56 protein-coding genes and 1 riboswitch (1 of these 57 only partly in view) are annotated in these 54,597 nt (G+C 72.4%); of the genes, 34 read left to right on the top strand and 22 right to left on the bottom strand.

What is annotated here, in order from left to right; genetic code table 11:
- The 3 genes in view from ACZ5NJ_RS16680 to ACZ5NJ_RS16670 are tightly spaced (at most 3 nt apart) and all read left to right on the top strand, a layout consistent with a single transcriptional unit that may run on beyond the window.
- Positions 1-536, top strand: the 3' end of a protein-coding gene (locus tag ACZ5NJ_RS16680; protein ID WP_468765610.1) for a hypothetical protein. It extends 1,231 nt beyond the left edge of the window; only the last 536 of its 1,767 coding nucleotides appear in the window; its start codon lies off the left edge, out of view; it ends in the stop codon at positions 534-536.
- Positions 526-900 (top strand): hypothetical protein, encoded by a 375-nt coding sequence (locus ACZ5NJ_RS16675; protein ID WP_468765609.1) that lies wholly within the window; start codon positions 526-528, stop codon positions 898-900. Before ACZ5NJ_RS16680 ends, ACZ5NJ_RS16675 begins: the two co-directional genes overlap by 11 nt.
- A gap of 3 nt (positions 901-903) precedes the next feature.
- Entirely contained in the window at positions 904-2,037 is a 1,134-nt protein-coding gene (locus tag ACZ5NJ_RS16670; protein ID WP_468765608.1) for a hypothetical protein, read from the top strand.
- Between the two features lie 42 nt (positions 2,038-2,079).
- On the opposite strand, the gene ACZ5NJ_RS16665 is transcribed toward ACZ5NJ_RS16670, so the two are convergent.
- Complete coding sequence (locus ACZ5NJ_RS16665) at positions 2,080-2,589, bottom strand: carboxymuconolactone decarboxylase family protein (protein ID WP_468765607.1); 510 nt, start codon at positions 2,587-2,589, stop codon at positions 2,080-2,082.
- A gap of 46 nt (positions 2,590-2,635) precedes the next feature.
- Between ACZ5NJ_RS16665 and pdxR the strand changes: the two genes are divergently transcribed.
- Positions 2,636-4,051, top strand: coding sequence for a MocR-like pyridoxine biosynthesis transcription factor PdxR (gene pdxR, locus ACZ5NJ_RS16660; protein ID WP_468765606.1), 1,416 nt, complete (start codon positions 2,636-2,638; stop codon positions 4,049-4,051).
- On the opposite strand, the gene ACZ5NJ_RS16655 is transcribed toward pdxR, so the two are convergent.
- Positions 4,032-4,463, bottom strand: coding sequence for an ATP-binding protein (locus ACZ5NJ_RS16655; RefSeq protein WP_468765605.1), 432 nt, complete (start codon positions 4,461-4,463; stop codon positions 4,032-4,034). The two genes, pdxR and ACZ5NJ_RS16655, sit on opposite strands and share 20 nt — an antisense overlap.
- A gap of 108 nt (positions 4,464-4,571) precedes the next feature.
- Between ACZ5NJ_RS16655 and ACZ5NJ_RS16650 the strand changes: the two genes are divergently transcribed.
- From ACZ5NJ_RS16650 to ACZ5NJ_RS16640, 3 genes are read left to right on the top strand one after another with little or no spacing between them, the layout of a single operon-like run.
- Complete coding sequence (locus tag ACZ5NJ_RS16650) at positions 4,572-5,399, top strand: helix-turn-helix domain-containing protein (protein WP_468765604.1); 828 nt, start codon at positions 4,572-4,574, stop codon at positions 5,397-5,399.
- Positions 5,396-5,587 carry a DUF397 domain-containing protein gene (locus tag ACZ5NJ_RS16645; RefSeq protein WP_468765603.1) on the top strand — a complete coding sequence of 64 codons (192 nt, stop codon included), beginning with the start codon at positions 5,396-5,398 and terminating at the stop codon, positions 5,585-5,587. Before ACZ5NJ_RS16650 ends, ACZ5NJ_RS16645 begins: the two co-directional genes overlap by 4 nt.
- Complete coding sequence (locus ACZ5NJ_RS16640) at positions 5,584-5,769, top strand: DUF397 domain-containing protein (protein ID WP_468765602.1); 186 nt, start codon at positions 5,584-5,586, stop codon at positions 5,767-5,769. Before ACZ5NJ_RS16645 ends, ACZ5NJ_RS16640 begins: the two co-directional genes overlap by 4 nt.
- Here ACZ5NJ_RS16640 and ACZ5NJ_RS16635 read toward each other — a convergent pair.
- Positions 5,756-6,586, bottom strand: coding sequence for a DMT family protein (locus ACZ5NJ_RS16635; protein WP_468765937.1), 831 nt, complete (start codon positions 6,584-6,586; stop codon positions 5,756-5,758). The genes ACZ5NJ_RS16640 and ACZ5NJ_RS16635 overlap by 14 nt on opposite strands.
- A 100-nt stretch (positions 6,587-6,686) precedes the next feature.
- Here ACZ5NJ_RS16635 and ACZ5NJ_RS16630 point away from each other — a divergent pair, with 100 nt between their 5' ends.
- Together ACZ5NJ_RS16630 and ACZ5NJ_RS16625 are read left to right on the top strand one after the other, a co-directional pair.
- The gene (locus ACZ5NJ_RS16630; RefSeq protein WP_468765601.1) at positions 6,687-6,986 is read left to right on the top strand and encodes a hypothetical protein; all 300 of its coding nucleotides are present in this window, start codon (positions 6,687-6,689) and stop codon (positions 6,984-6,986) included.
- A gap of 5 nt (positions 6,987-6,991) precedes the next feature.
- Positions 6,992-8,182, top strand: a complete 1,191-nt coding sequence (locus ACZ5NJ_RS16625; RefSeq protein ID WP_468765600.1) for a glutathionylspermidine synthase family protein — start codon at positions 6,992-6,994, stop codon at positions 8,180-8,182.
- 39 nt (positions 8,183-8,221) lie between these two features.
- On the opposite strand, the gene rocD is transcribed toward ACZ5NJ_RS16625, so the two are convergent.
- A complete protein-coding gene (gene rocD, locus ACZ5NJ_RS16620) occupies positions 8,222-9,430 on the bottom strand; it encodes an ornithine--oxo-acid transaminase (RefSeq protein ID WP_468765599.1) in 1,209 nt (402 codons plus the stop codon).
- Positions 9,431-9,546: 116 nt separating this feature from the next.
- Positions 9,547-9,637, top strand: a riboswitch (ZMP/ZTP riboswitch).
- Positions 9,638-9,672: 35 nt separating this feature from the next.
- Here rocD and ACZ5NJ_RS16615 point away from each other — a divergent pair.
- The 4 genes from ACZ5NJ_RS16615 (at position 9,673) to ACZ5NJ_RS16600 (ending at position 13,858) form a co-directional block, all read left to right on the top strand.
- Positions 9,673-10,941, top strand: coding sequence for a serine hydroxymethyltransferase (locus tag ACZ5NJ_RS16615; protein WP_468765598.1), 1,269 nt, complete (start codon positions 9,673-9,675; stop codon positions 10,939-10,941).
- A gap of 81 nt (positions 10,942-11,022) precedes the next feature.
- Entirely contained in the window at positions 11,023-12,036 is a 1,014-nt protein-coding gene (gene trpS, locus ACZ5NJ_RS16610; protein WP_468765597.1) for a tryptophan--tRNA ligase, read from the top strand.
- A 140-nt stretch (positions 12,037-12,176) separates the two neighbouring features.
- Entirely contained in the window at positions 12,177-12,764 is a 588-nt protein-coding gene (locus ACZ5NJ_RS16605) for a 2'-5' RNA ligase family protein (RefSeq protein WP_468765596.1), read from the top strand.
- 179 nt (positions 12,765-12,943) lie between these two features.
- The gene (locus ACZ5NJ_RS16600) at positions 12,944-13,858 is read left to right on the top strand and encodes a YihY/virulence factor BrkB family protein (protein WP_468765595.1); all 915 of its coding nucleotides are present in this window, start codon (positions 12,944-12,946) and stop codon (positions 13,856-13,858) included.
- On the opposite strand, the gene ACZ5NJ_RS16595 is transcribed toward ACZ5NJ_RS16600, so the two are convergent.
- On the bottom strand, positions 13,815-14,978 hold the full coding sequence (locus tag ACZ5NJ_RS16595) for a D-alanyl-D-alanine carboxypeptidase family protein (protein ID WP_468765935.1): 1,164 nt from the start codon (positions 14,976-14,978) through the stop codon (positions 13,815-13,817). The genes ACZ5NJ_RS16600 and ACZ5NJ_RS16595 overlap by 44 nt on opposite strands.
- A 178-nt stretch (positions 14,979-15,156) precedes the next feature.
- Here ACZ5NJ_RS16595 and ACZ5NJ_RS16590 point away from each other — a divergent pair, with 178 nt between their 5' ends.
- The 3 genes from ACZ5NJ_RS16590 to ACZ5NJ_RS16580 all read left to right on the top strand — a co-directional run bounded on the left by ACZ5NJ_RS16590 (position 15,157) and on the right by ACZ5NJ_RS16580 (position 18,369).
- The gene (locus ACZ5NJ_RS16590) at positions 15,157-15,399 is read left to right on the top strand and encodes an SCO4848 family membrane protein (RefSeq protein WP_403897251.1); all 243 of its coding nucleotides are present in this window, start codon (positions 15,157-15,159) and stop codon (positions 15,397-15,399) included.
- Positions 15,396-16,685 carry a metallophosphoesterase gene (locus ACZ5NJ_RS16585; protein ID WP_468765594.1) on the top strand — a complete coding sequence of 430 codons (1,290 nt, stop codon included), beginning with the start codon at positions 15,396-15,398 and terminating at the stop codon, positions 16,683-16,685. Before ACZ5NJ_RS16590 ends, ACZ5NJ_RS16585 begins: the two co-directional genes overlap by 4 nt.
- 124 nt (positions 16,686-16,809) lie before the next feature.
- On the top strand, positions 16,810-18,369 hold the full coding sequence (locus ACZ5NJ_RS16580) for an ABC transporter substrate-binding protein (protein ID WP_468765933.1): 1,560 nt from the start codon (positions 16,810-16,812) through the stop codon (positions 18,367-18,369).
- Here the strand turns inward: ACZ5NJ_RS16580 and ACZ5NJ_RS16575 are convergent.
- Positions 18,356-18,892 (bottom strand): MarR family winged helix-turn-helix transcriptional regulator, encoded by a 537-nt coding sequence (locus ACZ5NJ_RS16575; protein ID WP_468765593.1) that lies wholly within the window; start codon positions 18,890-18,892, stop codon positions 18,356-18,358. The two genes, ACZ5NJ_RS16580 and ACZ5NJ_RS16575, sit on opposite strands and share 14 nt — an antisense overlap.
- 108 nt (positions 18,893-19,000) lie before the next feature.
- On the opposite strand from ACZ5NJ_RS16575, the gene ACZ5NJ_RS16570 reads away from it, so the two are divergent.
- The gene (locus ACZ5NJ_RS16570; protein WP_468765592.1) at positions 19,001-20,236 is read left to right on the top strand and encodes an MFS transporter; all 1,236 of its coding nucleotides are present in this window, start codon (positions 19,001-19,003) and stop codon (positions 20,234-20,236) included.
- 17 nt (positions 20,237-20,253) lie between these two features.
- On the opposite strand, the gene ACZ5NJ_RS16565 is transcribed toward ACZ5NJ_RS16570, so the two are convergent.
- The 10 genes from ACZ5NJ_RS16565 to ACZ5NJ_RS16520 form a co-directional block, all read right to left on the bottom strand.
- Positions 20,254-20,988 carry a TetR/AcrR family transcriptional regulator gene (locus tag ACZ5NJ_RS16565; RefSeq protein ID WP_468765591.1) on the bottom strand — a complete coding sequence of 245 codons (735 nt, stop codon included), beginning with the start codon at positions 20,986-20,988 and terminating at the stop codon, positions 20,254-20,256.
- Positions 20,989-20,999: 11 nt separating this feature from the next.
- On the bottom strand, positions 21,000-21,422 hold the full coding sequence (locus ACZ5NJ_RS16560) for a thiol-disulfide oxidoreductase DCC family protein (protein ID WP_468765590.1): 423 nt from the start codon (positions 21,420-21,422) through the stop codon (positions 21,000-21,002).
- 3 nt (positions 21,423-21,425) lie between these two features.
- Entirely contained in the window at positions 21,426-21,845 is a 420-nt protein-coding gene (locus ACZ5NJ_RS16555) for a hypothetical protein (protein WP_468765589.1), read from the bottom strand.
- A gap of 91 nt (positions 21,846-21,936) precedes the next feature.
- On the bottom strand, positions 21,937-23,157 hold the full coding sequence (locus ACZ5NJ_RS16550; protein ID WP_468765588.1) for a serine hydrolase domain-containing protein: 1,221 nt from the start codon (positions 23,155-23,157) through the stop codon (positions 21,937-21,939).
- Between the two features lie 64 nt (positions 23,158-23,221).
- Entirely contained in the window at positions 23,222-24,175 is a 954-nt protein-coding gene (locus ACZ5NJ_RS16545; protein WP_468765587.1) for a serine hydrolase domain-containing protein, read from the bottom strand.
- A gap of 112 nt (positions 24,176-24,287) precedes the next feature.
- Positions 24,288-25,046, bottom strand: a complete 759-nt coding sequence (locus tag ACZ5NJ_RS16540) for a succinate dehydrogenase iron-sulfur subunit (protein WP_007266035.1) — start codon at positions 25,044-25,046, stop codon at positions 24,288-24,290.
- A complete protein-coding gene (gene sdhA, locus ACZ5NJ_RS16535) occupies positions 25,046-26,800 on the bottom strand; it encodes a succinate dehydrogenase flavoprotein subunit (protein ID WP_389616357.1) in 1,755 nt (584 codons plus the stop codon). Before sdhA ends, ACZ5NJ_RS16540 begins: the two co-directional genes overlap by 1 nt.
- A gap of 23 nt (positions 26,801-26,823) precedes the next feature.
- A complete protein-coding gene (locus ACZ5NJ_RS16530; protein ID WP_079429408.1) occupies positions 26,824-27,306 on the bottom strand; it encodes a succinate dehydrogenase hydrophobic membrane anchor subunit in 483 nt (160 codons plus the stop codon).
- Between the two features lie 5 nt (positions 27,307-27,311).
- Positions 27,312-27,692: a succinate dehydrogenase, cytochrome b556 subunit gene (gene sdhC, locus ACZ5NJ_RS16525; RefSeq protein ID WP_468765586.1), complete on the bottom strand. Its 381-nt coding sequence runs from the start codon at positions 27,690-27,692 to the stop codon at positions 27,312-27,314.
- Positions 27,693-27,844: 152 nt separating this feature from the next.
- On the bottom strand, positions 27,845-28,477 hold the full coding sequence (locus ACZ5NJ_RS16520; RefSeq protein ID WP_468765585.1) for a 2-oxo-4-hydroxy-4-carboxy-5-ureidoimidazoline decarboxylase: 633 nt from the start codon (positions 28,475-28,477) through the stop codon (positions 27,845-27,847).
- Between the two features lie 332 nt (positions 28,478-28,809).
- Here ACZ5NJ_RS16520 and ACZ5NJ_RS16515 point away from each other — a divergent pair, with 332 nt between their 5' ends.
- Together ACZ5NJ_RS16515 and ACZ5NJ_RS16510 are read left to right on the top strand one after the other, a co-directional pair.
- The gene (locus ACZ5NJ_RS16515) at positions 28,810-29,529 is read left to right on the top strand and encodes an RNA polymerase sigma factor (RefSeq protein ID WP_468765931.1); all 720 of its coding nucleotides are present in this window, start codon (positions 28,810-28,812) and stop codon (positions 29,527-29,529) included.
- Positions 29,529-30,611, top strand: a complete 1,083-nt coding sequence (locus ACZ5NJ_RS16510; RefSeq protein WP_468765584.1) for a hypothetical protein — start codon at positions 29,529-29,531, stop codon at positions 30,609-30,611. Before ACZ5NJ_RS16515 ends, ACZ5NJ_RS16510 begins: the two co-directional genes overlap by 1 nt.
- 205 nt (positions 30,612-30,816) lie before the next feature.
- Here ACZ5NJ_RS16510 and ACZ5NJ_RS16505 read toward each other — a convergent pair whose 3' ends face one another.
- Positions 30,817-31,707, bottom strand: a complete 891-nt coding sequence (locus ACZ5NJ_RS16505; RefSeq protein WP_468765583.1) for a L,D-transpeptidase family protein — start codon at positions 31,705-31,707, stop codon at positions 30,817-30,819.
- A 161-nt stretch (positions 31,708-31,868) separates the two neighbouring features.
- On the opposite strand from ACZ5NJ_RS16505, the gene ACZ5NJ_RS16500 reads away from it, so the two are divergent.
- Together ACZ5NJ_RS16500 and leuE are read left to right on the top strand one after the other, a co-directional pair.
- Complete coding sequence (locus ACZ5NJ_RS16500; protein ID WP_468765582.1) at positions 31,869-33,461, top strand: acyl-CoA mutase large subunit family protein; 1,593 nt, start codon at positions 31,869-31,871, stop codon at positions 33,459-33,461.
- Positions 33,462-33,509: 48 nt separating this feature from the next.
- Entirely contained in the window at positions 33,510-34,163 is a 654-nt protein-coding gene (gene leuE / locus ACZ5NJ_RS16495) for a leucine efflux protein LeuE (protein WP_468765581.1), read from the top strand.
- A 44-nt stretch (positions 34,164-34,207) separates the two neighbouring features.
- Here the strand turns inward: leuE and ACZ5NJ_RS16490 are convergent, their stop codons facing one another.
- Together ACZ5NJ_RS16490 and ACZ5NJ_RS16485 are read right to left on the bottom strand one after the other, a co-directional pair.
- The gene (locus ACZ5NJ_RS16490; RefSeq protein WP_468765580.1) at positions 34,208-35,551 is read right to left on the bottom strand and encodes a polysialyltransferase family glycosyltransferase; all 1,344 of its coding nucleotides are present in this window, start codon (positions 35,549-35,551) and stop codon (positions 34,208-34,210) included.
- The gene (locus ACZ5NJ_RS16485) at positions 35,548-36,522 is read right to left on the bottom strand and encodes a glycosyltransferase family 2 protein (RefSeq protein ID WP_468765579.1); all 975 of its coding nucleotides are present in this window, start codon (positions 36,520-36,522) and stop codon (positions 35,548-35,550) included. Before ACZ5NJ_RS16485 ends, ACZ5NJ_RS16490 begins: the two co-directional genes overlap by 4 nt.
- Before the next feature lie 156 nt (positions 36,523-36,678).
- On the opposite strand from ACZ5NJ_RS16485, the gene ACZ5NJ_RS16480 reads away from it, so the two are divergent.
- From ACZ5NJ_RS16480 to ACZ5NJ_RS16425, 12 genes are all read left to right on the top strand, one after another.
- Positions 36,679-38,142 (top strand): DUF6716 putative glycosyltransferase, encoded by a 1,464-nt coding sequence (locus ACZ5NJ_RS16480; protein WP_468765578.1) that lies wholly within the window; start codon positions 36,679-36,681, stop codon positions 38,140-38,142.
- A 103-nt stretch (positions 38,143-38,245) separates the two neighbouring features.
- Entirely contained in the window at positions 38,246-39,172 is a 927-nt protein-coding gene (locus tag ACZ5NJ_RS16475) for an N-acetylneuraminate synthase family protein (RefSeq protein WP_468765577.1), read from the top strand.
- Positions 39,173-39,208: 36 nt separating this feature from the next.
- The gene (locus ACZ5NJ_RS16470; RefSeq protein ID WP_468765576.1) at positions 39,209-40,378 is read left to right on the top strand and encodes a hypothetical protein; all 1,170 of its coding nucleotides are present in this window, start codon (positions 39,209-39,211) and stop codon (positions 40,376-40,378) included.
- Positions 40,379-40,515: 137 nt separating this feature from the next.
- Positions 40,516-41,760 (top strand): amidohydrolase, encoded by a 1,245-nt coding sequence (locus ACZ5NJ_RS16465; protein ID WP_468765929.1) that lies wholly within the window; start codon positions 40,516-40,518, stop codon positions 41,758-41,760.
- A 230-nt stretch (positions 41,761-41,990) separates the two neighbouring features.
- Complete coding sequence (locus ACZ5NJ_RS16460; RefSeq protein WP_468765575.1) at positions 41,991-43,061, top strand: BMP family lipoprotein; 1,071 nt, start codon at positions 41,991-41,993, stop codon at positions 43,059-43,061.
- A gap of 201 nt (positions 43,062-43,262) precedes the next feature.
- On the top strand, positions 43,263-44,900 hold the full coding sequence (locus ACZ5NJ_RS16455) for an ABC transporter ATP-binding protein (RefSeq protein WP_468765574.1): 1,638 nt from the start codon (positions 43,263-43,265) through the stop codon (positions 44,898-44,900).
- Positions 44,897-46,012 carry an ABC transporter permease gene (locus ACZ5NJ_RS16450; protein WP_468765573.1) on the top strand — a complete coding sequence of 372 codons (1,116 nt, stop codon included), beginning with the start codon at positions 44,897-44,899 and terminating at the stop codon, positions 46,010-46,012. Before ACZ5NJ_RS16455 ends, ACZ5NJ_RS16450 begins: the two co-directional genes overlap by 4 nt.
- Positions 46,009-47,274 carry an ABC transporter permease gene (locus ACZ5NJ_RS16445; RefSeq protein WP_468765572.1) on the top strand — a complete coding sequence of 422 codons (1,266 nt, stop codon included), beginning with the start codon at positions 46,009-46,011 and terminating at the stop codon, positions 47,272-47,274. Before ACZ5NJ_RS16450 ends, ACZ5NJ_RS16445 begins: the two co-directional genes overlap by 4 nt.
- The gene (locus ACZ5NJ_RS16440) at positions 47,271-47,675 is read left to right on the top strand and encodes a cytidine deaminase (RefSeq protein WP_468765571.1); all 405 of its coding nucleotides are present in this window, start codon (positions 47,271-47,273) and stop codon (positions 47,673-47,675) included. The genes ACZ5NJ_RS16445 and ACZ5NJ_RS16440 overlap by 4 nt, the downstream gene beginning before the upstream one ends.
- Before the next feature lie 133 nt (positions 47,676-47,808).
- A complete protein-coding gene (locus ACZ5NJ_RS16435) occupies positions 47,809-49,086 on the top strand; it encodes a thymidine phosphorylase (RefSeq protein WP_468765570.1) in 1,278 nt (425 codons plus the stop codon).
- Between the two features lie 95 nt (positions 49,087-49,181).
- Positions 49,182-49,775: a Uma2 family endonuclease gene (locus ACZ5NJ_RS16430; protein ID WP_468765569.1), complete on the top strand. Its 594-nt coding sequence runs from the start codon at positions 49,182-49,184 to the stop codon at positions 49,773-49,775.
- A gap of 51 nt (positions 49,776-49,826) precedes the next feature.
- A complete protein-coding gene (locus ACZ5NJ_RS16425; protein WP_468765568.1) occupies positions 49,827-50,165 on the top strand; it encodes an STAS domain-containing protein in 339 nt (112 codons plus the stop codon).
- Here the strand turns inward: ACZ5NJ_RS16425 and ACZ5NJ_RS16420 are convergent.
- The 3 genes from ACZ5NJ_RS16420 to ACZ5NJ_RS16410 form a co-directional block, all read right to left on the bottom strand.
- Positions 50,061-51,077, bottom strand: a complete 1,017-nt coding sequence (locus ACZ5NJ_RS16420; protein ID WP_468765567.1) for a sigma-70 family RNA polymerase sigma factor — start codon at positions 51,075-51,077, stop codon at positions 50,061-50,063. The two genes, ACZ5NJ_RS16425 and ACZ5NJ_RS16420, sit on opposite strands and share 105 nt — an antisense overlap.
- Positions 51,078-51,167: 90 nt before the next feature.
- Positions 51,168-51,812: a L,D-transpeptidase family protein gene (locus ACZ5NJ_RS16415; RefSeq protein WP_468765927.1), complete on the bottom strand. Its 645-nt coding sequence runs from the start codon at positions 51,810-51,812 to the stop codon at positions 51,168-51,170.
- 177 nt (positions 51,813-51,989) lie between these two features.
- Entirely contained in the window at positions 51,990-53,267 is a 1,278-nt protein-coding gene (locus tag ACZ5NJ_RS16410) for an MFS transporter (RefSeq protein ID WP_468765566.1), read from the bottom strand.
- 98 nt (positions 53,268-53,365) lie between these two features.
- Here ACZ5NJ_RS16410 and ACZ5NJ_RS16405 point away from each other — a divergent pair, with 98 nt between their 5' ends.
- Positions 53,366-54,304, top strand: a complete 939-nt coding sequence (locus ACZ5NJ_RS16405; RefSeq protein ID WP_468765565.1) for a LysR family transcriptional regulator — start codon at positions 53,366-53,368, stop codon at positions 54,302-54,304.
- The last annotated feature ends 293 nt before the right edge of the window (positions 54,305-54,597 follow it).

Raw genomic sequence — 54,597 nt, 5'->3', positions numbered from 1 at the left:
AGGGCGGCATGCTGATGCTGGAGGTCGCCCCGCACGTGCTGCTGCCCGTCCGCACCGACTTCCAGAACGCCGACGCGGAGGCCCAGCGCTTCCTGAACAACACCTGGCTGGGCAAGGCGGTGGCGGCGCTCGTGGCCACCCCCGGATCGTTCTGGGGAGCCGTGGCCACGCTGGGCCGCGGGGTGGCCAGCTGGTGGCGGATCCTCACCGGAGGCCACGGCGGCGCCCGGCCCGAGGGGCCGCGGCTGTCGGTACGGGAGATCGCCTCCATGGACGACGGCTCCCTCTTCCACCTCATGGACCTCGACCGGTACCTGAAGACGATTCAGGACCGGGTGGTCGGCGGGGTTACCGTCGCCCTGCACGAAGCGGGCTGGCACACCGCCGAATTCGCGCAGCGCGCGGTCCACGTGGCCGAGGGCGCCACCTTCATCCAGTCGGTGAGCAACAGCGCGTTCAGCGTCGGCGGCACCGGCCACCACAACACCGCCGGCGGCGGCGGTACAAGCGGCAAGGGGAGCAGCGGTGGCAAGTAGCGGGAGCGAGGAGCGGCCGGTCCGGATCGGCGACGTCAGCAACAGCGCCTTCAGCATCGGCGGCAGCAACAACACCAACACCGTCCACAACGGTGCCGCGGAGGACCGGCCGCCCACGGCCGCCGAACTGCTGCGGGCCGTGCAGGACCTGCGCGTCGAGCTCGTGCGGATGCCCCGCAGCAGCGGGCGCGGGGACCTCGACGCGGAACTGGAGGACGCGGCCGCCGAGCTGGAAGCGGCCGGGGAGATCCGGCCGGGCCTGGCCGGACGGCTGCGCGGGGCGCTGGAACGGTGGGCTCCGCTGGTGGAGACGGTGAGCGCGGCCACGGCGCTGGCCGGGCTGCTCACCGGACTGGGAGGCTGACCGGTGTCCTCGGCCGACGACACCTGGTGGAACCCGCGCACCCAGCGCTGGGAGCCGGGCCCCCAGCCGCCGCACCCGAACGCACCGGATTCCGCGGCGGGGCCTTCCCACGGGCCGGGGCCTGCCCGTCCGGCGGAGCCGACCGGTCCGGCGGAGCCGTCGTACCCGGCGGAGCCGTCGCACCCGGCCGCGCCGTCGTACCCGGCCGCGCCCGCCGGGCCCGCGGCCTCCGAGGCACCCACGCAGGTCGGGACGCCCCCGCAGGTCGGGGCGCCCGGGCCGGCGGGGCAGCCCGCGTGGTACGAGCAGCCGGCGCGGCCCGGGTGGTACGACCAGCCGGCCGGGCAGGGGTGGGCCGCTCAGCCCGCCGCACCGGACGCGGGGCTGCCGCCGCTGCCGCCCCCGCCCGGGCCCGCCGGCCGGTTCCCGCCCCCTCCGCCGCCGCCCCCGTACGAGGAGGCCCGCCGGGCGACGCAGTGGCGGACCCCGCTGCTCGTCGGGGTGGCCGCGGCGGTGGTCGGCGGAGCCTCCGTCGCGGCGTGGATGCTGCTCGGCGGCAAGGACGGCGCGGCCACGGACGCCCGTCCGCCGGCCCGGACGGCCCAGGCCTCCGCGAGCCCGGAGCCGGTCACGCCCTCCCTGGGCACCCCCACCCCGAGCGCCACCCCCTCCGGCAGCCCGAGCCCCTCGGGCCGCCCCGGCTACACGGTGGTGCGCGACGAGGCCGGCTTCTCGGTGGCCGTGCCCTCCGGATGGGGGACCAGCCACGACGAGCAGGGCAACGGGGCCTTCTACCGTCCGCCCGGCGGGGACCGCAGCGCCCTGCTCCAGATCTTCCGGATCAGCGAGCCCGCCTCCACCGGCTCCTGCGAGCTGCTGCGGATGTCCTCCGAACGGCTGAGCGGCGGAACCCCCGCCTACCGCCAGGTGTCCATCGACCAGCTCGCCGGCGCCGCCTGCGAGCTGGTGTACGAGTACGACAGCGCGGAGTCACACGGCCGCCGGCGCGGCATGGAACGGATCGTCACCACCGCGGGCGGCGAACGGTGGGCGCTGCTGGCGGCCGGCCCGGCCACCGACGCCTCCACGACCCGCGCGAACCTGACGGCGGCCGTGGACTCCTTCCGCCCGGAGTGAGCGGAGCTCAGTGCTCGGTGCCCAGTGCTCAGTGCTCGCTGCTCAGTGCTTGAGCGACCCCGGGGCGTAGTGCCCCGGGGACAGCCGGGTGGTGACGGCGAACCGGTTCCACACGTTGATCATGGCGATGGCCGTGATCAGCTGGGCCAGCTCGGCCTCCTCGAAGTGCTTGGCGGCCCTCTCGTACACCTCGTCCGGGACGAAGCCGTCCGTCAGGACGGTGACGGCCTCGGTCAGCTCGATCGCCGCCAGCTCCTTCTCCGTGTAGAAGTGCCGCGACTCCTCCCAGGCGCTGAGCTGGACGATCCGCTCGACGCTCTCGCCCGCCGCGAGGGCGTCCTTGGTGTGCATGTCCAGGCAGAACGCGCAGTGGTTGATCTGCGAGGCGCGGATCTTGACCAGTTCGGCGATGGTCGGGTCCAGGCCCTTCTTCGAGGCGATGTCCAGCGCGACGGCCGCCTTGTACGCCTCCGGGGCGAGCTTGAACAGCTGCATGCGGGGGGTGTGCTCGGCGGCGAGTTCGGCGCTCTTCGGCTTCGTTTCGTTGCTCATGTGTCCACCGTACGGAGCGGGCGGCCCGCCTATATGGTCCATATCCATGACGGACTCGTGGGCCACTTACGGCGCCGACCTGCACCTGGACCTCTCCGCCGTCGCGGCGGGCGAGCGCGGCCTGCGCGCCGCGCTGACGGAGTCGCTGAGGGAGGCCGCGCGCAGCGGACGGCTGGCGCCCGGGACCCGGCTGCCGTCCTCCCGGACCTTCGCCGCCGACCTCGGCATCGCCCGCAACACGGTCGCGGAGGCCTACGCCGATCTCGTCGCCGAGGGCTGGCTGACGGCCCGCCAGGGGTCCGGCACCCGCGTCGCCGAACGGGCCGCGCCGCGCCGGGCCCCGGCGCCGGCCGCCCGGGTCCGCCGGCCCGCGCGGCGCGGGCCCGAGTACAGCCTGGTGCCCGGCTCCCCGGACGTGGGCGGCTTCCCGCGCGCCGCCTGGCTGACGGCCGCCCGGCGGGCCCTGACCGACGCCCCGAACGAGGCCTTCGGCTACTCCGACGCACGCGGCCGGATCGAACTGCGGGAGGCGCTCGCCGGGTACCTGGCGCGGGCGCGCGGGGTGTACGCGGACCCGGACCGCATCGTGCTGTGCGCCGGCTTCGTCCACGCCGCGCGGCTGCTCGGACAGGTGCTGCGGGGGCGCCGGGTACGGGAGATGGCCGTGGAGGGCTACAGCCTCGACCTGCACCGCGACCTGCTCACCGGGGCCGGGCTGCGGACCCGCCCGCTGTGGGTGGACGAGGCCGGGGCCCGCACCCGGGACCTGCCCGCCCTCGGCCCCCGGGTGGGCGCGGTACTGCTGACCCCGGCGCACCAGTTCCCCACCGGGGCGGCCCTCACCCCCGAGCGGCGGGCGGCGGCGGTGGACTGGGCGCGGAGCACCGGCGGGCTGATCCTGGAGGACGACTACGACGGGGAGTTCCGCTACGACCGCCAGCCGGTCGGCGCGCTCCAGGGCCTGGACCCCGACCGGGTGGTCTACCTGGGCACCGCGAGCAAGTCCCTCGCCCCGGCGCTGCGGATGGGCTGGATGGTAGTCCCCCCGGACCTGCTGGAGGAGGTGCTGGCGGCGAAGGGCCCGGCCGAGTGGACGTCGAGCGCGCTGGACCAGCTGACCCTGGCGGAGTTCATGACGTCCGGGGCGTACGACCGGCACGTACGGGCGATGCGGCTGCGCTACCGGCGCCGGCGTGACGAGCTGGTGGCCGCGCTGGGCGGACGGGTGCCCGTCTCCGGGATCGCGGCGGGGCTGCACGTCGTCCTGGACCTCCCGCCGGGCACGGAGCAGTCGATCGTCCAGGCCGCCGCCTGGCAGGGCCTGGCGGTGGAGGGGCTGGCGCGGTACCGGCACCCTGACTCGGGGATGCCGGCGCGGGAGGCGCTCGTGGTCGGCTACGGAACCCCGGCCGACAGTGCCTGGACCCCGACCCTGGAGGCCCTTACGGCCGCGCTGCCGTAGCGGTGGGGCGCCGCCGCTGGATCACTTCCGCCCAGACGGTCTTGCCGACCACCCGGCCGGTGACGCCCCAGGCGTCGGAGAGCGCCTCCACGATGTGCAGCCCGTAGCCGTGGCCGTCCCCGGCGGGGCGGAGGTCGGGCTGCCGCCCCGCGTGCGCGTCGGACACCTCGACCCGCAGCACCCCGTCCAGCCGCTTGAGCCCGAGCTCGAAGTCCCGCCCGGGTACGGAGCCGTGGGTCACGGCGTTGGCCGTGAGCTCGGCGACGACCTGCGCCACCCGGTCGGACTCGTCCCCGCCGAGCGGGAAGTCCCACCGGCACAGTTCGAGCACCGCCAGATGCCGGGCGAGGCGTGCGCCTCGTCGGGTGCTGCTGAACCGCTGGCGCCATTCGTTTCCGGGGTGGTCGGACATGCCGCCGCTCCTCTCCGTAACTGTCCCACTACTGGATGGGTTCAGCGTGTCCGGCCGCTGGGCATCCTTCAACTTGCAGGAATTGAACGGAGAGATCAGGGGGCGCAGTTGAACCGCAAGGATCTTGACCCCGAGTCCTCGCCGGGGGCGGCGTTCGGGGAGCGCCTGCGCGTGATGCGGGACGAACGGGGCTGGACCCAGGAGGAACTGGGGGAGCGGACGGGCTTCTCCGGCACGCACATCTCCGCCGTCGAAACTGGTCGGCGCCCTCCAACTGCCCGCTTCGCGGCAAGTGTGGACAGGGCGTTCGGGACCGGAGACCAGTTCGAACGGCGCGGCAGGGCCGTGCGGAACACGGCGCTGCTGGAGGGCTTCCCGGAGTACGTCAAGCACGAGGGGCTGGCCGTGGAGATCCGGCTCTTCAACATCGGAATCATCCCCGGTCTGTTGCAGACGCCGGAGTACGCGGAAGCGTTGACTCGGGGCGATGTGCGACGGGGCGCGATCACGCCGGAACAGGCTGACGAGCGCGTTTCGTTCCTCGCGCGGCGGCAGGCTGCCTTGGTCCGTCCACGGCCACCCATGCTGCTGGTGGTGATGGACGAGAGCTGTATCCGCCGTCCGGTCGGCGGATTCGGCGTGATGGAGGCCCAGTTGGCGCATCTGGTCGAGTTTGCTGAGCTGCCGAACACAGTGCTTCAGGTGGCACCGTTCGAGATAGGTGAGCGTCGGCCGTTCAACCTCCCTGTCAACTTGCTCACGTTGATGGACCGCTCCATGCTTGCGTACGCCGAGACACACGCTCAGGGGCACGTGGACCGTGAGAGCGCAGCGGTCCTACCTCTGTTGACGGCCTACCATCAACTTCAGGCCGAATCGCTGTCCCAGGCGGCCTCTGTAGCCATGATCAATGAGGTACGAAAGGGCACCCCGTGACGAGCGCAAGCGAATCCCCCCGCTGGTTCACCTCTTCCTACAGCGCCAACGGCGGTGACTGCGTCGAAGTAGCCCTCAACCTCCCCGGCACCGTCCCCGTCCGGGACTCCAAGGCCTCCGGCGGGCCGGTGCTCAACTTCCGGGCGGAGGCGTTCGCGGCCTTCGTCGCGGGTATCAAGGCCCCATGACGACCACCCCGCGCTGGCGCAAGTCCTCCTACAGCAACAACGGCGGCCAGTGCGTCGAGGTCGCCCTCAACCTCCCCGCCACCGTCCCCGTCCGGGACTCCAAGGCGGGCGACGCCGGGCCGGTGCTGACCTTCGGAGCAGCCGCCTTCGCCGCCTTCCTCGGAGCCGTCAGGACTCCTTAGGCTCCCCGAACCGCGACAGCGCAAGCGCTCCGGCCACCGCCACCGCGAAGCCCGTCACGGCCAGCCAGGCCAGGCCTTCGCGGGGGCGGTCGCCGAGCCAGGCCACGCCCACCAGCGCCGGCCCGACGGTCTCACCGAGGACCAGGCCGGCCGTCGCCGCTGTGACCGAGCCCCGCTCCAACGCGGAGGTCAGCAGCAGGAAGGCCGCCGCCCCGCCCAGCAGCAGTGCGTACAGCGCCGGGTTCCGCAGCTCTCGCAGGGACAGGGTGTCGATGAGCCGGACGGCCACCTCCACCACCCCGAAGCCCGTCCCGGCCGCGAGGCCCAGCACCAGCGCGCGCGAGCCCTCCGGCAGCCGGCCCGCCACCGCGCCCACCAGCAGCACCAGAGCGGCCACCGCCAGCAGCCCGAGCTTCAGCGCGAGCGATCCGACCCCGTGCCCCTCCTCACCGGAGGCCAGCCCGAGCATCAGCAGCCCCGCGCACACCACCGCCACCGCGCCCCACTCCAGCCGCGACAGCCGCACCCCCAGCAGCCGGGCCGCGACCACGGCCGTCACCGCCAGGCTCGCCGCCAGCGCCGCCCCGACCGCGTAGATCGGGACGTGCCGCAGGGCGACGATCTGGAGCACGAATCCCACCGCGTCCAACCCCAGCCCCACCACGTACCGCCACTGCCGCACCGCCCGCAGGAACAGGGCCGCGTCGACCCCCGACCCCGACCTTGTCGCCTCCGGCCGGGACGCGGCCCGCGCCGCCATCGCCTGGAGGACCGAGGCCGTACCGAAACACACCGCCGCGCCCAGCGCGCAAACCATTCCGATCAGCACGAAACCCGACTCTAGGGCCGCCGCCGTGACAAGGGTGTGACGACGGCCGGATTCCCTCCCTCCGTTCGGCCGATCTAAGGTGCTCGCCATGGACACCAGCGACACCACCCGACGACGCATGCGCTCCGGCGCGGTCGCCCTCGGCGGCATGGGCCTGCTCGCCGCCACCCTCGTGGCCTGCGGCAGCAGCGACGAGCCCGACAAGCGCTGCGCGTCCAAGTCCACGCTGGAGCACCTCAACTCCAAGGACTGCAAGAGCGGCGGCCGCGGCGCGTACTACTACGGCGGCACCGTCAGCAACGGCAAGGTGACCGGCGGCAGCTTCGACAAGTCGGCCGTCACCCGCGGCGGCATCGGCGGCAGCCACTCCGGCTCCTCCGGCGGCTGATCCGCATGGAGCGCCACACCATCGAACCCCGCCCCGACTGGCAGAAGACGGTCGAGGAGCAGGGCCTGATCTACCCCCTCACCCGCTTCCCCGACGACTCCCTGCGCCCCTACTGGGACGAGAGCGCGTACTACTCCTTCTCCCTCCCCGAGGTCGAGGCGCTGGAGAACGTCGTCGAGGAACTGCACGCCATGTGCCTGGCGGCGGCCGCCCACATCGTGGAGCACGACCGTTTCGCCGACCTCGGCATCACCGACCCGAAGGTCGCGGCCCTCATCGCCGAGTCCTGGCGGCGGCGCGCCGAGCAGCCCTCCCTCTACGGCCGTTTCGACCTGCGCTACGACGGCTCCGGCAGCCCCGCCAAGCTGCTGGAGTACAACGCCGACACCCCCACCTCCCTGGTGGAGGCGGCGAGCCCGCAGTGGTTCTGGATGGAGGAGCGCTTCCCCGGCGCCGACCAGTGGAACTCCCTGCACGAGCGGCTCGTCGACGCCTGGCGCCGGCAGGCCGAACTGCTGCCGCCCGGCCCGCTGCACTTCGCGCACTCCGAGACCGACGAGCTCGGCGAGGACCTGATGACGGTCGCCTACCTCCAGGAGACCGCCGAACAGGCCGGCCTGGAGACCCACGCCCTGTCCGTGGAGACCATCGGCTGGGACAGCCTCTCGCACCGCTTCGTCGACGAAAAGCTCCGCTTCATCCGCGGCTGCTTCAAGCTCTACCCGTGGGAGTGGCTGGTCGACGACGAGTTCGGCCCGCACGTCCTCGGCACCTACGACCACGGCGGCGGCTCCGGCACCACCGCCTGGATCGAACCGCTGTGGAAGATGCTGCTGGCCAACAAGGCGCTGCTGGCGATCCTCTGGGAGCTCTTCCCCGAACACCCGAACCTGCTGCCCGCCTACCTCGACGGCCCCCGCGAGCTCGCCGACACCGTCGGGTACGCCGCCAAGCCCCTGCTGGGCCGCGAGGGCGCCGGGGTCACCCTGCACGAGCCGGGCGGCGAGCCGTTCGTCCCGGCCGAGGGGGAGACGTACGTCTTCCAGGCCCTCTCCCCGCTGCCCGACTTCGACGGCAACCGCGTGGTCCTCGGCGCGTGGGTGGTCGAGGAGGAGGCGGCCGGGCTCGGCATCCGCGAGTCGGCGGGGCCCGTCACGGACGAGTACGCCCGCTTCCTGCCGCACGTCATCCTCTGATCCTCCCGGGGGTGCCCGGCCGGGCACCCCCGCCCCCCGTCAGCCGGCGGCGAGGACCGTCCGCAGTTGCTCCAGACCCCAGTCCAGGTCCTCCTTGGAGATCACCAGCGGCGGGGCGATCCGGATCGTCGACCCGTGCGTGTCCTTCACCAGGACCCCGCGCTCCATCAGCTTCTCCGAGATTTCCCGGCCCGTGCCGCGCGCCGGGTCGATGTCGACGCCCGCCCACAGCCCGCGCCCGCGCACGGCGGTCACGGCGCCGCTGCCGACCAGCAGGTTCAGCTCCCGGTGCAGGTGGTCGCCGAGTTCGGCGGCGCGCTGCTGGTACTCGCCGGTGCGCAGCATCGCGATCACCTCCAGGGCTACGGCGCAGGCGAGGGGGTTCCCGCCGAAGGTGGAGCCGTGCTCCCCGGGCCGGAACACGCCGAGGACGTCGCGGTCGGCGACGACCGCGGATACCGGGACCACACCGCCGCCCAGCGCCTTCCCCAGCACGTACACGTCGGGGACGACGTCCTCGTGCTCGCAGGCGAAGGTCTTCCCGGTGCGGCCCAGGCCCGACTGGATCTCGTCCGCCATGAACAGCACGTTCCGCTCGCGCGTCAGCTCCCGGACCCCGGCCAGGTAGCCGGGCGGCGGGACCAGCACGCCCGCCTCGCCCTGGATCGGCTCCAGCAGCACGGCGACGGTGTTCGCGGTGACGGCGGCGGCCAGGGCGGTGAGGTCCCCGTACGGGACGATCTCGAAGCCGGGGGTGTAGGGGCCGTAGTGGTCGCGGGCCTCGTGATCGGTGGAGAAGGAGACGATGGTCGTCGTGCGGCCGTGGAAGTTGTTCGCCGCGACAACGATCTTGGCCTGGCCGTCCGGGACGCCCTTGACCTCGTAGCCCCACTTGCGGGCCGTCTTCACCGCCGTCTCCACGGCCTCCGCGCCCGTGTTCATGGGCAGCACCGCCTCCTTGCCGCACAGCGCGGCCAGTTCGGTGCAGAAGTCGGCGAAGCGGTCGTGGTGGAAGGCGCGGGAGGTGAGGGTGACCCGCTCCAGCTGGGCCTTGGCCGCGTCGATCAGACGCCGGTTGCCGTGGCCGAAGTTGAGCGCCGAGTACCCGGCGAGCATGTCGAGGTAGCGGCGCCCCTCCACGTCGGTCATCCACGCGCCCTCCGCCGAAGCCACGACGACCGGGAGGGGGTGGTAGTTGTGCGCGCTGTGCTCGTCGGCGGAGCGGATGGCATCAACTGTTCTCGACACGGGGTCTCCGATCGTCCGTCTGCTGGTGACGCGGGTGACATGGGTGGCGTCCTTTGTATCGTCGCTCGGATCGTGGACGCGGAAACCTCCCGGGTGCCGCGCCCGCTAAGGTGTTCGGTACGCACGGCGACTGGCGTACGGGGAACCAACTCCGGGGGAGTCGTGCGCGTACGACCGCACACAGGGCCGCTCGCCTGGGCCTCGCGGGGACGAGACACGACATCGACCCCGGAGGAGCCGCGATGACCGCGCACCGCCAGCCCGCCCTGCTCGCCACCGACCCCGAGCTCGCCTCGCTCGTCACCGCCGAGGAAACCCTCCAGGCGGAGACCCTGCGGCTGATCCCCAGCGAGAACTACGTCTCCGCGGCCGTCCTGGAGGCCTCCGGGACGGTCCTGCAGAACAAGTACAGCGAGGGCTACCCGGGCCGCCGCTACTACGAGGGCCAGCAGAACATCGACCGCGTCGAGGCCCTCGCCATCGAGCGGGCCAAGGGCCTGTTCGGGGTGGACCACGCCAACGTCCAGCCGTACTCCGGCTCCCCGGCCAACCTGGCCGTCTACCTGGCCTTCGCCCGGCCCGGCGACACCGTGATGGGCATGGCCCTGCCGATGGGCGGCCACCTGACGCACGGCTGGGGCGTGTCGGCCACCGGCTCCTGGTTCCGCGGCGTCCAGTACGGGGTGCGGGCCGAGGACGGCCTGATCGACTACGACGCGGTGCGCGAGCTGGCCCTGGCCGAGCGCCCGAAGATCCTGTTCTGCGGTGGCACGGCCCTGCCGCGCACGATCGACTTCGAGGCGTTCGCCTCGATCGCGGCGGAGGCGGGCGCGGTCCTGGTCGCGGACGTGGCCCACATCGCCGGCCTCATCGCGGGCGGGGCCCACCCGTCGCCGGTGCCGTACGCGGACGTGGTCTCCACGACCACCCACAAGACCCTGCGCGGGCCGCGCGGCGCGATGCTGATGTGCAAGGAGGAGCACGCGAAGGCCATCGACAAGGCGGTCTTCCCCGGCCTCCAGGGCGGCCCGCACAACCAGACGACGGCGGGCATCGCGGTGGCCCTGCACGAGGCGGCCCAGCCGTCCTTCACGGCGTACGCGCACGCGGTCGTCGCCAACGCGAAGGCGCTGGCGGCGGCGCTGCTGGAGCGGGGCTTCGACCTGGTCTCGGGCGGCACGGACAACCACCTGATCCTGATGGACCTGACCTCGCGGGGCGTGCCGGGGAAGATCGCGGCGAAGGCGCTGGACCGGGCCGGCATCGTCGTCAACTACAACACGGTGCCGTTCGACCCGCGCAAGCCGTTCGACCCCTCGGGGATCCGGATCGGCACGCCGTCGCTGACCTCGCGCGGCCTGTCGGCCGAGCACATGCCGGCCGTCGCCGACTGGATCTCCCGCGCGGTGGACGCCGCCGCGAAGGGTGACGAGCCGGCCCTGGCCGCGATCCGCGCCGAGGTCTGCGACCTCCTGGCGGCCTACCCGGCCCCGGGCCTCCCGGTGGCGTAGCTCCTCCCCGCCCTCGGGGGTCCGCCACAGGACCCCCGAGGGCTGGGCCGGGACCCGGTCGGTACCTGAGAGAATGGCGGCATGGCTTCTGATCGTCCTCGCGCGCTCTCCGGCATCCAGCCCACCTCCGGCTCGTTCCACCTCGGGAACTACCTCGGAGCGATCCGCCAGTACGTCGCCCTGCAGGAGACGCACGACGCCTTCTACATGGTCGTCGACCTGCACGCGATCACCATGCCGCAGGATCCGAAGGACCTCCGCGCGAACACCCGACTCTCCGCCGCGCAGCTCCTCGCCGCCGGCCTGGACCCCGAGCGCTGCACGCTCTTCATCCAGAGCCACGTCCCGGAGCACGCGCAGCTCGCCTGGGTCATGAACTGCATCACCGGCTTCGGCGAGGCCAGCCGGATGACCCAGTTCAAGGACAAGTCCGCCAAGGGCGGGGTCAACAGCGCCAGCGTCGGCCTGTTCACGTACCCGATCCTCCAGGTCGCCGACATCCTGCTCTACCAGGCGCACGCCGTCCCCGTCGGCGAGGACCAGCGCCAGCACGTGGAGCTGACCCGCGACCTCGCGGAGCGCTTCAACCACCGCTACGGCCCGACCTTCACCCTCCCCGCCGCGCACATCGTCAAGGAGGTCGCGAAGATCTACGACCTCCAGGACCCGTCGATCAAGATGTCGAAGTCCGCGTCCTCCCCCAAGGGCCTGATCAGCCTCCTCGACGAGCCCAAGGCCACCGAGAAGAAGATCAAGAGCGCGGTCACCGACACCGAGGCGGAGATCCGTTTCGACGTCGAGAACAAGCCCGGCGTCAGCAACCTGCTCACGATCTACTCCACCCTCACGGGCGAGTCGATCCCCGCCCTGGAGGCCGCGTACGAGGGCAAGGGCTACGGCGCGCTGAAGACCGACCTGGCCGGTGTGATGGTCGACTTCGTCACACCCTTCAAGCAGCGCACGCAGGAGTTCCTGGACGACCCGGAGACCCTGGACGCCGTGCTGGCCAAGGGCGCGGAGAAGGCCCGGGCGGTCGCCGCGGAGACCCTGGCGCAGGCCTACGACCGCATCGGGTTCGTCCCCGCCAAGCACTGACGGACCTCGGGCCCCTGGCGGCCGAGGGGGTGCTGCCGCCACACTGAGGCGGCAGCACCCGATGCGAGCACATCGATCCGACCACCTCGATGTGACCGCCTCGATGTGACCACCACACCAACACGCGCGGAGGAGATCACGTGGGGACCGTAACGCTCGGCGTTTCGATCGCGGTCCCGGAGCCGTACGGCAGCCAGCTCCAGCAGCTGCGCGCCGGCTTCGGGGACGCCGCCGCGCACGGCATCCCCACGCACGTCACCCTCGTCCCGCCCACCGAGGTGGAGGACGGCCGGCTGCCGGCGATCCGCGCGCACCTCGCCGAGGTCGCCCGGTCCTTCCCCGCCTTCGCGATGCGCCTGGAGGGGACGGGAACCTTCCGGCCCGTCTCCCCGGTCGTCTTCGTCCGGCTCGCCGAGGGCGTCGAGGGCTGCACCAGCCTCCAGGGCCGCCTCCGCGACCCCGAGGGGCCGCTCAGTCGCGAGCTGGCCTTCCCGTACCACCCGCACGTCACGGTCGCCCACGGGATCTCCGAGGAGGCGATGGACCGGGCCTGCGCCGAGCTCGCCGACTACGCCGCCGGCTGGCAGTGCACCGGCTTCGCCCTCTACGAGCAGGGCTCGGACGGGGTCTGGCGCAAGCTGCGCGAATACCCCTTCGCCACCACCGCGACCGGCGTCCCCGCACAGTCGGGCCCGGCGCCCGCCGACACCGCCATACGCCGCTCCTGACCCGACGGCCGCAGGACCCGGCCGGCCCGGAAGGCGTGGAACCGGAGCCTTCGCAGGAGCAGGGCGTGGAACGGCCGGAGCGCAGGTCGGGGCGCGGGGCGAAAAGTCACAGTCGACGACCGTAGCGCCCAAAAGCGGCAATCCCGACTATTTCCGGCAGCTCATTTACGGTGGCCCCCATGGACTGGCTGAAGAAACTCCCGGTGATCGGGCCGCTCGTGTCGGCCCTCATGCGGACCCATGCCTGGCGCTCGTACGAGCGTCTCGACCGCGTCCACTGGTCCCGGCTCGCGGCCGCGATCACCTTCATCAGCTTCCTCGCGCTCTTCCCGCTGATCACCGTCGCCGCGGCCGTGGGCGCCGGACTGCTGAGCCAGGAGCAGCTGGACCGGCTCCAGAAGAGCCTCGCCGAGCAGGTCCCCGGCATCTCCGACCAGCTCGACCTGCCCGGCCTGGTGGCCAACGCCGGCACCGTCGGCCTCGTCGCCGGCGCGCTCCTCCTCTTCACCGGCATCGGCTGGATCGGCTCGATGCGCGACTGCCTGCGCGCCGTGTGGGAGAAGGACGACGAGGACCAGGGCAACCCGGTCGTCCGCAAGGGCAAGGACGCCCTCATCCTGCTCGGCCTCGGAGGGGCGGCCCTGGGTTCGGCCGCCGCGTCGATCATCGGGTCCACCGCGGTCGGCAAGGGCGCGGAGCTCATCGGCATCCCGCGCGAGGGCGCGGGCGGGGCGCTGCTGCGGGCCGGGGCCTTCCTCGTCGGCGTCCTGGCCGCCTTCCTGCTCCTGCTCTACCTGCTGACCCTGCTGCCCGGGGTCGAGCCGCCGCGCGCCCGCCTCCTCCAGGCCGCGCTGATCGGCGCCGCCGGCTTCGAACTGCTGAAGCTGCTGCTCAGCGGCTATATGCGGGGCGTCGCCGCCAAGAGCATGTACGGGGCCTTCGGCGTGCCGATCGCCCTGCTGCTGTGGATCAACTTCACGGCGAAGCTGCTCCTGTTCTGCGCCGCCTGGACCGCGACCCGGGGCCGGGGGGAGGGGGAGGAAGCGTCCCCTACGAGCCCTGCCCCCGACGGCCGCGCGGCCAGCGCCGGTTGACCACGAAGGCCCCGCCCGCCACCACGGCCAGTGCCCCGCCCGCGATGCCGAGCGCGGTGCCGAGCCCGCCGCCGGACGCCGGCGGGCCCTCCGCCACAGGGGTGTCCTCGTGGGGCTTCGCGGGGGAGCCGGAGGGCCTGGTGGCGGCGCTCTTCGGGGGTACCAGCTCGCCGACGGGCTTGACCCGGCCGGCCGCCGCGAAGCCCCAGTCGAAGAGCGCAGCGGTCTCCTCGTAGACCGAGTTGAGGCCGCCGTGGTCCGGGTTCATCACGGTGACCAGCAGCTTCTTGTCCCCGCGCTGGGCCGCGCCGGTGAAGGTGGAGCCGGCCATGGTGGTGTTGCCGTTCTTCACCCCGGCGATGCCCTTGTACGGGGTGATGCCGCCGGCGCCGGTCATCAGCCGGTTGGTGTTCTGGATCTGGAAGTACTCGCGCGGCTTGCCCGCCTCCTGGAGGCCCGGGAACCTGGCCTGGGCGGTGCCGCAGTACTCGCGGAAGTCCTGCTTCTGGAGCCCGGAGCGGGCGATGAGGGTGAGGTCGTAGGCGCTGGAGACCTGCTCGGGGGCGTCGTACCCGTCGGGCGAGACCACGTGCGTGTCCAGGGCCTGGAGTTCCTCGGCGTGCGCCTGCATGTCCTTGACGGTCTTCTCGACCCCGCCGTTCATGGCCGAAAGCACGTGCACGGCGTCGTTGCCGGAGCGCAGGAACACCCCGAGCCACAGGTCGTGGACGGTGTAGTCGTGGTCCTCCTTGACCCCGACGAGGCTGCTTCCGGGGCCGACGCCGTCCATGTCCTGGCCGGTGACGTGGTGCACCTCGTCCTTGGGCAGGGTGGGCAGCACGGTGTCCGCGAAGAGCATCTTCAGGGTGGACGCCGGGGGCAGCCGCCAGTGGGCGTTGTGGGCCGCGAGGACCTCGCCGGTCTCGGCGTCCGCCACGATCCAGGACCGGCCGCTGAGGTTCGCGGGCAGCGCGGGCGCCCCGGGCAGCAGGTTCACCTGGGTGCCGGGCTGGCCGAGCCGGGCGCCGCCGACGCTCGACATCGACGGCGGCGGTGCGGGTGCCGCCGGGGGAGGTGTCGTCGCGGCGTACGCGGGCGCGGCGGAAGCCTGGACGAGCATCGCCGGAACCAGCAGCGCGGCGGAAAGGACCGTCAGAGCGGTCTTTTTGGCAGACACGCAGGTGAACGTACATCCCGATGAGCTGCCCGGCGTCGCGGACCGGCCAACCGGGGCGAACCACCCCCGGTACGGCCCACCCCGCCGCGTCCGTCCTGGGGACGAATCCGATACTGGGGGCATGAAACTCAGCCGCACCGCGTCCTGGTTCCTCGCAGCGTTCGGAGCTTGGTCCTGGGTGATCTGGTCCACGTTCGTCAAGAACCTCTTCAATGACGCCAGCGGTCTGGCTTTCGATGACGGCAGGCCCACGGCCTACTTCTGGGTCCACCTGCTGCTCGCGGTGACGTCCTTCCTCCTGGGGACGGCCGTCGGTGTGATCGGGTTGCGCAGCGTCCTCGTACTGCGACGCGCATCACGATGACCGTGTTTGTGGTGATTGTGGCGGTCGTCGCGGTCCTGGCGCTGCTGGGGATGGTCCATCGGTGGCTGTGGGGACGACTGGTCCGCGACACCACCCGCGCGGGCGGCCCCGCGCGCCGCGCCGGGACGGTCCTGGCCTTCGCGCTGCCGCTGCTGTCCCTGGCCGCCCTGGTCGCGGGCCGCGCCGGCGCCCCGTTCTGGCTCCAGCGGCTGGTGGCCTGGCCGGGCTTCATGTGGCTCGCGGTGCTGCTGTACCTGACGCTGGCGATGCTGGTCGCCGAACCGTTCCGCCGCGTGTGGCTCCGCCGGCTGAAGCGGGACGCCGGTGCGCGACGCCCGGTGCCGGGCGCCGTCCCCGCTCCGGCGGCGGGACCCGCGCCCGCCGTCGACCCCGCGGCGGAGCCGGCGGGGTCCGGGGCCGACGCACCCGGCCCCGGTCCCGCCGCCCCCGACGCCGCCGGGGTCACCCGCAGGGTGTTCGTCGCGCGGACCCTCGGCGGGGCCGCCGTCGCCGCCGCCGGGCTGACCGTCGGGACCGGGACGTACGGGGTGCTGCGCGGGCCGCGCGTCAAGCGGGTGCGGGTGCCGCTCGCCCGGCTGCCCCGCGCCGCGCACGGATTCCGGATCGCCGTCGTCAGCGACGTCCACCTCGGCCCGATCCTCGGCCGGGCCCACACCCGGCGCGTCGTCGACGCCGTCAACCGCACCCAGCCCGACCTCATCGCCGTCGTCGGGGACCTCGTCGACGGCAGCGTCCACGACCTCGGCCCCGCCGCCGAACCCCTGCGCGAGCTCCGGGCCCGCCACGGCAGCTTCTTCGTCACCGGCAACCACGAGTACTTCTCCGGCGCCCGGCAGTGGGTCGACCACGTCCGCGAACTCGGGCTGACCCCCCTGGAGAACGCCCGCCGCGAGCTGCCCCACTTCGACCTCGCCGGGGTCAACGACGTGCAGGGGGAGAAGGAGGGCGAGGGCCCCGACTTCCAGGCCGCGCTCGGCGACCGCGACCGCTCCCGCGCCTCCGTCCTCCTCGCCCACCAGCCCGTCGTGATCCACGACGCCGTCCGCCACGGCGTGGACCTCCAGCTCTCCGGCCACACCCACGGCGGCCAGCTCTGGCCCGGCAACTACCTCGCCGAACTCGCCAACCCGACCGTCGCGGGCCTGGAGCGGTACGGGGACACGCAGCTGTACGTGTCCCGGGGCGCGGGCGCCTGGGGGCCGCCGGTCCGGGTCGGCGCGCCGTCCGACATCACGGTCGTCGAACTCGCCTCATACCACACCTGACGTTCTACCACCGGGACAAATCGCCCCTTCCCGTGGCCGGATTTCCATGATTGGGTGGCCGACGTTCGTCCGATAGTCGGATGGGCGGTTCGCATGACGGGGATTCAAGGGGCTGGGGATGGCGATGGGGTCTGCCCGCACGAAGGTGCTCGCGGTCGGTCTGGTCCTCGCCGCCGCCGGCGGCGTGGCCGCCTGGCAGCTGCTGCCCCTGGGCGGCGAGGGCCACGGCGCGATCCGGATCGGGACCACCGACACCGTCTCGGCCCTGGACCCGGCCGGCGCCTACGACGCCGGCTCCTGGGCCCTCTACAGCAACGTCTTCCAGTCGCTGCTGACCATCAAGCCCGGCGCCGACACCCCGGTCCCGGACGCCGCGTCCGCCTGCGCCTTCGTCGGGCAGAAGCTGACCACCTACCGGTGCGAGCTCCGCTCCGACCTCACCTTCAGCGGCGGCCGCCCGATCACGGCCGAGGACGTGAAGTTCTCCTTCGACCGCATCAAGCAGATCAACTCCGACCAGGGTCCGGCCCCGCTCTTCAACACCCTGGCGTCGGTGAAGGCCGAGGGCCGCAGCGTCACCTTCAACCTCACCGCCCCCGACGCCACCTTCCCCTTCAAGATCGCGACGGGCGCCGCCTCCATCGTGGACAAGGAGCGGTACCCGGCCAAGGCGCTGCGCGCGGACGGCAAGGCCGACGGCTCGGGCCCGTTCACCCTGACCGGCTACAAGGCCCGCACGAGCGCCGAGCTCAAGCCCAACCCGGCGTACAAGGGGCAGGCCAAGCCCGCCAAGTCCGCGGTCACCGTCCGGTACTTCAAGGACTCGGCCCAGCTGGACCAGGCGTGGAAGGACCACCAGATCGAGGTCGCGCACCGCGACATGCCCCCGGCGGTGCTCGCGGGCCTCAACCCGGGGCTGAAGGACACCCGCTACCAGGCCTCCGGCGGCACGGAGACCCGTCACATCGTCTTCAACGTCCGCCCCGGCTCCACGGTCCAGAAGCCGGCCGTGCGCCAGGCCATGGCCGCCGCGCTGGACCGGTCCAAGATCGCCGGGGAGGTCTACAAGGGCACGGTCACCCCGCTCTACTCCCTGGTCCCCGCGGGCATCGCCGGGCACAGCACGCCGTTCTTCGACACCTGGCCCGCGCCCAACGGCGCGACCGCCCGCAAGCTCCTGGCCGACGCGGGGGTCCCGCTGCCGGTGTCCGTGACCCTCGGGGTCAACACGCGCGGCGCGAACCTGGCCGAGGCCGACGAGATCAAGCGGCAGCTGGAGTCCACCGGCCTGTTCCAGCTGAAGGTCAAGCCGGTGGAGGCCTGGGAGGACTTCCAGAAGGCCTACGCGGCGGGCGAGTTCGACGCCTACACCATCGGCTGGATCGCCGACTTCCCGGACGCGGACAACTTCCTCGCCCCGCTGGTCGGCAAGGACTCCAGTATGAACGACGGCTTCTCCGACAAGACCGTCGAGGACCTCATCACCCGCACCCAGTCCTTCCAGGACCGCGGCGAGGCCTCCAACGACTTCCACGAGCTCCAGCGCGTGGTCTCCCAGCAGATCCCGCTGCTGCCGATCTGGCAGAAGAAGGACTACGTCCTGTCCCGCGAGGCGGTCACCGGCCTGCAGTACCTCTCCGACGGCACGGGCGTGTGGCGCCTGTGGGAGCTCAACTGGCTGTAGCCGGCCCGACGGTGTCCCCGTGGGCCACCAGGAGGGTGCGCAGGGCGGTGGCCAGGGCGTCGCACTCCGCGCGGTCCAGCGGGGCCAGCAGGCGCGCGTAGTGGTCCAGGTGGTCCTCCATGACGGAGTCGGCCAGCGCGTGGCCCTCCTCCGTCAGGCGGATGCGCACCGAGCGGCGGTCGGCCCCGTCGCGGACCCGCTCGACCAGGCCCTTGGCCTCCAGGCGGTCGATCCGGTTGGTGATCGCGCCCGAGGTCACCATCGCCGCGGGCATCAGCGCCCCGGCGGTCAGCGCGTACGGCGGCCCTGACCGGCGCAGGCTGAGTAGGACGTCGAACTCGCCCACCTCCAGGCCGTGTTCGGCGGTGAACGCCTTCAGGTACTTGTCGACGATCCGGGTCATGCGCTGGATCCTGGCCAGGACCTCGACGGGCCACAGGGCCTCCGTGAGGTCGGGGCGCGCCTGCTCCCACTGGGTGACGACCCCGGCCACCATGTCGCGTTCTCCGTCTGCCTTCTCCATGGCCCGAGAATACCTCAACGTTAAGACACTTGACGTTGAAGGGGTCTCGCTGTTTTTATCTCAACGTTGAGATGGTCAAGGTTGAGATGTGAAGGGGATGGGTCACCCATGACGGTCACCACCACCAGCAGGACTCCGGGGAGCACCGCGCCGGCCCAGGGCGCCGCCCGCGGCCCCGTCCCGGTCCTCTGGCTCGCCCTGCTGGCCACGCCCATCGCCGCCGGAGCCAACGCGCCGGTGCTGATCCTCCCGGACATGGCCCGCTCCCTCGGGGTGGACAACGCCGCCGCCGCCTGGCTGCTCACCGCCTTCGGCTGGGCCATGGCCGTCGGCACCCCGCTGATCGCCGGACTCCTGCGCCGCCGGGGCCTGACCGCGGTGCTCCGGCTGGCCACCGTCCTCGTCCTGGCCGGTACCCTGCTCGTCGCCGCCTCCCCCTGGCTCCCGCTCACCCTCCTCGGGCGCTGCGCCCAGGCCGCCGGCGGCGCCGGACTCGTGGCGGCGGCGATGAGCCTCGCCGGCTCCGCCCGCCGGATGGGCGTCATCAGCGCCGGCTTCGGCATGCTCGGCGCGTCCGGTCCGCTGCTCGGCCGGACCCTCGCGGACGGCGCCTCCTGGCGGCTCGCGCTCGCCGTCCAGGCCGTCTCCCTGCTGGCCGTACCCGTCGTCCTGCGCCGGGCCGCAGACCGCGCCCCCGCCCCCGCGGGCCGCTTCGACGCACGCGGCGCCGCCCTGCTGACGGGGCTGGCCACCGCCCTCGTACTGCTGCCGACCCAGCCGCTCGCCGCCCTGGGCGCCGCCCTCGTCGCCGCCGTCCTGCTCGCCCTGCACGTCCGCCGCCACCCGGACGGGTTCGTACCCGCCACGCTGCTGCGCCGGCCCGTGTTCGTGATCTCGGCGCTGCTCGCGCTGGCCCTGTCGGCCTCCTACTTCACCCTGCTCTTCTCGGTCCCCCGCCTGCTCGCCGACCGCGCCGGATGGGACGCCGCCTCCGCCGGGGCCTGGCAGCTGGTCGCGCTCCTCGCCGGATCCGCGCTGTCCTGGCTGCTCGCCGCCGCCTCGGCGCGGATGGGCCGCGCGGCCGTCCGTACGGTCCTCGTCGCGGCCGGGGCCGCCGCCGCGCTCACCGGCATCCTCGCCTCCTCCGGCGCGCTGCTGGTGGCGGCCACCGGGGTGGGCGTGTTCACCGCCAGCGCCGCCAACGCCGTCCTGTCGACCCACGCCGTGGCCTCCGCCCCGGACGAGGCCCACCGGCCGAGCGCCATCGGCCTGTTCACCCTCTGCTACCAGCTCGGCGGCGCCTTCGGCCCGGCGGTCGCCACCCTCCTGGTCCTGGGCGGCTGAGCCTGCCGCCCGGCCGCTCAGTCCTCGTCGGGGTGCGGGTCCGAGGCGCGCCTGCCGCCCTTGGCGGCCGCCGTCTGGGCCATGCCCGGCAGGAAGTCCGCGAACAGCTCGTGGAGTTCGCGCACCAGCGGCCGCAGCACCCGGAACCGCGCCAGGAGGATGCCCCGCGTGGTCAGCTGCGCCCCCCGCTCGGCGAGCCGCCGGGACTTCTCGCTCTCCGGCGAGCGGTCGAAGACCCAGTACAGGACCAGGCCCATCTGCGAGAGCCACATCAGCTCCGGCAGCACGTCCGCCAGCTCGGCCGGCACCTTGGTCTTCGTCCCGGCCAGCACCTCGCGGTGGATGTCGATGGCCGCCTGGCGCGCCGGTTCCGATTCCGCGGAGAAGGGGCTGAGCGGACTCTCCGGGTCCGCCGCGTTCTTGAAGAACTGGGAGGCGAACTCGTGGTACGGCGCCGCGATGTCCAGCCAGCTCGTCAGTACCCCGCCGAGCCGCTTCTGGAGGTCGGTCTCCCGGTCCAGGATCGGCCGGACCGCGGCCTGGTGCGCCGCGCTGATCCGGTCGTAGAAACCCTGGACGAGGTGTTCCTTGGACTCGTAGTAGTAGTACGCGTTGCCGACCGAGACCCCCGCCTCCTTGGCGATGGCCCGCATGGTCGTCTTGTCGAACCCGCGTTCCTGGAACAGCCGGAGTGCGGTTTCGAGGATGAGCGTGCGGGTCTGCTCGCTCTTGGGAGCCTTCTGATCTGTCACGGTGTCCGACCTTATCGGGGCGCCGGGCACTGGTCGTCACAGGCCGCTTCCCCGGGCTCCGCTTCGGACTTGGTCCGGACCGCGTGCCGGACGGCGGCGGCCGTGTGCATCGCGGCCTTGGCGAAGGGCCGGCCGGCCGGGGTGGCCAGCCAGGCGGCCCGGGCCCGGTGCTCGGCCAGCGCCCACAGGCACATGATGAAGGCGTCCGTCCCGCGCCACACCTGCCCCTGGTCCCCGACCACGGTGATCTCGCGGAGGGTCTGGGCGTGGGCGAGCTTCGGGAACCGCCGCCGGGCCTGGGCGGACGCGGCCGGCACCAGCCGCAGCGGGACCAGCTGGCGCTGCCGGCCCAGCCAGTCCCGGATGTGCGCGCACACCGGGCAGTCGCGGTCGTAGAGGACGGTCAGGTACCGGACGGGCGGCTGCTCGGCCATGGCTCAGGCCCCGGCCGGAGTGATCCACCCCTGCGGGGCGACGGGCGGAACCGGCGGCAGCTGCGCGGCGTGCCGCTCCATGATCCCGCGGCGGCGCATCCGGCTCAGCACCCATACGTTGCCCAGGTGCATGGCACCGAGCACCAGCAGGACGACGCCGAGCTTCACCGACAGGGCCTCGAACAGCCCGCGGGCCTCCAGGATCGTGTCGGTCGAGCGCAGGTAGAGGGTCACGAAGCCGATGTTGACCAGGTAGAACCCGACCACCAGGAGGTGGTTGACGGCCTCGGCGAGCTTCTCGTTGCCCTGGAGCACGTCGGCGATGAAGATCCGCCCGTTGCGGCTGAGGGTGCGGGCCACCCAGACGGTGAGCCCGATGCTGACGAGCAGGTAGATGACGTACGCGACCACGGTGAGGTCCATTGCCCCAGCCCCTTTGAACGTGTTCAAGCGCTGACGTCTCCGACTGTAGACCGACTTTTGAACACGTTCAAGCCTTGGGGTCGGGGAATCCTCACCCGGACTTGCGCAGCCCCAGCGGGTGGTCGGGCGCGAGGTGGTTCGCCAGGGCCACGAGCACGTCCGTGCTCGCGTTCTGGACGGTGCTGCCCTTGCCCTGGGTGCTCACCGTGGCGATCGCCAGCTTCTTCGCCGGCAGGTAGGCCACCGTCGCCGCGTACCCGGCGAAGGACGGGTTCTGCAGGATCCAGTCGCCCTGCACGGCCAGCCCCAGGGCGTACGAGGTCCCCGGCTCGACCGTCGAGACCGGCGTCAGCTGAGCCTTGTGGGACTCCGGGCTCAGCAGCTTCCCCTCGCCGATCGCCGCGAAGGACTTGGCCAGGTCCGCCATCGTGGACGTCATCACCGCCCCCGGGGCGATCGTCCACGACGGGTCCCAGTACGTGGAGTCCTCGAACACCTTGCGCTCGTTGTCGAAAGCGTGCAGCACCGGCGCGGGGATCTCGGCGGTGGAGGGGTTCGAGGTTCCGCTCAGCCCCAGCGGCCCGATGATCTCCTCGCGCATCACCTCGGCCAGCGGCCGGCCCCGCACCTTGCCGATGATGTCGCCGAGGATCTGCCAGTTGGCGTGCGAGTACGCGAAACCCGAGCCCGGCGCCCGCACCAGCGGCTTGTCCACCGACATCCGGACGAGCTCCTCGGACGTCCAGTGCCGGAACGGGTTCTCGTACAGGGCGGCGAGGAACTTCGGGTCCCGGACGTAGTCGGAGTACCCGGAGGTGGTGGCGGCCAGCATCCGCAGCGTGATCGCGTCCGCGTGCGGCAGGTCGGGACGCCACCGGGAGATGCTGTCGTCGAGCGACACCCGCCCCTCGTCCACCAGCTTGAGCAGCGCGGTCGTCAGGTACGGGATCACGACGGCCCCGTTGCGGAACCGCATGTCGGGGGTGGCGGGGATCCCGGTCATGGACTCCCCGGCGGCCACGGAGACGACCCGCTCGCCCCCGGTCCACACCTCGGCCATGGACGCCGTGAGCTTGAACTTCGCCAACGATCCCCGTACCTGCGCCTGCGCGAAGGCGGCGGCGTCCCCGGCCAGGCAGACACCGCCCCGGGAGACCTGCCCGGCCGGGCAGTCCGCCTCGTCCCCGGCGGCCGAGGGGGTCCCGCAGCCGGACAACAACGAGGCCCCGAGCACCAACGGGAGCAACAGCGGCACGGGCTTCACGAAACGACGGCGCACGGGTGCCTCCAGCAGCTCGAACCGCTTCCCCACCCTTCCCCGCAGGCTAGCCCCGCCCCCCGGCCCGGGCGCGCCGGACCGTCCGGGGGAGTGACGGTCAGAGTGCCGCTTCCACGAGGGCGGTGGCGCGCACGACGGCCTGGTCCGAGGTCAGCTCCGGCGTCGGCAGGTAGGAGTACGTGACGACCCGGCGGCCGTCGGCGGTGGCGAAGGCCCCGCTGGTGTACTGGGCCATGCTGCCGGTCTTGCCCCACACCGGGGTGCCGTCCGACAGGCGGGTGGTCATCAGGCCGGCCGCGCTGAACGGCAGCCGGGCCGTCCGGGCGAGCTCCGGCAGCTCGGTCAGCCGCGCCTGCTCGGCCGGCGGCAGCAGCCGGCCGCCCAGCAGGGCCTTCATGAACCGCTCCACATCGGGGGCGTTGGAGATCATGCCGCCCTCGGCCCAGGCCCACGGCTCCTGCGGGGTCGGCGCCGCCAGCGACGGGGTGGGCATGGAGGCGTCCCCGGGCCGGGGCACGTAGGTGTGGTGCAGGCCCAGCGGGCGGGCGATGCGGCGCTGGACCTCGTCGGCGTAGGAGCGGCCGGTGACCCTCTCCACGGCCAGACCGAGCAGGAAGTAGTTGCCGCCGTTGTACTGCTGGCGGGTGACGGGGTACTCCGGCGCGGGACAGCCCTCCTTCGTCCAGGCCGCCACGACCCGCTCCGGGGTCAGACCCGTCCCGTCCTTCAGCTCCCCGCAGGGCCTGCCCAGACCGCTCGTGTGGCTCAGCAGCTGTCCGACGGTGATCGGGTGCCAGGCCGCCGGAACGACGTCGGGCAGGACCTCGGCGATCGGGGTGTCCAGGCCGAGACGCCCCTCGGCGACCAGCTGGAGCACCACCGTGGACGTGAACATCTTCGTCATGCTGCCGATCCGGAAGGAGGCCTCCGGATCCTGGGAGACGGGGCCCACCGCCTTCACCCACCGCGTGCCGGGGCCGGTCACCCGCACCATCGTGCCGTTCGCCTCGGCCCCGGGGGCCATCAGCTTCGCCAGACCGGTCTCGTCCACCGGACCATGGGGGAGCACCCCCACCCGGCCCTGACCCGACCCCGAGTACGCCCGCGGCCCGCACCCCGGGAAGGGGTACGGGCCGCGGGCGCGAACCGGAAGGGCCGGAAGGTCAGAAGCGGCGCGTGATCAGCGCACGCTTGACTTCCTGGATCGCCTTCGTGACCTCGATGCCACGCGGGCACGCGTCGGTGCAGTTGAAGGTCGTGCGGCAGCGCCACACGCCGTCCTTGTCGTTCAGGATCTCCAGCCGCTGCTCGCCGGCCTCGTCACGCGAGTCGAAGATGAAGCGGTGGGCGTTGACGATCGCCGCCGGGCCGAAGTACTGGCCGTCGTTCCAGAACACCGGGCACGAGGACGTGCACGCCGCGCACAGGATGCACTTCGTGGTGTCGTCGAAGCGCTCGCGGTCCTCGGCGGACTGCAGGCGCTCGCGCGTCGGCTCGTTGCCCTTGGTGACCAGGAACGGCATGACGTCCCGGTACGCCTGGAAGAAGGGCTCCATGTCGACCACGAGGTCCTTCATCACCGTGAGGCCCTTGATGGCCTCGACCGTGATGGGCTTCTCCGGGTTGATGTCCTTGATCAGCGTCTTGCAGGCGAGCCTGTTCTTGCCGTTGATCCGCATCGCGTCCGAGCCGCAGATGCCGTGCGCGCACGAGCGGCGGAAGGTCAGCGTGCCGTCGAGGTCCCACTTGATCTTGTGGAGACCGTCGAGCACGCGCTCCTTCGGGTCGATCTCGATCTGGAAGTCCTGCCACTCCGCCTCGGCCGAGACCTCGGGGTTGTAGCGGCGGATCCGGAACGTGACCGTGATGTACGGCGAGGCGGCGGCCGCCGCCTCCATCTTGTCCAGGGTCGGGGTGGCCATCAGTACTTACGCTCCATCGGCTGGTAGCGGGTGACGACGACGGGCTTGTAGTCCAGGCGGACGGAGTCCTTGCCGTCGGCGCCGACCTCGCGGTACGCCATGGTGTGGCGCATGAAGTTGACGTCGTCGCGGTTCGGGTAGTCCTCGCGGTAGTGACCGCCGCGGGACTCCTTGCGCGCCAGGGCGGACACGGCCATGACCTCGGCCAGGTCGAGCAGGTTGCCCAGCTCGATGGCCTCCAGCAGGTCCGTGTTGAAGCGCTTGCCCTTGTCCTGGACGGACACGTTCTTGTAGCGCTCGCGCAGCTCGGCGATCTTCTCGACCGCGGTCTTGATGGTCTGCTCCGTACGGAACACCATCACGCACGCGTCCATCGTCTCCTGGAGCTCCAGGCGCAGGTCGGCGACCCGCTCCGTGCCCGTGGAGTTGCGCAGGTGCTCGACCAGGTCGGCCACCTGCTGCGCCGGGTTCTCCGGCAGCTCGACGTAGTCGTGCTTCGCCGCGTACTCGGCCGCCGCGATGCCGGAGCGCTTGCCGAAGACGTTGATGTCCAGCAGCGAGTTGGTGCCCAGGCGGTTGGCGCCGTGCACCGACACGCACGCGACCTCGCCGGCCGCGTACAGGCCCGGGACGACGGTGGTGTTGTCCGCCAGGACCTCACCCTCGACGTTGGTCGGGATGCCGCCCATGGCGTAGTGCGCGGTGGGCTGGATCGGGATCGGGTCCGTGTAGGGCTCGATGCCGAGGTAGGTGCGCGCGAACTCCGTGATGTCCGGGAGCTTCGCGTCCAGCTGCTCCGGCGGGAGGTGCGTCAGGTCCAGGTACACGTGGTCACCGGCGGGGCCGCAGCCGCGGCCCTCGCGGATCTCGGTGTAGATGGAGCGCGAGACGACGTCACGGGACGCGAGGTCCTTCATGACCGGCGCGTACTTCTCCATGAAGCGCTCGCCGTCCTTGTTGCGGAGGATGCCGCCCTCACCACGGGCGCCCTCCGTCAGCAGGATGCCCATGCGCCAGATGCCCGTCGGGTGGAACTGGAAGAACTCCATGTCCTCCAGCGGCAGGCCGCGGCGGTAGCAGGCCGCCTGGCCGTCACCCGTCAGGGTGTGCGCGTTGGAGGTCACCTTGAAGAACTTGCCGGTGCCGCCGGAGGCGTAGATGACCGCCTTGGCCTGGAACACGTGGATCTCGCCGGTGGCGAGCTCGTACGCGACCACGCCCGCGGACTTCTTCACGCCGTCGACCTCGACCAGCAGCTGGTCCAGGACGTAGAACTCGTTGAAGAACTCCACGCCCTCCTTGACGCAGTTCTGGTACAGCGTCTGGAGGATCATGTGGCCGGTGCGGTCCGCGGCGTAGCAGGACCGGCGGACCGGCGCCTCGCCGTGGTTGCGGGAGTGACCGCCGAAGCGGCGCTGGTCGATGGTGCCGTCCGGGGTGCGGTTGAACGGCAGGCCCATCTTCTCCAGGTCGAGGACCGCGTCGATGGCCTCCTTCGCCAGGATCTCGGCGGCGTCCTGGTCGACCAGGTAGTCACCGCCCTTGACCGTGTCGAAGGTGTGCCACTCCCAGTTGTCGTCCTCCACGTTGGCCAGCGCGGCGGCCATGCCGCCCTGCGCGGCGCCCGTGTGGGAGCGGGTCGGGTAGAGCTTCGTCAGCACGGCGGTGCGGCTGCGCTTCGTCGCCTCGATGGCGGCGCGCATGCCCGCGCCACCGGCGCCGACGATCACGGTGTCGTACTTGTGGATCTTCATCTGTTTCGCCTCAGCCCCGTTGCCTAGCGGATGTTCGGGTCGAAGGTGAAGATCACCAGCGTGCCCAGAAGGATGGTGAACACCGTGGCGGTGTAGAGCAGGCCCTTGAGCCACAGCCGCGTGTTGGCGCGCTCCGCGTAGTCGTTGATCACGGTACGCAGACCGTTGGCGCCGTGCAGCATGGCCAGCCACAGCATCAGCAGGTCCCAGACCTGCCAGAACGGGGAAGCCCAGCGGCCGGCGACGAAGGCGAAGCCGACCTTCGAGACGCCGCCGTCCAGCACCAGCTGGATCAGCAGGTGGCCGATGACGAGGACGACCAGCACGATGCCCGAGAGGCGCATGAAGAGCCACGCGGCCATCTCGAAGTTGCCGCGGGTCGAGCGCGGCGTCTTGCCGGTCCGCTTGCGCGGGGCCTCGATGTAGGGCGCCGGGTTGTCGGTGTCGTAGAGGGACACGCCCTCTACGGAACCGATCGCCTGGGCGGAAGAAGTGTCAGAAGACATGCGTGTCACTCCCCGAACAGAACGCGGTAGGCGTGGCCGAGGACCGGGAGGACGGCGAAGGCCATCGTCACGATCCAGACGCCCACGACGGTCCAGAGCATCTGCTTCTGGTAGCGGGGGCCCTTGGACCAGAAGTCCACGGCGATGACACGGAGACCGTTGAGCGCGTGGAAGAGGATGGCGGCCACGAGGCCGTACTCCAGCAGCGCGACGATCGGAGTCTTGTAGGTAGCCACGACATCGTCGTACGCCTCAGGGGAGACGCGGACGAGTGCGGTGTCGAGGACGTGTACGAACAGGAAGAAGAAAATGAGGACGCCGGTGACTCGATGAGCCACCCAGGACCACATTCCTTCCCGGCCGCGGTACAACGTTCCAGCCGGCACGGAAAACCCTCCGGAAGCGGGGCGGGGGCCAGCCGGCTTCTTTGTCGGTCGGGCCCGGCCGGGTACGGTCCACCGGCCCCGGACATCGTAGCGACGCTTCGTCGGTTCCCTCGCCCGGGGTCCACTGGTGTGATCAAACAGGCACGGACGGCCTATCCCACAGGGGCGAATAGCCCGAAATCGGCCGACGGCAGGCCGTCGTCGGGGCCGGTGCCGTGCCCGGGGCCGGCGGATCCCGCCAGCCGGCCGAGCAGGCGCAGCAGCCGGGAGCGGGCGACCATCCGCAGTTCGTCCGCCGCGATCGAGCGCTCCTCGTCGATCTCGTGACCCATCCTGCGGCGGATCGCGGCGAGCAGCTGGCTTACCTGCTCCTCCGGCGGATGGCCGTCCAGGCAGACGACGAAGGCGTGCCCGAAGGTGCGCTCGTACTCCGCCCGGGCCGCGTCCAGCGCCAGCAGCGCGGCGTAGGGCGCGCCGTGGCCCAGTTCCGCCGAGGACTCCCGGGCCAGCGCCTCGGTGAGGTCGCCCTGGGACATGTCGTACGCGGCCTCGTCGGCGGCCGCCAGCAGGGAGGCGCCGTCCGGGTAGGGGCGGTGGTCGGCGACGCGCTGGGCCCAGCGGCCGCTGCCGCAGCAGTGCAGCAGGGCCGTCCGGGCGTGCTCGGCCGGCAGCGAGTTGAACCGCACCAGCCCGGCGCCCGGAACGGAGAGCGGGCCGCGGGCCTGTGCCGGGAAGGGGCTGGACAGCGGAGTTCTCCTCGGGGCGCGGCGCGGGTGTACCGCCACGCTAGCGATCTCGGAGACGGGGTGGTGTATCCATCAGGGGATTTCACCCGGAAGTGAGCCGAAAGGATGACACCAGGGCCGGATTGAACCGGCCGAAGGGAGGGGAGGGCGGCCGAGGCCGCCACCCCCCACAGGAGAGGCCCCGGCCGCCATCCGTCACGGGCTCGTGCGACAAGCCCGTATCTGTGTCAGCGCCCGGAGTGCGTTTTCTGTCACACCTCGCTCCGCGCAGGCTTGGTTGCTGGTTGTACAACGCGTGGACGAGAGGTACGTGAAAGCCGTAACGTGCGGATTTGCGCCACACGTACAGGACGTCGAACGGGTTGGGGACTTTGCTGGGGGACGACGCGGAGCTGACCGCCGCGGTGCTCGCGGCACAGGACGGCGACGAGAGCGCGTTCCGGACTGTGTACCGCGCCGTGCACCCGCGCCTGCTCGGATACGTACGCACGCTCGTCGGAGACGGCGACGCGGAAGACGTGACCTCCGAGGCCTGGCTGCAGATCGCCCGCGACCTCGCATCCTTCACGGGAGACGCCGACCGCTTCCGCGGCTGGGCGGCACGCATCGCCCGCAACCGGGCCCTCGACCACATCCGCATGCGCGGCCGCCGGCCCGCCGTCGGCGGTGACGAGACCGAGCTGACGGGCCGGGCCGCGGACTCCGACACCTACGGCGAGGCCATGGAGGCCCTGTCCACGGGCCGCACCATGGCGCTGATAGCCCAGCTCCCGCAGGACCAGGCCGAGGCCGTCGTCCTGCGGGTGGTCGTCGGGCTCGACGCCAAGAGCGCGGCCGAGACGCTGGGCAAGCGGCCCGGCGCGGTCCGCACGGCGGCGCACCGCGGGCTGAAGAAGCTCGCCGAACTGCTGGGCGCCGAATCCGGCCCCGCCGACGGCGCCGAGGCGCGCGGGCGGGTCGGCCATAATGCCGGAGACCCCGCGCGGGACCGGGACCTCGACGCCGTACCGGCGCAGCGGGCACGGGCCAAGGACCTGGTGGAACAAACCGGTGTGACGCATTCACGTTGGCGGACGCAGAAGGACATGTGATGGCCGACGAGCACAAGGCGTGGCTGGACGGAGCCACGGCGGAAGAGCTGCTGCGCGGACGGGCCGCAGGTCCGGCCGGCCCGGGCGCCGACCCGCGCGCCCGCGAAGAGGCCGCCCGGCTGCGCGCCGCCCTCGACTCCCTGACCCCGTCGTGCGCCGACCGGGGCGAGCTGCCCGGCGAGGCCGCGGCCCTGGCCGCGTTCCGCACGGCGCACGCGCAGCGGTCCGCCGCGGCGTCCGCCGCCGCGGCCGCCACGGCACGGACCGCGGCGGACGGCGGGGCGGACGGCGGGGCGGACCGCTGCGGAGTCCCCGGCGAGCCCGTGATCGACCTGGCCCCGATACCCGTCGTACGGATCCCCGCGCAGCGGCGTTACGGCACCCCCGCCCGACTGGGGCTGGCGGCCGCGCTGGCCGGGGTCGCGGTCGGCGGGATCGCCGCCGTCGCCGGCGCCGGCCTGCTGGACCGGGCCGTGCACCTCACCGCGGGCCCCGCGCCCGCCGTCTCGGTCAGCGCCGACTCGGACCGCACGCCGGCCGGCGAGACGGCCGGACCCACCCCCCTGCCCCAGCTGCGGCCCACTCCCGAGGGCAGCGGCGGCCTCGCCTCGCTCGGCCCCGGCTTCTCGCTGCCGCCGGACGGGCTGGCCCGCACCCCCCTGGACGCGGCTCCCAGCCTGTCGCTGCCGCCGGGCGCGGTGACGAGCCCGGGCACCGGGGGCGGCGGCGCGGCGGGCACGGACGGCACCCGCAACACGTTCACCGACAAGAACGGCGGGACCGGCAACGACAACGGGAACGGCAACGTGAACGGCGGCGCGGACAAGGACCGTGACCTCCAGGCGAAGAACCGCCCCGAGGAACTGTGCCGGGACCACCGGGCGAACAAGCTGGGCGAGGACCGCAAGAAGTACCTCGCCCTGATCGCCGGCGGCGTCGCGAAGGTCCCGCGCTTCTGCGCGACCCTGCTGGACGCGCCCCGCTCGGGCACCCCGCAGGGCGGCACCGTCGACCCCGGCAGCGTCCTCACCCCCTCACCGGCCGCGAACCCGGGCGGCCCGCTGGGCTTCCGCACCCGCTGACGGACCCCCGTACGCGGGGCAGTAACACTTTTCGACCCGCCGACGCAGTACAGAGCGAGCCGACTGGTCATCGGCCGCGCGAGAGCCGGGGTTCCCCCCGTACCCCTGGGCTCTGCGCACCCGGCGCGGGCGGGGCACGTTCCCCCGGCCCTGCCCGCGCCCTCTCTCTCCCACGGCTCCGGCCGGTCGGTCGACCGAATCACGGTCACCAGTAGACGACGACCTTGTCGCCGACCTTCACCTGGTCGAACAGCGCCGACAGCTTCGCCTTGTCCCGGACGTTCACGCAGCCGTGCGAGGCGCCGGCGTAGCCGCGGGCCGCGAAGTCGGCCGAGTAGTGCACCGCCTGGCCCTGACTGAAGAACATCGAGTACGGCATCGGCGTGTGGTAGATCGTCGACGTCCAGTCCTTCGCCTTCCACTCCACCTGGAACAGGCCCTCGCGGGTCGGCGTGTTCTCCGAGCCGAAGCGCACGTCCATCGACGAGACCACCTTGCCGTCGATCATCCAGGCGAGGGTGCGGCTCTCCTTGCTGATGCACAGGACCCGGCCCTGCAGGCAGCGCGGGTCCGGGGCGGCCACCTCGTTGGTGGTCGGCGGGCGCAGCTCCTCCTCCGTCGGCTTCCTGCTGAGGTCCTGGATCTTGCGCCAGGTGGCCTCGTCCACCGCACCGGTCGCGTCGAGCCCGTGCCGGGACTGGAACGCCTTCACGGCGGCGGTGGTCTTGGAACCGTAGAACCCGGTGGGCGCGCCCGGCATCAGGTCCAGCTGCCGCAGCCGGGCCTGGAGCTCGCGCACCTGGTCGTTCTCGTCACCGTTGGCCATGACCGGCTTCACCGCGGGGGCCGCGGACCGCGACGGCGAGGCCGGCGGCGAGGACGAGGACGAGGGGGACGCGGACTCCGTCGGCGACGGCGCGGGCGAGGAGGCGCCCGGCTTGTCGTCCGGCCCGGACGGAGAGGCCGAGGACGGCGCGACCGGCCCGGAGGACGCCGCGGGAGCGGAACCGGCGTGCTGCGGCCCGCAGCCGGCGGCGGCGAACGCGAGGGCGGCGGCGAGGCCGAACGCGCGGATGGTGGCTCTCTGTCGGTGCATCGCGGATCCCCCGGATTCATCGTCGTGTATTCAGGTGATGCCTCACGGGCGTGGACAGTTGCGGACGAACCCACGATGTTGCGCCATTGTGACCAGCGGTCGTCGCGGGCAGTCCCACCAGCCCCAGGCCGGTCGGTTCCACGGACACGGAGGTCCACCGCATGGTCCGTCCCACGGCCCGCACCGAGAGCGGAATTCCGATCGAACCCGTCTACGGGCCCGCGGACCTGGCGGGGTGGGACCCCGTCGGCAGGCTCGGGGCGCCCGGGGAGTATCCGTACACCCGGGGCATCCATCCCGCGATGTACACCGCCCGGCCCTGGACCATGCGCCAGTACGCCGGCTTCGGCACGGCCGCCGAGTCCAACGCCCGCTACCGGCGGCTCATCGAGGGCGGCGGGACCGGCCTGTCCGTGGCCTTCGACCTGCCCACCCAGATGGGCCACGACTCCGACGCCCCCCTCGCCGCCGGGGAGGTCGGCAAGGTCGGCGTCGCCGTCGACTCCGTCGAGGACATGCGGGTGCTCCTGGACGGCATCCCCCTCGACCAGGTCTCCACCTCGATGACCATCAACGCCCCGGCCGCCCTGCTGCTGCTGATGTACCAGCTGGTCGCCGAGGAGCGGGGCGTCGCGGGCTGCCGCCTGACGGGCACCGTCCAGAACGACGTCCTGAAGGAGTACATCGCGCGCGGGACGTACATCTTCCCGCCCGGGCCCTCCCTGCGGCTGACCGCCGACACCTTCCGCTACTGCCGCGCCGAGCTCCCCAAGTGGAACACCATCTCCGTCTCGGGCTACCACATGGCCGAGGCGGGGGCCTCGCCCGTGCAGGAGATCGCCTTCACCCTCGCCGACGCCGTCGCCTACGTCCGCACCGCCCTCGCCGCGGGGATGGCCGTCGACGAGTTCGCGCCCCGGCTGTCCTTCTTCTTCGTCGCCCGCACCACCCTCCTGGAGGAGGTGGCCAAGTTCCGGGCGGCCCGCCGGATCTGGGCCCGCGTCATGCGGGAGGAGTTCGGGGCCAAGGACCCCAAGTCGCTGATGCTGCGCTTCCACACCCAGACCGCCGGGGTGCAGCTGACGGCGCAGCAGCCCGAGCTGAACCTCGTACGGGTGGGCGTGCAGGCGCTGGCCGCCGTCCTCGGCGGGACGCAGTCGCTGCACACCAACTCCTTCGACGAGGCCATCGCCCTGCCCACGGAGAAGGCGGCCCGGCTGGCCCTGCGCACCCAGCAGGTGCTGGCGTACGAGACGGACGTGCCGCACACCGCCGACCCCTTCGCCGGGTCCTACGCCGTGGAGCGGATGACGGACGAGGTGGAGGAGGCGGCCCTGGCCCTGATGCGGCGGGTCGAGGACCTCGGCGGGGCGGTCGCGGCGATCGAGGCGGGCTTCCAGAAGGCGGAGATCGAGGCCAACGCCTACCGGATCGCGCGGGAGCAGGAGGCCGGGGCGCGGGTCGTGGTCGGGGTCAACCGCTTCGCGCTGGAACGGGAGGAGCCGTACGAGCCGCTGCGCGTCGACCCCGCGGTCGAGGCCCGCCAGTGCGCGGCGCTGGCCCGGCTGCGGGCCGGGCGGGACGCGGAGGCGGTGCGCTACACGCTCGACGAGTTGCGGGAGGCGGCCGCGGGGACGCAGGAGAACGTGCTGCACCCGATGAAGGAGGCGCTGCGGGCGCGGGCCACCGTGGGCGAGGTGTGCGGGGTGCTGCGGGAGGTCTGGGGGACGTACGAGCCCGCCGGTCTGGGGTGAGGAAACCCACTGGCGAGACAGGTGCGTACCTATGGGACACTCCTGCCCATGCTGGGTGTGACAGATCTTCCTACTTATCTCGCCGCGGTCGTGCTGATCGTCCTGCTGCCGGGGCCGAACTCCCTCTACGTCCTGTCCGTCGCCTCGCGGCGCGGGGTGAAGCAGGGCTACCGGGCCGCCTTCGGCGTGTTCACCGGGGACACCGTCCTGATGGTGCTCACCGCCGTCGGCGCGGGGGCGCTGCTCAAGGCGAGCCCGGTGCTGTTCGGCGTGGTCAAGGTGCTCGGCGCCGGCTACCTGGGCTGGCTCGCCGTGGGCATGCTGCGGGCCGCGTGGGCCATGTGGCGGGCGCGGCGGACGCGGGAGGAGGAGCCGGAGCCGGCCGGCGCGGACGCGGCGGGCACGGCCGAGCGGCCGTACCGGCGGGCGCTGGTGGTCAGCCTGCTCAACCCGAAGGCCATCCTGTTCCTGCTGTCGTTCTTCGTGCAGTTCGTCGACCCCGGGTACGCCCACCCGGCGCTGTCGTTCCTGCTGCTCGGAACCATCTCCCAGCTGGTCAGCCTCGCCTACCTGTCCACCCTGATCTTCACCGGCACCCGCCTGGCGGCCGCCTTCCGGCGCCGCAGGCGGCTGTCGGCCGGGGCGACCTCGGCGGCGGGCGTGATCTTCCTCGGCTTCGCCGCCAAGCTCGCCACCAGCTGACGGGCACCGCTCGGGAGCCGGCACCGCTCGGGAGCCGGCACCGTTCAGGAGCCGGCGCCGAACCGGCCCAGCCGTCTGCGGAGCCGGTGCGCCATCCGCCGCACGGCGCGGCTGCGGGGCAGGAACGCCAGCCGCCGCGGGACCCCGCCCGGCAGCCCCAGCACCGCCAGCCGGCGGCGTCCGAAGTAGCGGCGGGTGTACGGGTCCAGGTGCCGGGCCAGGTAGGCCTCGGCCCCGGCGCGGCGGTCCGGCAGGATCCGGGGCTGCATGGTGAAGCCCACCGCCGCGACCAGCCCCGGCAGATCGGCGGGCGGATCCCGCGGCGGCCCGTCCAGGTCCGGGACCAGCGCGTCCACCAGCGTCAGCGGGATCCGGTTGCTGTTCTGGTACGGGGCCAGCCTCTCCAGCAGCGCCCCGGTGCCGGTCCGCGCCACCGGGATCCCGTACAGCGCCCGGGCCGTCAGCAGCCCGGTCGAGAAGCAGCCGACCACCAGCGCCGGGCGCAGCCGCCGGTACAGGGCCTCGGCCGGCACCGGCGCGTCCAGCACCGTCAGGCGGGCCCCGAGCCGGCCGGCCTCGGCCGCGGCCCGCCGCGCGTACGCCGCCGGGGCGTTCGGGTGCGGTTTGAACACCAGGTCCCGGTGCCCCCACTCGTGGGCCCCGCGCACCATCGCGGCGTGCAGCTCCTCCTCCTCGTCGGGGGACATCAGCTCCAGCGCGGACAGGTACTGGCCCAGCAGCAGCGCGGGCGGCTCGTCGTCCGCACCGGGGCCGGGGAGCGGGCCGGGCGGGTCCGTCAGGTCGGCCAGCTCGGCGAAGACCTTCAGCGCGGCCGGGGCCGGGACCGGCTCGGCCCGTACCCCGAACTCGGTCAGCAGCAGCGGCTCCAGCCCCGGGACCAGGTCCAGGTGCAGGACCCGCCGCACCCGCATCCCGATCTGCGGGTCGAGCCGGAAGCGGGTGGGCCCGTACGACATGAGCCCGTCGGCGTAGACCTCGATCGCGGCGCCCGGGAACAGCCGGCACAGGCTCTGCGCGGGCGGCACCTGGAGGGACTCCACGACCAGCTCGACCCGGTCCCCGCCCAGCCCCCACAGCCGGCGCAGCTGCCGTTCCCACAGCGGGACGTCCTCCGGGCGGGGGGCCCAGACGCCGGGGTGCTGCGGGGCGACGACCGCGTTCCAGTCGATCACCTCGTCGAAGCGGGTGCGCAGCGCGGCGAACCCCGGCGCGGCGTCGAGGCCCGGGGTGACCTCCGGGGCGGGGGAGTGGTTGCTGGTCAGCAGGATGCGGCGGCCGGCCGGCGGGAGACAGCCGGAGTCGAGGGCGGCGGCGAGGGTGACCGCGCCGTAGAGGGTGGAGGCGAGGAACACCTGCGTCACGTTCACGCGGCCGCCCCGAAGGGGGTCCGGCGGCGCAGCCTGCGCAGCAGGGCGGAACGCCCGGCGTCCATCGAGTCCAGGGCCCCTTCCAGGACGGCCCGGGGCATGCGGGCGAGCGCTTCCGCACTCGCCGCACGGAGTTTTTTCGCCACGGCCGGTTCGAACCTTTCGATCGAGCCGATGTGGTGCGCGATAATTGCGCAATACGTTCGGACGGCCTTGGGGATCAGGAGTTCGGATTCCCGGTCGGCCGCCGTCTCGCTGAGGACCTGGTCGAAAGCCCGGATGAAATCGAGCTGACGCTCGTCACCGATCTGCGTCAACGAGGTGGAAATACCCCGGCGGTAGAAGACCCCCGGCAGGCCGACCGCGGCGAACGAGGAGGCCTCCCGGTGCAGCCGCCAGATCCAGGGCCGGTCCTCCGCCGTCCGCAGCCCGTCGGTGAAGTGCAGCAGCCCCCGGTCCAGCAGCCGCCGGTGGTACATCCCGGCCCAGGCGTACGGGTAGTCCACCGCGGTGGCCCGGGAGGCCGGCAGGATCCCGGCGCGCGGATCGGCCACGACCGACTCCGGCCCGTACGGCACCCGCTGCACGATCCGCTCCCGGCCGGTCACCCGGACGTGGTCGGTTCGGACGAAATCGCAGCCCAGGGCCTCGATGGCGGCCAGCGTGCGGGCCAGGTGGCCGGGCGCCAGCCAGTCGTCGCCGTCCAGGAAGGCGAGGTAGCGCCCGCGCGCCGCGTCCAGCCCGGTGTTGCGGGCGGTGGCCAGCCCGCCGTTGCGCTCCCGTCTCAGCAGCACCGCCCCCGGCAGGGCCGCGGCGGCGCGCTCCAGCAGGGCGGGCGTCCCGTCCGTGGAGCGGTCGTCGACGAGCAGGAACTCGAAATCCTCGCGGGCGTTGAGTTCGAGGCTCCGCAGGGCATCCGGTGCGTATGTCTGCACGTTGTAGAACGGCACGACCACAGAGAGCTTCAGCACCCGCGAGACCCTAGGGCGCGCTCCGGGCATTTGCCGTGGCCCCGACGCGTATTCCATGTGAACGACGCGGGGCGGTCGCGTTAACCGGGGCGCTTTCGCAATTCGTCGACGGGTTGTTAACCCGGCGTTGCGCACTCGTTGGGCCGACCACCGGAAATGCGGAATAGCTTCTGCCGGGTGCCAGTGCCACTCAGCAGAAGCCGGTCCGATCAAAGGATCGCCATCCTCGCCGATTCCGACACGCGGTGGAAATGGGGCGCCCTCACGGCCCGCCGCCTCGCCCCCTCCGAAGGCTCCCCGGGCCACCGGATCACCGGGTACCTCCTGCGCGGCCGCGCCACTCCCACCGCCCGCCAGCTCGGCGAGGCGGGGGCCGCGGCCGACGCCGCGCCGGTGGAGGTGACGTGCGCGGAGTTCCTCGCGGAACTCGGGCGCGAACGCTACGACGTGGTCGTCCTCGCCCTCGTCGGCGGCGGCGTCCAGGCCGTCCTCCACGGGGCGCGCGCCCTGTGGCCGGAGCCCGCCCGGCGGCCGGTGTTCGTCACCGGGTACGTGGGCGTGGTCTACGAGAAGCTCGCCGACGGGCTGCTGCTGCGGCACGGCGCCGACCTGGTGCTCGCCAACTCCCGCCACGACGCCGAGCGCTTCCGCGCCGTCTACGGGGGCGTGGGCGCCGACCCGGACGCGGTGACGGAGACCGCCCTGCCCTTCCTGGACGGGGCCCCGTACGAGCCCGCCGGCACCGGCCCCCACCGGGTGGTCTTCGCGGTCCAGCCCTCCGTACCCGAGGGCCGCGCCGACCGCGCCTACCTGCTGGGCCGGGCCGCCGGACACGCCCGGCTCCACCCGGACCGGGAGGTGCTGGTCAAACTCCGCAGCCGGCCGGGGGAGCACACCACCCACCTGGAGGAACACCCCTACCAGCGCCTGGCCGAACGCCTCCCGGGCGGCCTCCCGCCGAACCTGCGGCTGGTCTACGGCCACATGGGCGAGGTCCTGGACACCGCCGACCTGCTGGTCACGGTCTCCTCCACGGCCGCCCTGGAGTCCCTCCACCGCGGCATCCCGACCGCCGTCCTGACCGACCTCGGCATCCGCGAGTCCCTCGGCAACCAGCACTTCCTCGGCTCGGGCTGCCTGGCCTCGTGGGACCAGCTCGACGCGGGCCTGCTCCCCCGGGGCACCCCGTCCTGGCTGACCGCCCACGGCGTCCCGGGCGCCCGCCGCCCCCCGTCCGCACACCCCCCGTCCGCACACCCCCCGTCCGCACACCCCCCGGCCGCACACCCCCCGTCCGCACACCCCCCGGGGCAGGAGCCCGCCGGGCCCGGCGACCCCTACGCCGCCGCCCGGGAGCGCCTCGCGGGGCTGCTCGCGCAGGAGCGGCTCGCGCCCGTGGCCCCGTACTACACCCTGGAGACCGCCCCCGGATACCTGCCCGGGATCCTCGCCCGACAGCACCTCGCCCCGGACGGCACTCCGCTCCCGGGAGCCGCACGGCAGGGCGGGTCGGCCGCGCGGCGGTGGGTACGGGGGCGGCTGCGCGAGGCCGCCCGGGGGGCCTACCGGCACGGGGTGCAGCGCGTGGCCCCGGCGATCCGCAGGCTGGGCGAGCTGTGAGGGGGCGTGCGGTGATCCCGCCCCGCGGCGGTCCCGCCGACCGCCCCCACACCCATCCCCACCCCCACCCACACCCACACCCCAGCGAAGGACACCCGTCGCCATGACCGTCGCCCCCCTCAGCCCCCGCCTGCGCACCCTCGGCCGGCGCGTCGCCGGCCCCGGCCGGCCCGTCTACGTCGTCGGCGAGATCGGCATCAACCACAACGGCGACCTCGGCACCGCCTTCGCCCTCATCGACGCCGCCGCCGAGGCCGGGTGCGACGCCGTCAAGTTCCAGAAGCGCACCCCCGAGCTCTGCACCCCCCGCGACCAGTGGGACGTCGAACGCGACACCCCCTGGGGACGGATGGCCTACATCGACTACCGCCACCGCGTCGAGTTCGGCGAGGCCGACTACCTCGCCCTCGACGAGCACTGCGCCAAGCGCGGCATCGACTGGTTCGCCTCCCCCTGGGACACCGAGGCCGTCGCCTTCCTGGAGAAGTTCGACCTCCCCGCCCACAAGGTGGCCTCCGCCTGCCTCACCGACGACGAGCTGCTGCGGGCCCTGCGCGCCACCGGCCGCACCGTCGTCCTCTCCACCGGCATGTCCACCCCGCAGCAGATCCGGCACGCCGTCGAGGTGCTCGGCAGCGAGAACGTCCTGCTCTGCCACGCCACCTCGACCTACCCGGCCAAGGCCGAGGAGCTCAACCTGCGGGTGATCAACACCCTCCAGGAGGAGTACCCCAACGTCCCCGTCGGCTACTCCGGCCATGAGACCGGCCTGCAGACCACCCTGGCCGCCGTCGCCCTCGGCGCCGTCCTCGTCGAGCGGCACATCACCCTCGACCGTGCCATGTGGGGCTCCGACCAGGCCGCCTCCGTCGAGCCCGGCGGCCTCACCCGCCTCGTGCGCGACATCCGCACCATCGAGACCGCCCTCGGCGACGGCGTCAAGAAGGTCTACGACTCCGAGCTCGCCCCCATGAAGAAGCTCCGCCGCGTCCGGGGCCCCCTCCCCGCCCCCGCCCCCGCGGCGTCCTGACCGCCCCCGGCCCTCCTCCTCAGAGCGGAGTACGTCGTGAACCCCTCACCCCCCACCCTGGCCCTCGTGGAGAGCCCGGTCCAGCTCCTCAACGTGCTGGAGTGGGCCCACGCCCGGCGCGGGGACGGCGGCCCGCTGCTGACGGGAGTCCCCCGCCAGCCCGGCCCCGCCGCGGACCGCGACCGCGCCCCCGGGCCGCCGCCGGGAGCCGACGGGCCGCGCGCGGGCGACGCCGACGGGCTGCGCATCGTCGTCCTGCCGCCGACGGACCCCATGTCCCGGGGCCAGCTGCGCCGGGTGGCCGGGATCGCCCGCGGCGAGGGCCACGCCGTCCACTGGCAGGAGGCCCGCGGCGGCTCCGGTTCCCCCACGGGCGCCCTGGCCGCCCTCGCCCCCGCCGTGCGCCGGGCCCACCGGATCGTGGTCGGCGACCCCTTCTCCCGCCTCCTCCAGCTGCTGCTGGTCCCGTCCCGGGCCGCCGAGCTGGTCGTCGTCGACGACGGCACCGCCACCATGGAGTTCGTCGCGCAGCTCGGCCGCGGCGAGCGCCTGCGCCGCTGGCACCGCACCGGCGGCGGGGCCGCGTCCCGGGCGCGGGAGCTCGCGTACGCCCCGGTGTCGGCCGCCGCGCGGCGCCGGCTCACCGCGCGCGCCGGGCGCACCGTCGAGCTGTTCACCTCGATGCCGCTCGCCCCGCCGCCCGGCGCCCGGCTGCGGGTCAACGACTTCGCCTGGACCCGGGCCCGCTTCGGCCCGCCCCGCCTGACCCGGGGCACCGACCTGGTCGGCACCTCCCTGGTGGAGACCGGGGTGATCGACCCCTTCCGCTACCTGGACGCGGTGCGCGCCCTGGCCCGGGAGCACGGCGTGACCCGCTACTTCGCGCACCGCCGGGAGGCGCCGGAGAAGCTGCGCGCGCTGAGCGAGGCGACCGGGCTGGAGATCGTCCGCCCGGACCTGCCGCTGGAGCTCATCGCGCGCAGGGGCCCCATCGGCCGCACGGTCGTCAGCTTTCCGTCCACGGTCGTCCACACGCTGCCGTACGCGCTCACCGGCACGGGCGTGACCGTCGCGGTATGCGGTATCGACCCCGCCTGGCTCACCGCCACCGCCTCGCCCAGGGCCCGCGGCTTCCTCGCCGGCGTCACCGACACCGCCCGTGATGTGCGCAGACTCGCCCTGGGAGCGGCTCCGGCGGCCGGATGAGCGCGCGAGTTTACCCCCGGGTGCATCCGGTCATGCGTCCAGAGGTCGCTTTTCTTTCCCCTAACGGCATGAATTTCTGGTGATCTCCAGACAGTTGACCCATCCGTGCGCCTACCCTTAAACGGGTGAACCAGTTGATGTCCCGCGAGTCCCTGCCCGCCCTGCCCGGCAAGCCCGACCGGCCCGAGCTGCCCGGCAAGCTTCCGGATCACCTGCGTGCCGAACTGATCGCCTTCCGCCGCGACTTGCACATGCACCCGGAACTAGGACACCAGGAGTTCCGCACCACGGCGGCGATCAAGGCGCGGCTGGAGAAGGCGGGGCTGCGACCACGGGTGCTGAAGTCCGGCACGGGGCTGATCTGTGACGTCGGCACCTGGGACGGGGGGCGGCCGATGCTGGCCCTGCGCGCGGACATCGACGCCCTGCCCATCCCCGACGCCAAGAGCCACGTCTCGTACCGCTCCACCGTCCCGGACCGGGCCCACGCGTGCGGCCACGACGTGCACACCTCCGTCGTCCTCGGCGCCGGGCTGGTGCTCGCCGAGCTCGACCGGCAGGGCCTGCTGCCGCGCCCGGTGCGGCTGCTGTTCCAGCCGGCCGAGGAGGTGCTCCCGGGCGGAGCCACCGAGGCGATCGACTCCGGGGTGCTGGAGGGCGTCGGCCAGATCATCGCGGTGCACTGCGACCCGCGCGTGGACGCCGGGCGGATCGGCCTGCGGGCCGGCCCGATCACCTCGGCCTGCGACCGGCTGGAGGTCACCCTGTCGGGCTCCGGCGGCCACACCGCCCGCCCGCACCTGACCACCGACATGGTGACGGCCGCCGCCCGGGTCGCCGTCGACGTGCCGGCCCTGCTGGCCCGCCGGATGGACGCCCGCTCGGGCATGTCCGTCACCTGGGGCCGGATCGAGTCCGGGCACGCCTGCAACGTCATCCCGATGCACGCCGAGCTCTCCGGCACGGTCCGCTGCCTGGACCTGAACGCCTGGTACGAGGCACCCGACATGATCCACGCGGCCATCGACGAGGTCGCGACGATGCACGGCGCCAAGTTCGAGATCAACCACGTGCGCGGCGTGCCGCCCGTGGTGAACGACCCGGTGGTGGCCGAGCTGCTCCGGGAGGCCATGGCGGCCCGGCGCGGCGTCGAGTCGGTCGAGGACACCGAGCAGAGCCTCGGCGGCGAGGACTTCTCCTGGTACCTGGAGCACGTCCCCGGCGCCATGGCCCGCCTCGGCGTCCGCAAGCCCGGCGACACCGCCAAGCGCGACCTGCACCGGGGCGACTTCGACGTCGACGAGTCGGCGATCGGGGTGGGCGTGGAGTTCTTCACGGCCGCCGCCCTGCTCGACGGCCGCCGATCAAGGCCCTCCACGTAAAAGATCGAGCAAAGCTCTGTACAACATCCGCCGGTCCCCTGCCGGACCTGTCCAGCCCTTGGTACACAAGGGCTGGACGTCCCCGCGGTTACCAATCGGTCACTGTCCGGTTCGCGACGATCCGATAACGACTCATGAACGGGCCTTTAACTGACATCTACGCGCGTTACGATCGCCGCGAAACCAGCGCCGGTCGTGGCGCTTCGGTCAGGTTTTGAAGGAGCCTCCCCTTGCGCCGGATCACCAGGATCGCCACCGTGGGCATCGCGTCCGCGGCGCTGGCCCTCTCGGCCACCGCCTGTGGCGGAAAGAAGTCCTCGGACGCCTCGTCCTCCTCGTCCTCCTCGTCCTCCGAGACGAAGAGCGCCAGCGCCGCCATCGCGTACGACGTCGGCGGCCGCGGTGACCAGTCGTTCAACGACGCCGCGTACGCGGGCCTGGAGAAGGCCGAGAAGGAACTCAAGATCAAGACCGCCGAGGCGGAGCCGACCGAGGGCGAGAGCGAGGCCGACAAGGTCCAGCGCCTCACCGAGCTGGCGCGCAAGGGCAACAACCCGGTCATCGGCGTCGGCTTCTCCTACGCCCCGGCCATCGACAAGGTCGCGAAGAAGTTCCCGAAGACCACCTTCGGCATCATCGACGACACCTCGAAGACCGGCCCGAACATCGCCAACCTGGTCTTCAACGAGGAGCAGGGCTCCTACCTGGCCGGCGTCGCCGCCGCCAAGGCCTCGAAGACCGGCACGGTCGGCTTCATCGGCGGTGTCGAGGTCCCGCTGATCAAGAAGTTCCAGGCGGGCTTCGAGCAGGGCGTCAAGGACACCAACCCGAACGCCAAGGTGCTGTCGGCCTACCTGACCCAGCCGCCGGACTTCTCGGGCTTCGCCAAGCCCGACCTCGGCAAGGCCGCCGCCAAGGGCCAGCTCGACGGTGGCGCCGACGTGATCTACGCCGCCGCCGGTCTCGCGGGCTCGGGCGCCATCGAGGCCGCCTCCTCCGCCGGCAAGTGGGCCATCGGCGTCGACTCGGACCAGTACAACCAGCCGGGTCTGGCGAAGTACAAGGACCACATCCTGACCTCGGTCACCAAGGACGTCTCCCTCGCGGTCTTCGACCTGATCAAGTCGGTCAAGGACGGCAAGCCGGAGTCCGGCGAGGTCCGCTACGGCCTGGACAAGAACGGTGTCGCCCTGGCCGACTCCAACCCGCAGTACAAGGCGATGGCCGACGTCACCGCCGCGGTCGAGAAGGCCAAGGCCGACATCATCGCCAAGAAGATCACCGTCAAGACCGCGCCGTAAGGCTCCTTGTCTGACGCGTGAGTCGTGGTCTCCGGGGTCCGGAAGCGGTCAACCCGCTCCCGGACCCCGAGCCGCGTCTTCGCCCCCAGTCCGTGAAGTCTTGTGGTCAGTTGGCCGCAAGTTTTCACTTCCGACAGTGCTACGCGCGTAGAGGCATCGTGGACGCGATACCTTCTCTCCCCGCCCTGTCCTCCTGCCAACTTGGCTTATTTCCGGCTCCTTCCGCGCCAAGGAGAGTGCGTCATCAACGCGTCCAGCCCCCCTCTCGCCGTAGAACTGCACGGCATCACCAAGCGTTTCCCCGGCGTCGTCGCCAACAAGGACATCGCCATCTCCGTCCGCAAGGGCACGGTCCACGCCCTCATCGGTGAGAACGGTGCCGGCAAGTCGACCCTGATGAAGATCCTCTACGGCATGCAGAAGCCGGACGAGGGCACCATCGCCATCGACGGGGAGCAGGTCTCCTTCAACAACCCCGGCGAGGCCATCGCCCGCGGCATCGGCATGGTCCACCAGCACTTCATGCTGGCCGACAACCTCACCGTGCTGGAGAACGTCGTCCTCGGCGGCGAGAAGCTCTACGGCATCGGCGGCAAGGCCCGCAAGAAGATCATGGAGATCTCGGACGCGTACGGCCTCGGCGTGCGCCCCGACGCCCTGATCGAGGACCTCGGCGTCGCCGACCGCCAGCGCGTGGAGATCCTGAAGGTCCTCTACCGCGGCGCCAAGACCCTCATCCTCGACGAGCCCACCGCCGTGCTCGTGCCGCAGGAAGTGGACGCGCTCTTCGACAACCTGCGCGAGCTCAAGGCCGAGGGCCTGACCGTCATCTTCATCTCGCACAAGCTGGGCGAGGTGCTGAAGGTCGCCGACGACATCACCGTCATCCGCCGCGGCACCACGGTCGGCACCGCCGACCCGAAGACGGCCACGACCAAGCAGCTCGCCGAGCTCATGGTCGGCACCGAGCTGCCCTCGCCGGAGACCCGCGAGTCCACGGTGACCACGACCCCGATGCTGCAGGTCGAGGGCCTGCGCCTCGGCGCGACCGACCCGGACGGCGTCGTGCGCGAGGTCCTGGCCGGCATCGACTTCACCATCCACAAGGGCGAGGTCCTCGGTCTCGCCGGCGTCGAGGGCAACGGCCAGACGGAGCTGATCGAGGCCCTCATGGGCATGGTCGGCCCGGACGGCGGCACCATCTCGCTGGACGGCGCGGACATCACGGCCCTGCCGACCCGCAAGCGCCGCGAGGGCGGCATCGGCTACATCCCCGAGGACCGCCACCGGCACGGTCTGCTCCTGGAGTCCCCCCTCTGGGAGAACCGCATCCTCGGCCACGTCACCGAGAAGCCCAACTCCAAGGGCGGCATCCTCGACCCGAAGGCCGCCCGCAAGGACACCGAGCGGATCGTGCGCGAGTACGACGTCCGCACCCCCGGCATCGACGTCACCGCGGCCTCCCTCTCCGGCGGCAACCAGCAGAAGCTGATCGTCGGCCGCGAGATGAGCCACAACCCGAAGTTCCTGATCGCCGCCCACCCCACCCGCGGTGTGGACGTCGGCGCGCAGGCGCAGATCTGGGACGCCATCCGCGAGGCCCGCCGCGAGGGCCTGGCCGTGCTCCTGATCTCGGCCGACCTGGACGAGCTGATCGGCCTGTCCGACACGCTCCGGGTCATCTACCGCGGCCGTCTGGTCGCCGACGCCGACCCGGCGACGATCACCCCCGAGGAGCTCGGCACCGCCATGACCGGCGCTGCCAGCGGGCACCTCGAAGCCCATGACGACCACTCCGCCGGGGTCGACGGCGACACCACGGAGGACGAGGCCCGATGAAGAAATTCGACAAGGACCGGCTGCTCCTCGCAGCCGCCGGACCGGTGCTCGCCCTGATCAGCGCCCTCGTGCTGACCATGCTCGTGCTCGCCGCCTCCGGCGTGGACCCGATCGACCCGCTGCGGATCATGATCGAGCAGGCGGGCTACGAGGACATCCAGGTCCTGATCATCAACCAGGCCGGCATCTACTTCCTGGCGGCCCTGGCCGTGGCCGTCGGCTTCCGGATGAACCTCTTCAACATCGGCGTGGACGGCCAGTACCGTCTCGCGGCGATGGTCTCCGCCGTGGTCGGCGCGGCGGTCTCGCTGCCCGCGCCGCTGCACATCCTGCTGATCGTGCTCGTCGCCATGGCGACCGGCGCCTTCTGGTCCGGCATCGCGGGCATCCTCAAGGCCCGCCGCGGGGTGAGCGAGGTCGTCTCCACGATCATGCTCAACGCCATCGCGACCTCCCTGATCGCCTGGCTGATCCTGCCGAAGAACCTCGGCGTGCAGCCGGCCGGCTCGAACGACCTGACCACCGGTGACATCCCGGAGTCCGGCTGGTTCCCGGCCGTCTCCCTGCCCGGCGGCGACATCTACGGCTTCACCTTCGTGGCCTTCGCCCTCGGCGTCGTCTACTGGTTCGTCCTCAACCGGACCCGCTTCGGCTTCGACCTGCGCGCCTCCGGCGCCAGCGAGTCCGCCGCGCAGGCCTCCGGCGTCGAGCCCAAGAAGATGATCATGACCGCGATGCTCATCTCGGGCGCGGTCGCCGGTCTGACCGGTATGCCGCTGCTGCTCGGCGAGTCGCACACCTACAACCTGTCCTTCCCGCTGGGTGTCGGCTTCACCGGTATCACCGTCGCGCTCCTCGGGCGCAACAACCCGATCGGCATCTTCTTCTCGGCCTTCCTGATCGCCTTCATCGACAAGGCGTCCGCCGGTCTCGACACCGAGGGCTACGCCAAGGAGATCGGCACGATCATGCAGGGCCTGATCGTGATCGCCGTCGTCGTCAGCTACGAGCTCGTCCGCCGCTACGGCATCCGCCGCCAGCAGCAGAAGGTCGGCGAAGAGCTGGCCGCCGGCCATGCCCTCAAGACCGACAACAAGGAGGTCGCGGCGTGAGCACCAGCACCGTTTCCGCGACGAGCGCCGCGCCCAAGAAGGGCGGCGGCCGCCGCAAGCTCACCCTGCCCTGGATCCTGCTGATCGTCGCGGCCGGCCTCGCGCTGGTCTCGGTCGTCCGCCTGATCTCCGGCGCCAACGACCTGACCTCCGTCGGCCAGTTCTCCGGCGCCCTCCAGCTCGCCGTGCCGATCGCCCTCGCGGGCCTCGGCGGCCTGTGGGCCGAGCGCGCCGGCGTGGTCAACATCGGCCTCGAAGGCATGATGATCCTCGGCACCTGGTTCGGCGCCTGGGCCGGCTACCAGTGGGGCCCCTGGACCGGTGTCGTCCTCGGCATCGTCGGCGGCGCCCTCGGCGGCCTGCTGCACGCGATCATCACCGTGACGTTCAACGTGAACCACATCGTCTCCGGTGTGGCGATCAACATCCTCGCCGTCGGCTTCACCCAGTACCTGTCGAACTTCACCTTCGACAAGACCCCCGGCGGCTCCTCCAAGCAGTCCCCGCGCATCGACCCGATCACCGAGATCACCGTCCCGGGGCTCTCGGACTGGCTGGCGACGCTCCAGGGCAAGCACTGGTTCCTGATCTCCGACGCCGCCGGCGCCCTCGGCGGCCTGGTCACCAACCTTTCGCTGCTGACCGTCGTCGCCGTGCTGCTGGTCCCGCTCACCTGGTGGGTGCTGTGGCGGACCGCCTTCGGCCTGCGCCTGCGCTCCTGCGGCGAGAACCCGGTCGCCGCCGAGTCCCTCGGCGTCAACGTCTACAAGTACAAGTACATCGCCGTGATCGTCTCCGGTGCGATGGCCGGCCTCGGCGGCGCGTTCCTCGCGATCGTCTCCACCGGCATCTACCAGGAGGGCCAGACCGGCGGCCGCGGCTACATCGGTCTCGCCGCCATGATCTTCGGCAACTGGATGCCGGGCGGCATGGCCCTCGGCTCGGGCCTCTTCGGCTTCACCTACAGCCTCCGCCTGCGCGGCGGCGCCGAGAACGTGCACGCGATGCTCCTGCTCATCGCGATCCTGCTCGTCCTCGCCGTCGCCTGGCAGCTGTACAAGAAGAAGTACCTCCAGGCCGGCATCGCCGCGGTCTGCGCCGCCGGGCTCTTCGTCTGGTACGCGCTCACCGACCAGGTGCCCAGCCAGTTCGTCGACGCCGCCCCGTACGTCACGACGCTGCTCGTGCTCGCCCTCTCGGCGCAGCGCCTGCGGATGCCGAAGGCGGACGGCATGCCGTACCGCAAGGGCCAGGGCAAGTGACCCCGGCACCGGTGGTGGACTGGGAAGCCCTGCGGACGGCCGCGCGGGCCGCGATGACCCGCGCGTACGCCCCGTACTCGGGCTTCCCGGTCGGGGTGGCCGCACGGGTCGACGACGGCCGGACGGTCACCGGCTGCAACGTCGAGAACGCCAGCTACGGCCTCGGCCTGTGCGCCGAGTGCGGCCTGGTCTCCTCCCTCCAGGCCACGGGCGGCGGCCGCCTCACCCACTTCACGTGCGTGGACGGCAAAGGCGAGATCCTCGTCCCGTGCGGCCGCTGCCGCCAGCTGCTCTACGAGTTCGGCGGCCCGGACCTGCTGGTGGAGACACCGGACGGGATCCTGCCGCTGAGCGCGATGCTGCCGCAGGCCTTCGGGCCCGACCACCTCAGACAGCCGTGAGACGACGGCCCTCCGCCCCACGGGGCGGAGGGCCGTCGGCCGTCTTCGAGCCGGGCTCCACCCCCACCTGAAACTCCTTGAACCTCCCGGAACCCCCTCCCTCATCTCTATGCGCGTAGAAGGAAGTCACCTCATGGACGTCATCTCCGTCATCCGGACCAAGCGGGACCGCGGTGAGCTGAGCCCCGAGCAGATCGACTGGGTCATCGACGCCTACACCCGCGGGGTCGTCGCCGACGAGCAGATGTCGTCACTCGCCATGGCCATCCTGCTCAACGGCATGAACCGGACCGAGATCGCCCGCTGGACCGCCGCGATGATCGCCTCCGGCGAGCGGATGAACTTCGACTCCCTCTCCCGCCCCACCGCCGACAAGCACTCCACCGGCGGCGTCGGCGACAAGATCACCCTCCCGCTCGCGCCGCTCGTCGCCGCCTGCGGCGCGGCCGTCCCGCAGCTCTCGGGCCGGGGCCTCGGCCACACCGGCGGCACCCTCGACAAGCTGGAGTCCATCCCCGGCTGGCGCGCCCTGCTCTCCAACGAGGAGATGCTGAACGTCCTCGACACCACCGGCGCCGTCATCTGCGCCGCCGGCGACGGCCTGGCGCCCGCGGACAAGAAGCTCTACGCCCTGCGCGACGTCACCGGCACCGTCGAGGCCATCCCGCTGATCGCCTCCTCGATCATGTCGAAGAAGATCGCCGAGGGCACGGGCTCCCTGGTCCTGGACGTGAAGGTCGGCTCCGGCGCCTTCATGAAGAACATCGAGGACGCCCGCGAGCTGGCCTCCACCATGGTGGCCCTGGGCACCGACAGCGGCGTCAAGACGATCGCCCTGCTCACCGACATGTCCACCCCGCTCGGCCTCACCGCGGGCAACGCGCTGGAGGTCCGCGAGTCCGTCGAGGTCCTGGCCGGTGGCGGCCCGGCCGACGTGGTCGAGCTGACCATCGCCCTCGCGCAGGAGATGCTGACGGCCGCGGGCATCAAGGACGCCGACCCGGCCAAGGCCCTCGCGGACGGCTCCGCGATGGACGTGTGGCGCCGGATGATCTCCGCCCAGGGCGGCGACCCGGACGCGGCCCTGCCGGTCGCCCGCGAGCAGCACGTGGTCACCGCCTCCGCCTCGGGCGTCCTGACCCGCCTCGACGCGTACGCGGTCGGCGTGGGCGCCTGGCGCCTGGGCGCGGGCCGCGCCCGCAAGGAGGACCCGGTGCAGGCGGGCGCGGGCATCGAGCTCCACGCCAAGCCGGGCGACACCGTCATGGCCGGCCAGCCGCTGATGACCCTGCACACGGACACCCCGGAGAAGTTCGACTACGCCCTGGCGTCCCTGGAGGGCTGCTACGACGTCGCCCCGGCCGGCACGGCCTTCACCGCCACGCCGATCGTCCTGGACCGCATCGCCTGACCTGCGGCTTCCCTTTCGGGTGAACGGGACCGGTGGACCCCCGCCGGTCCCGTTCGGCATGCTGGGACCGGTGCCAACAGCATGAGGAGCACACCATGAGCGCACTCGCAGTCGAGCACCTTCCAGAGGGCGATGACTGGGACCGTGCCGTCCGCCTCTGGAAGGAGATGGAATGGCCGGAAGGCAGCAGGGTGGAGATCATCGAGGGGCTCATCACCGTGACGCCGGCACCAGCGAACAGGCACAACTACATCGCGGCGAAGCTCAATCGGGCGTTGTACGCCGTCGTGCCCGAGGAGTGGGGCGTCCACCAGACACTGGCGGTCGCCGTCCCGGCCAAAACCGGCATGTACATCCCCGACCTGGTGGTCGTGCCCAACGACCTCGTCCTTGAGGCGGAGGACGAATGCTTCGTCCCGGCGGCAGCGGCGGAGCTCGTCATCGAGATCGCGTCGAAGTCAAGCCTGAGGCATGATCGCCTGGTCAAACCTGCGGGCTACGCCCAGGCCGGTGTCCCCCTGTATCTCCTCGTCGATGCGTTCGCCCCCGGGGGTCCGACGATCACCCTTTACGGGGAGCCCAAGGGCGACGTGTATCGAGTCCTGCGGGTCGGGAAGTTCGGGGACCCCTTCGCGTTGCCCGAACCCTTTTCCGTGGAGCTGGACACCTCCACCTTCCCCACCCCCTGAGGCGGCCGCCCGGCGGCGATGAGTTCGGGGCGGCGGGCGAGTCACCCCCTCGTGGAGATCAGACGATTCGCGCTGCCCGGGCCCAGCCCCACCGAGCAGGACGCCGCCGCGCTGTGCGCGCGCCTGGCGCGGCTGTACGACGACGGGGCCGACGCCGTGGTGTGCGAGGCCGGGGCCGTCACCGCGCCCGGGCTGGGGGCCGTCGCGGTGCTCGCGCGGCTGCGGCTGGCCGCACGCGGGCGCGGGGCCCTCACCGTCACCGGCGCACCCCCCGCCCTCCGGGCCCTACTGGACCTCGTCGGCCTCGTCGAGCTCCTCGGGGAGGCCGAACAGGGGGAACCAGCGGGCGGTGTCCAGGAAGGCGTTGAGGCCGACGATGCGGCCCTCTGACACCTCCAGCACCTGGAGCGCCCACGGCACGTGCCCCGGGCGGCCGTCCTCGCGCGGACGGTACTGGCCGAACGCCGGCAGCCCGTTCGCCGTGGTCGGTATCAGGCGAGAGCCCTTGCACCCGATGCCCTGGTTCAAGTGCCAGGCCGCGATGTCCTCCGGCCCCCGCAGCCACAGGTCGAACGGCGGCATCGACAGCACCGCGTCCTCGTGCAGCAGGGTGGTCAGCCGGGTGATGTCGTAGGCCTCGAAGGCCGACAGGTACCGCTCCAGCAGCTTCGCCTGCTCCGCGTCCAGCGGGTCCGCCGGATCGCTCGGCCGCAGCGCCTGCCCCGACAGCGTCGCCCGCGCCCGCTGGAGGGCGCTGTTGACCGAGGCCACCGTCGTCTCCAGGAGCTGCGCGACCTCGTCCGCCTTCCAGGCCAGCACCTCCCGCAGGATCAGCACCGCCCGCTGCTTCGCCGGCAGGTGCTGGAGCGCCGCCACGAAAGCCAGCCGGACGGACTCCTTCGCCAGCGCCATCTCCGCCGGGTCGGCGGTCTGCGGCAGCACCCGCCCGTCCGGCACCGGCTCCAGCCAGGTCACCTCGGGCCGCTCGTTGAGCACGGCGGACGCCTGGTGCTGCGGGGCGGTGAGGTCCATCGGCCGGGCCCGCTTCTTGCCCGCGTTCAGCAGGTCGAGGCAGACGTTCGTGGCGATCCGGTACAGCCACGACCGCAGCGAGGAGCGGCCCTCGAACTTCCCGTACGCCCGCCAGGCACGGACGTACGTGTCCTGCACCGCGTCCTCGGCGTCGAAGGCCGAGCCGAGCATCCGGTAGCAGTACCCGGTCAGCTCGACCCGGTAGCGGTCCATCGCCGCGTCGAGCTCCGGGTCGAGCTCCGGTGAGGTGGTGGTCGCGAGGTCGCTCATGGCTGCCGTCCCCCAGGGTGTCGTCCGTCACTTCGGAAACTACCGGAGGGGTCTGACAACGGCAGCCGCAGCGCCGCGCGGCCTGTCAGGTCAGGTCCCGGGCTTGCGCCCGTACACGAACACGTCCTCGCCGTTGGTCAGCATGTTCCAGTACGCCTTGGCGTCGGCCGTCGTCATGTTGACGCACCCGCCCGAACCCGGCGGGTTCCACATGCTCTTCTCCACCGAGTGGAAGGCGATGCCCCCGTCGAAGAACTGCGCGTACGGCATCGCCACGTTGTAGATCGTCGACCAGTGGTTGATGTTGCGGTAGTAGATCTTCTTCAGCCCGGTCCGCGTCGGGGTCTCCGCCTTGCCGGTGCGCACCGGCACCGGCCCGTACTTCAGCGTCGACCCGTCCTGGATCCAGCTCAGCTGCCGGGTCAGGTCGACGCAGGCGATCCGCCCCAGGTTGGTGGGGCACTGCCCCGCGGCGTTCGGGTTCTTCCCGGCCGCCCGCTGCGCCAGCATGGTGCTCATCGTCTGCCAGGTCAGCGGCCCGGCGTACCCCATCGTCGGGGTGATCCCGTGGGTGGCCTGGAAGGACTGGATCGCCGCGCAGTCGGCCGCCGACTGCACCCCGTCCACCGGACGCCCCAGGAACTGCTCCACCTGCCGCTGGTACGGCCCCGTGGTCACGTTGCACGAGGCGGCGGCCTCGGCGGCCTGCGCCGCCCCGCCCCCCGCGACCACCATCGGCGCCGCCAGCGCCAGCGCCCCGCCGAACACCATCGCGGCCCGCCGCCGCACACGCACGCGTATCCCCGCCATCGGTCCTCCCCTGCGGCGCCCGCACCATGGGGCGCCGATGCCCCCACGCTAGAGCGCGCCGCGCACGCCGCACAGGGGTCCGACAGGCCTTAGGACGGGACTTCAGCGCGCGGCCACCGCCGCGCCCGGCATCCGCCGCTCGGCGCGGGCCGCGTGCGACCCGTACAGGGTGATCGAGACGACGCCCAGCACCGCCAGCAGCGCGATCCCGACCGTCGCCGCCCACCCCGAGGCGTGGTACGCCAGCGCACCCAGGGTGCCGCCCGCGCTGGAGCCCAGGTAGTACGCGGACTGGTAGAGGGCGGAGGCCTGCGCCCGGCCCGTCTTCGCCGTCCGGCTCACCGCCGCCGACGCCACCGCGTGCCCGGCGAAGAACCCGGCCGTGATCAGCACCAGCCCCGGCAGGATCAGCCACAGCGAGTCGGCCAGCGACAGCAGCAGCCCCAGCGCGGTCGTGGTCACCGCCAGGTACAGCGCCCCGCGCCGCCCCGTCCGGGCCACCAGCTGCCCCGCCGCCGCCGAGGAGGCCGTCCCCACCAGGTAGATCAGGAAGATCGACCCGACCACGCCCTGGCCCAGCGAGAACGGCGCCTCCACCAGCCGGTAGCCGATGACCGTGTACACCGCACCGAACACGGTCATGAACAGCGCGCCGATCCCGTACAGCCGCAGCAGCAGCGGGTCCCGCAGGTGCCCGGCGACCGTACGGCCCACCGCGTGCGGGTTCAGCGACGCCGGACGGAAGAAGCGCGCCCGGGGCAGCAGCACCAGGAAGGCCACCGCGCAGACCAGCGCCATCACGCCGACGGCCAGCAGCCCGCCCCGCCAGCCCCACAGCTGGGCGCCCCAGCCGGTGACGATGCGGCCGCTCATGCCGCCGATGGAATTGCCCGCCACGAACAGGCCGATCGCCCCGACCAGCGCCTTGGGCCGGACCTCCTCCGCCAGGTACGCCATCGCGGAGGCGGGGATGCCAGCGATCGCCGCGCCCTGCACCGCGCGCAGCGCCACCAGCCACTCCAGGCTCGGCGCGAACGGCACCAGCAGGCCGATGCCGACGGCCACCACCATCGAGCAGGTCATCATCCGGGTCCGCCCGAACCGCTCCGACAGCGCGCTGAGCGGCAGCACGAACAGGGCGAGCGCCCCGGTGGCCGCGGACACCGTCCAGCTGGCCTGACCGGCCGTCACGCCGAAACCGGCGGAGACCGCGGGCAGCAGGGCCTGGGTGGAGTAGAGGAGGGCGAAGGTCGCAAGGCCCGCGGCGAAGAGCGCGAGGCTCATCCGGCGGTAGCCGGGGCGGCCGGGGGAGAGGGGCTCAGGGGACGACGGGATGGAGGCACCCGGGATGACGAGTGCCCCGGTATGAGCGGGAGGCATACCTCGAAAGTAGGCCCCTGTTTTTCATGCGTCCAATGCACAAACGACCGATAATCAATCCACCACCGCATCACTGCACCTCAGGCGTCCGGATATCAATGAACCGTTACGAAGAAGACATGACCGTGACACAAGGCCTGGCCCCGCGCCTCGCCCAGTTCGTCGCCGTCGCCCGGCACGAGCACGTCACCCGCGCCGCCCAGGAACTGGGCGTCCCCCAGTCCACCCTGTCCCGGGCGATGGTCCGCCTCGAACAGGACCTGGGCGTCTCGCTGTTCGCCCGCAAGGGCCGCACCGTCGCCCTCACCACCGCCGGCCGCACCTTCCTCGCCTCCGCCGAGGAGGCCCTGGCCGGGATCGCCCGCGCCGCCGGCTCCGTACAGCAGGACGCCGACCCCGGCGTCGGGAAGGTCGCCTTCGGCTTCCTGCACACCCTGGGCCCCGAGACCGTCCCCGGCCTGATCCGCGCCTTCCGCGCCGACCACCCCCGGGTCCGCTTCGCCCTCGTCCAGAACTACGGCGAGGCCATGCTGGAGAAACTCCGCGCGGGCGAGCTCGACCTCTGCCTGACCTCACCCGTCCCCGACGCCCCCGACCTGGTGGGCCGCCGCCTCGACGAGCAGCGGCTGCGCCTGGTCGTCCCGGACGACCACCGCCTCGCGACCCGCAAGCGCATCCGCCTGGCCGAGGCCGCCGAGGAAACGTTCGTCACCCTGGAACCGGGCTACGGGCTGCGCCGCATCACCGACAACCTCTGCGCGGAGGCCGGGTTCACCCCGAAGGTGGCCTTCGAGGGCGAGGAGGCCGAAACCCTGCGCGGCCTGGTCGCGGCGGGCCTGGGCGTGGCCCTCCTCCCCCCGCCCCTGGTCCCCCGCCCGGGCGTGGTCGAACTGACGGTGACGGCCCCCCGCGCGGTCCGCGAGATCGGCGTGGCCTGGCTGGACGGCCACCCGGACACCCCACCGGTAGCCGCCTTCAAACGCTTCCTCCTCTCCCGCCGAGGCCGCCTGATCCCCGAACTCGAACCCCCGGCCTGAGCCCCGCCCCGGGTTGCCGGAGCCCGTGGGCCGGCTGCGGATGTCCGTTTCGGAAGAGGGGGCAGTTGCCAAGGTGCGGAGAGCGGCGGTCGCCGTGATGTGGATGGGCTCCGCGGCCCTGATCACGTCAGGCGCGATGCTGATCCTCTTCCTGCAGTACAGCTCCGTGAAGTGACCCCTCCTCCGCCTCCCGGCAGGCGGCCGCCGTCGACAGGAGGTAGCCCGCCTGGAAGCGCGACTTGGCGCCCACCGCGCGCATGATCTCCGCGATGTGGCGTTGGCAGGTGCGTTCC

Source organism: Streptomyces sp. NPDC032091, assembly GCF_055580265.1.
The sequence above is the reverse complement of the archived record's forward strand: the minus strand, read 5'-3'. Positions and strand labels throughout refer to the sequence as shown.

Excerpts from the sequence above, each read along its gene's own strand:
- ACZ5NJ_RS16560 (WP_468765590.1), bottom strand. The coding sequence starts at position 21,422 with ATGGCCGAGCAGCCGCCCGTCCGGTACCTGACCGTCCTCTACGACCGC.
- ACZ5NJ_RS16595 (WP_468765935.1), bottom strand. The coding sequence starts at position 14,978 with ATGCTCGTCCAGGCTTCCGCCGCGCCCGCGTACGCCGCGACGACACCT.
- ACZ5NJ_RS16505 (WP_468765583.1), bottom strand. The coding sequence starts at position 31,707 with ATGCACCGACAGAGAGCCACCATCCGCGCGTTCGGCCTCGCCGCCGCC.
- ACZ5NJ_RS16475 (WP_468765577.1), top strand. The coding sequence starts at position 38,246 with ATGACCGTCGCCCCCCTCAGCCCCCGCCTGCGCACCCTCGGCCGGCGC.
- ACZ5NJ_RS16405 (WP_468765565.1), top strand. The coding sequence starts at position 53,366 with ATGAACCGTTACGAAGAAGACATGACCGTGACACAAGGCCTGGCCCCG.
- ACZ5NJ_RS16625 (WP_468765600.1), top strand. The coding sequence starts at position 6,992 with ATGGAGCGCCACACCATCGAACCCCGCCCCGACTGGCAGAAGACGGTC.
- ACZ5NJ_RS16640 (WP_468765602.1), top strand. The coding sequence starts at position 5,584 with ATGACGACCACCCCGCGCTGGCGCAAGTCCTCCTACAGCAACAACGGC.
- ACZ5NJ_RS16580 (WP_468765933.1), top strand. The coding sequence starts at position 16,810 with ATGGGGTCTGCCCGCACGAAGGTGCTCGCGGTCGGTCTGGTCCTCGCC.
- ACZ5NJ_RS16435 (WP_468765570.1), top strand. The coding sequence starts at position 47,809 with ATGGACGTCATCTCCGTCATCCGGACCAAGCGGGACCGCGGTGAGCTG.
- ACZ5NJ_RS16430 (WP_468765569.1), top strand. The coding sequence starts at position 49,182 with ATGAGCGCACTCGCAGTCGAGCACCTTCCAGAGGGCGATGACTGGGAC.
- ACZ5NJ_RS16615 (WP_468765598.1), top strand. The coding sequence starts at position 9,673 with ATGACCGCGCACCGCCAGCCCGCCCTGCTCGCCACCGACCCCGAGCTC.
- ACZ5NJ_RS16655 (WP_468765605.1), bottom strand. The coding sequence starts at position 4,463 with ATGTCCGACCACCCCGGAAACGAATGGCGCCAGCGGTTCAGCAGCACC.
- ACZ5NJ_RS16530 (WP_079429408.1), bottom strand. The coding sequence starts at position 27,306 with ATGTCTTCTGACACTTCTTCCGCCCAGGCGATCGGTTCCGTAGAGGGC.
- ACZ5NJ_RS16510 (WP_468765584.1), top strand. The coding sequence starts at position 29,529 with ATGGCCGACGAGCACAAGGCGTGGCTGGACGGAGCCACGGCGGAAGAG.
- ACZ5NJ_RS16410 (WP_468765566.1), bottom strand. The coding sequence starts at position 53,267 with ATGCCTCCCGCTCATACCGGGGCACTCGTCATCCCGGGTGCCTCCATC.
- trpS (WP_468765597.1), top strand. The coding sequence starts at position 11,023 with ATGGCTTCTGATCGTCCTCGCGCGCTCTCCGGCATCCAGCCCACCTCC.
- ACZ5NJ_RS16575 (WP_468765593.1), bottom strand. The coding sequence starts at position 18,892 with ATGGAGAAGGCAGACGGAGAACGCGACATGGTGGCCGGGGTCGTCACC.
- ACZ5NJ_RS16600 (WP_468765595.1), top strand. The coding sequence starts at position 12,944 with ATGGACTGGCTGAAGAAACTCCCGGTGATCGGGCCGCTCGTGTCGGCC.
- ACZ5NJ_RS16570 (WP_468765592.1), top strand. The coding sequence starts at position 19,001 with ATGACGGTCACCACCACCAGCAGGACTCCGGGGAGCACCGCGCCGGCC.
- ACZ5NJ_RS16555 (WP_468765589.1), bottom strand. The coding sequence starts at position 21,845 with ATGGACCTCACCGTGGTCGCGTACGTCATCTACCTGCTCGTCAGCATC.
- ACZ5NJ_RS16500 (WP_468765582.1), top strand. The coding sequence starts at position 31,869 with ATGGTCCGTCCCACGGCCCGCACCGAGAGCGGAATTCCGATCGAACCC.
- leuE (WP_468765581.1), top strand. The coding sequence starts at position 33,510 with ATGCTGGGTGTGACAGATCTTCCTACTTATCTCGCCGCGGTCGTGCTG.
- ACZ5NJ_RS16630 (WP_468765601.1), top strand. The coding sequence starts at position 6,687 with ATGGACACCAGCGACACCACCCGACGACGCATGCGCTCCGGCGCGGTC.
- ACZ5NJ_RS16540 (WP_007266035.1), bottom strand. The coding sequence starts at position 25,046 with ATGGCCACCCCGACCCTGGACAAGATGGAGGCGGCGGCCGCCGCCTCG.
- ACZ5NJ_RS16665 (WP_468765607.1), bottom strand. The coding sequence starts at position 2,589 with ATGAGCAACGAAACGAAGCCGAAGAGCGCCGAACTCGCCGCCGAGCAC.
- ACZ5NJ_RS16480 (WP_468765578.1), top strand. The coding sequence starts at position 36,679 with ATGCGGAATAGCTTCTGCCGGGTGCCAGTGCCACTCAGCAGAAGCCGG.
- ACZ5NJ_RS16635 (WP_468765937.1), bottom strand. The coding sequence starts at position 6,586 with ATGGTTTGCGCGCTGGGCGCGGCGGTGTGTTTCGGTACGGCCTCGGTC.
- sdhA (WP_389616357.1), bottom strand. The coding sequence starts at position 26,800 with ATGAAGATCCACAAGTACGACACCGTGATCGTCGGCGCCGGTGGCGCG.
- ACZ5NJ_RS16585 (WP_468765594.1), top strand. The coding sequence starts at position 15,396 with ATGACCGTGTTTGTGGTGATTGTGGCGGTCGTCGCGGTCCTGGCGCTG.
- ACZ5NJ_RS16420 (WP_468765567.1), bottom strand. The coding sequence starts at position 51,077 with ATGAGCGACCTCGCGACCACCACCTCACCGGAGCTCGACCCGGAGCTC.
- ACZ5NJ_RS16465 (WP_468765929.1), top strand. The coding sequence starts at position 40,516 with ATGTCCCGCGAGTCCCTGCCCGCCCTGCCCGGCAAGCCCGACCGGCCC.
- ACZ5NJ_RS16590 (WP_403897251.1), top strand. The coding sequence starts at position 15,157 with ATGAAACTCAGCCGCACCGCGTCCTGGTTCCTCGCAGCGTTCGGAGCT.
- ACZ5NJ_RS16450 (WP_468765573.1), top strand. The coding sequence starts at position 44,897 with ATGAAGAAATTCGACAAGGACCGGCTGCTCCTCGCAGCCGCCGGACCG.
- pdxR (WP_468765606.1), top strand. The coding sequence starts at position 2,636 with ATGACGGACTCGTGGGCCACTTACGGCGCCGACCTGCACCTGGACCTC.
- ACZ5NJ_RS16415 (WP_468765927.1), bottom strand. The coding sequence starts at position 51,812 with ATGGTGGTCGCGGGGGGCGGGGCGGCGCAGGCCGCCGAGGCCGCCGCC.